Below are 57,671 nucleotides of genomic sequence, written 5' to 3'. Positions count from 1 at the left end.
ACCGCTGTGGTCGAGGAGGCGGAGCCGGTCGCGCCCGTCCTGTCGGGCGCGGTGCCGATCGCGGCAGCGGTGCGCTCGGAGCCGTTCGGCGTGCGGCTGGAGGTGCAGGTGCGCTTCGGCGAGGACCGGGTCGTCACCGGCGCCCGGCTGCACTGGGCCGGCGGCTCCGCCGACGTCGTACGACGTGTGCCGGGGCCCGACGCCGAGCCGGCCGACGGCGACCTCGACCTGCAGGCGGGCACCCCGATGCTGCTGGCCGGCACCGTGCTCGCGCCGTGCCCGGACCTGCCGACCCCGGTGGTGTTCGAGGTGGACTCCACGGAGGGCGGGACGCGCCGCACCGACCGGTTCGTCGCCGAGGAGACGGAGGCGCTCACGAGCGCGTTCGAGCGGTGGTGCCGGCAGCCGGCGAGCGTGCGGTTCGCCCGGTCGGAGGTGACCCGCGACGGCGACTACACGGTCGTCCTGGACGTGGTGAACCCCGGCCCGGTGGCGGCGATCGTCACCTTCGCCGGCACCAGCATCGCCGACACGACGTGGGAGCCGGCGTTCCTGGTGGTGGAGGCGGGCACCCGTCGGGTGCTGCGGCTGCGCGGCCACGGACCGCCCGGGTGCCTGGCGGTGCCGCCCGCGGGCGGCGGACGCCTGCGGATCGACGACCGGACGGTCCAGCTCCCCGACTGGTGCTGAGCCCGGGAGCGCTCCCTCGGGGCCGTCGTACGCTCGAAGAGTGAGCACCACACCCACCACCTCCCTCACTACCCTGCAGGCCCGTTTCGCCACCGAGCTGCCCGAGCTGGCGCGCGTCTGGCAGGCCGACGAGGCGCCCGCGCCGCGGCTGCTGGTGCTCAACGAGCCGCTGGCCGCGGAGCTCGGCCTGGACGCCGAGGAGCTGCGCGGGGCCGAAGGGCTGGGGCTGCTGACCGGCACCCTGCCACCCAAGGGCGCCCACCCGGTGGCGCAGGCCTACGCCGGCCACCAGTTCGGCGGGTTCGCTCGCCTCGGCGACGGCCGGGCGCTGCTGCTGGGCGAGTTGACCGACACCGCCGGGCGCCTGCGCGACCTGCACCTGAAGGGCTCGGGACGCACGCCGTACGCCCGGGGCGGGGACGGGCTGGCCGCGGTCGGCCCGATGCTGCGGGAGTTCATCGTCAGCGAGGCGATGCACGCCCTCGGCATCCCGACCACCCGGTCGCTGGCGGTGGTGGCGACGGGGCGCGACGTGTACCGGGAGAGCGTGCTGCCGGGCGCGGTGCTGGCGCGGGTGGCGAGCAGCCACCTGCGGGTGGGCACCTTCCAGCTGGTCGCGGCGCTCGGCGACGACGCGCTGCTGCGGCGGCTGGCCGACCACGCGATCGCCCGGCACCACCCGGCGGCCGCCAAGGACCCGCAGCCCTACCTGGCGCTCTACCGCGCGGTGATCGCGGCGCAGGCGGAGCTGATCGCGCAGTGGATGCTGGTCGGTTTCGTGCACGGGGTGATGAACACCGACAACATGACGATCTCCGGGGAGACCATCGACTACGGCCCGTGCGCCTTCCTGGAGGCGTTCGACCCCGGCACCGTGTTCAGCTCGATCGACACCGGCGGGCGCTACGCCTACGCCAACCAGCCGCCGATCGGCGCCTGGAACCTGGCCCGCTTCGGCGAGACCCTGCTGCCGCTGCTCGCAGACTCCCCCGACGAGGCAGTGGAGCTGGCCACCGCGGCGCTGGACGGGTTCGGCGAGGCCTACAACGCGGCGTGGTCCGCGGGGATCCGCGCGAAGCTCGGCCTCGGCACCGTCGGGGACGCCGCGGACGGACCGTCGGTCGAGGCCGTGGACGAGCTCGCCGGCGAGCTGCTGGGCCTGCTGCGCGCCAGCCACGTCGAGCACACCTCGTTCTGGCGGGAGCTGGCCACCGCGGCCCGCGGTGACGCCGAGCCGGTGCGCGGCCGGTTCCTCGACCTGCCGGCGATCGACGCCTGGCTGGAGCGGTGGCGGGCGCTGGGCCCGGACCCGGACGCGATGGACGCGGTCAACCCGCTCTACATCCCGCGCAACCACCTCGTCGAGGAGGCGCTGGACGCCGCCACCGGCGGGGACCTGGTGCCGCTGCTTGGCCTGCTGGACGCGGTCCGGTCGCCCTACGTCGAGCGGCCCGGGCTGGAGCGCTACGCCGAGCCGGCACCCGAGGACTTCGGGAAGTACATGACCTTCTGCGGCACCTGAGCCGCTGGCCCGCACGCCTTTCAAGATGGCTGTGGGACGGCTGCGCGAGCGGTGAGCGGGTACCGCACCGGGTATGAAGATCCTCCGCACCGCCGCCAGCATCGGCATCGCCAAGAAGCTCTACGACGAGGCCCGCAAGCCGCAGAACCAGGCCCGGATCAAGGCCGGGGTGGGCAAGCTGCGCAACCGCGGCGGCGGGCAGCGGGCCAAGCGCTGAGCCACCCGCCGCGTTGCCTGCCGCTGCGGGTGGCCGGGGTCAGCGGAGCTCGAGGCGCTGGTCGCGGTTGCTGTCCTCGACCAGCATGAGGATGCCGGCGATGAGGTTGCAGAACACCAGCGTGCACACGCCGAGGGCGGTGTGCTTGCGCCGGTCGCGGGCCGCCTTGTGGATGCAGATGGTCATCGGGACGTACCAGGCCGCCGCGATGATCCCGAAGCCGCACGTGGCGGCGGTCAGCGACGCGAGGGTGATCCAGTTGAGGATCGCGGCGGCGACGTAGAGGCCGCTGGACGGCGGCGGCTGCTGGCGTGACCAGGGCTGCTGTGCCGGCCAGGGCTGCTGCCCCGGCGGCGAGTAGCGGGCGTAGACGGCCGGCATGTACACCGGCTCGTCGGGCCGCGGCCCGGGTCCACCGTGGTCGTAGCCGTTCTTGCGCTGTCCTGCGTCCTCGGGCCGTTGCCACGGCGGCTCCGGTTGCTGGCTCACCCTTACGACGCTAGCCACCGTCGGGCCTCCGGTCACCGGCGTGCGCCCGAATACCGTAAATCTGCTGACGCCCTGAGACGGCGGGCTCAGCGGCGGAAGCTGCTCCAGGGGTCCGTGCCCACCTCGTCCAGCAGCCGGTGCTGCAGCCGCTCGGCCTCGGCGTCAACCGTCCGGGTCGTCGCCATGATGACCCGCACCGCCGCCACCCAGATCCCGACGCCGACGAGTGCGATGAGGACCGCGATAACCGCACCTCCGCCCTCGGCCGCCACGAGCCCCGCCACCCCGGTGAGCAGGGCAGCAACGACGACGTACAGCGCGTTGAAGACGTTGATCCAGCCGAAGTGCACGTGCCCCTCGACGAGGGTGCCGCCGTCGGCAGGGGTCAGCGTCGCCTTCAGCACCGGTGTGGGCGTCCGCGTCGCCGGCACCTCCAGGCGGATCCGCTCCCCGCTCACCCGCAGCCGCGCGCTCCCCGGCCCGCGGCGACGGTCCCGCGCCGATCGTTCGATCTCCGCAGGCGTCACCTCCGGTACGACGAACCGGACCGCCCTCTTCCCCACCATGTGCAGATCCTGTCGTCGGGGAGGGGACGGGACAAAGCGCTGGGGGTCAGGGCCCGCTCGTCGGCGTACGCACCGCAGCGAGGAACCCGAAGACCGCTCCCGCTGCCGCGCCGATCCCGAGCCCGTAGGCGAGCGACGTCGCCACGTCGTCGGTCATGAACCCGAACACCAGGCCTCCGACGACACCGACCATCGTGCACAGCCCGATGGCGCGAAGAGCGTTGACGAGGATGCGGGTCAGGTCGTTCATGTCCCGCGAGTACCCGAGCTCCGTTCCTCGGATACCGGCATCGAGTCCCGCATGAATCAGACAAGCTCGGTCGGGATGCCTTACATTCGGCGACACCAGATTAGCCACGCTGAGGTCGGCCGCAGCCTAGAGTCCCAAGTGTGACTGGCTCCCCCGCCCCGAATTTCCTCGGCCTTCTCTTGCTGCCCGTTCTCGCGCTTACGGCGTGCAGCGGTTCAGACGAGGCCGCCAGCCCCGACGGGGACGGGGCGCAGTCGCAGTCTTCGCCAAATCCCTCTGAAACGTCTGATCCCACGGCGCCCGCATCGCCTTCGCCCGCCGACATTGCGCTTGCCGAAGCGGCGCTGTTAACGCTGAGCGACTTCCCGGCGGGCTGGGAATCTGTCCCTCAGCCAGAAGAGGATGGGGACGACACGAAGGAAAGGGAGAAGATCGCGAACTGCGTCGGAGTCAGTTACGACACCCTCTACTCCGATGCCAACGCCGAAGCCGAGTCACCAGACTTCACCAACGAGGACGACGAGACGGTTTCCGTCCGCGTTGTCGTCGACACCGACGAGAGTACGACGATCGAGAACTTCGGGATTGTCGCCAGCCCCAAGTATCGCGAATGCGTGAGCAAGTACATGGGCGAAGCAGTGGAGGAATCCATGAAGGACCAGAAGGACGGGAAGGTCGGCAACCTCTCACTGAACGAAGTCTCTTTGGGAAACCACGGCGACCAGACAGTTGCATTCCGCGTCACCATCCCGATTGAGGTTCAGGGGTTCAACCTCGAAGCAACCGGAGATTTCGCGCTCGTTCGAGTCGGCCGCGCGCTGACGAACGTCAGCGGCATGCGGTTCGATGTCGGCTCAATGACGACAGACGACTTCGTGAAGTTCGTAGAGACTGCGACCAAGCGACTGCAAGCTGCGCTGACCGCCAACCCCTAAAGGGGATCGGCGTCAACGAGCAAGCCGGTGTTCACACAGGGGTGGGGATGGTCCGCAGTCGGTTCCGTGGCGAGATCGTCGGCGTCGGCGGCGACAGCGGCGTTCGGATCGTCGTCGGTCGCTGGCCGTCGTCACCGCTGGGGAGCTTCGCGGACGTCATGGTGGAGTCGGCCGACGGACACCGCGTGCTGCTGGCGCCGAGCGCCGAGGTCGCGGAGTTCGTGGCGGCGACGTACTCCTTCGACAGCGTGCGTCTGGAGGACGTGCGAGTCGACGTCACGCCCGGACACTGGTCAGTGCGGTCGCCGTCCCTGCAGCTCGATGTCGCGTTCGGGAGCCGGACGCTCCTGGGCCGGCTGCTGCGACTGGTGCCCGCCCGGATCGCGGAGAGCCCGGCGTGGTGCACGCTGACCGACCCGGTGGCGCGCGTCGTGCTGCGCGGCGTGCGCACCCGCGGCAGCGCGCGCGGGGGTCGCCGCGAGTGGTACGGCGCCACCGACCACCGCGCCGTCACCGGCCTGTCCGGGTCCTTCGATGCCACCGACCTCGGCGGGCTGGAGCCCGTGCTGCCGTCGCCGCGCTTCGGCTTCTCCTCCACCCCCGCCAGGCCCTCTCTCACCCAGGTGGTCACCACCGTCGAGTGGTGAGCGCGGCCACCGGCGGGACCAGACGACGGACCCCCGCCACCAGCCGGTGACGGGGGTCCGCTGCTCAGGAAGGCTGCAGGCGGCGCTCAGCGCTTGACCCGCACGACCTTCACCTTGGACGAGGCGACGTACCGCTGGGTGTCCTTGGGCGTGAGCCGGACCGTGACGACCGCCAACCCGTTGGCCCGCCGCGGCAGCTTGCCGAGCCGGACGGTGGCCTTGCGGCCCTGGCGCACCGTGACCGTGCGGGTGAGGGTCTTGCCGGCGACGCGCACGCTCACCCGCACCTTCCCGCTCACGCTGGGCCGTACGACGACCGCGGCGCGCCGGTTCGCCCGGGCGACCGTCTTGCCCACGCTCACCTTGGACGCGACCTTGCGATCGGGAGCAGCAGGCAGCCCGGTCACCCGCACCGAGATGGGCGCGGAGTGCACCGTGCGGGTGCCGGCGGTGACGGCGACGCGGTAGGCGAAGCGGGCGGTGCCGGCCCGCAGGTCCTCGAGCACCAGCGTGGACTTGTCCTGGTTGACGATGTCGGTCCAGGCGTCCTTGCCGACCGGGGTGCGCTGCCACTGGTAGGACAGCGGACCCTCACCGCGAGCGGTCACGGACAGGGTCAGGGTGTCGCCCGCGCGGCCCTCGATCGAGGTCGGGGACTGCTCGACGATCTCCGGCGCCGGGGTGAGGTCCTCGAACTCGGGGATGGGGGCGCCGGCCTCGGTGACGACCTTGCGGCCGTCGTCGTGCTTGGTGACCACGAACTCGTCCCACACCCCACCGACAGGGACGTCGGTGGTGGCCGAGGCGGTGCGCTCGGCGATGTAGGAGGTGTAGTGCAGCTGGTCGTCGGTGACCTTCACGACGGCGAAGCTGGAGAAGTCCTCGCCCTTGCGGACCTGGGTGGCGCCGTTGTTGGTCCACACGTTCTTGGCGTCGGTCTCCAGGTTGTAGTGCTTGGCACCGGAGTTCTGCACGATGTAGACGGGGCCGTCGGTCACGCCGTCGACGCCGGTCCGGTCGTCGTTGTTGTAGCCGCGGGCGTAGACGTGGTCGTGGCCCATCTGCACCAGGTCGATGTTGTGCTTCTGGAAGACCGGCACCCAGGCGTTGCGCAGGTGGGGCTCGTTGCGGCCGGCGGAGGCGGAGTAGACCGGCTGGTGGAAGGTGACCACGTTCCACTTCGACGGGGAGTCGCTGAGGATGTGGTCGAGCCAGGCGGCCTGGTACTCCACCCACAGCGCCGCGACGCCTGCCGAGGGGCAGTCGGCGCCGCTGCACGCGGGCAGGTTGTCGGGCTTGAGGAAGGTGGAGTCGGTGGTGGCGTTGATGGTGATGAACCGGACGCCCTGGTAGTCGCTGTAGTAGACGGTCTCGTGGGCGAAGTTCGACCAGTGGTCGAAGTACGCCTGGTACTGCCGCGCGACGTCGGTGTCGCCGACCGCACGCTGGGCGAGGTCGCCGATGGTGGCGGTGTTCGGCTGGTTGTCGGGGTACTCGAAGTGCGCCTTCCACGACTGCAGCAGCCGGTCGCCGGAGTACTCGTGGTTGCCGGGCGCGGCGAAGATGTTGGTCGTCGCGGCGGACTCCTCCATGCCCTTGAACCAGTTGGACCACTGGGTGTCGTTGCTGGAGGTGTCGATCAGGTCGCCGGCGTGCACGGAGCCGATGGAGTCGGGTGCCTTCTCCTGGGCGAGCTCCACGACCGAGGGCCAGGTGGAGTCGAGCCCGATCTGCGCGTCGCCGTAGTAGACGTACTCGAACTCGTCGACGTCCGGGTCGGCGGTGGTGAAGCTCTTCCACTCGCTCCATGCGTCGGCGTTGCCGACGCGGTAGGTGTATTCGGTGCCGGGCTTCAGGCCGCGGACGGTGGCGGAGAAGTGCGGGTTGGCCTGGTTGACCGCGGTGCCCTGGCTGGCCGCGTTGACCGTGCGGACCGCGCCGTCGCCGACACGCAGCTGCACCTTGCCGGTGCTGACGTCGGGGGCGCCCGCGAGCCAGGTGAAGCTCTGCGAGGTCTCGGGCGCATCGGTGGGGGTGAGGATGACGCGGCTGGGCGCACCGACCTCCGGGCCCGCGGGCGGCGGGGGCAGCTCGCCGCCGAGGTGGTCGAGGGAGAACCAGATGTCGGAGCTGCTCGCCCGGTCCTGGTGCAGCCGTACGGCGATCGTGTTGGCACCGGCGCGGAACCGCTCGGCGGGGATCGTGAAGGCGAGCTCTGCCCCGAACCCGGTCTGGTAGGCGACGTTCGGCGTGCCCGCCTCGACGTTGTGGCGCTGGACCTCGACGCCGTTGACGAAGATGACCGCGCCGTCGTCGACGTAGCCGTCGAAGCGGATGTCCTCGCCGGTCGCGAGGTGCTCGGGGGTGACCTGGACGTCTGCGCGGAAGAAGTACGTCGGGATGTTGTCGCCGCCGCCGGGCCGCATCGGTAGCACCGTCCGGGCGACCATCCCGCTGTCGAAGTTGGGCGTCTCGACGTCGGCCCACTTCGCACCGAAGCCGCCCTTGCCGCTCGGCCAGGCGGAGTCGTCGTACCCGGGCTGCGCCCAGGCGTTGGGGTCGCCGGTCGGGGACGGGTCGACGCCGGTGGCGAGGTAGCGCCACGTGGTCTCGGAGTCGGCGAGCGGAGCGAAGTACGTCGGCTCGGCGGCCGCCGCCTGCTCAGCGGCGGGCGTGCTGGCGGGCGCGGCGTTCGCGACGCTGCCAGCGGTGATCGGGTTGAGGCAGCCGACGGCCGCCACGGCGACAGCCATCGACGCCAGGGAGATGCGCCGAGGACCCATCCGGCCCAGGGTGTTCTTCATCTGGATTCCTCTCGATTCATGCACACGGCGTGCACGGCGAGACCAGTCAGTCGGAGCCGGGTGAACGGGGCGCTGTCGAGGGGGCACGGGACGTCGGCGGTGAGGTGACGTCTGGGCGAACACTCGTCGGTCCCCTCGGGCGGAGGGTGTGGTGACCAGCCGGTGACCAGGGGGCTATCCCGCCGCAATGAACGGGCCCGAGGATGACGGCCATGGCATCCACTCTCGGGACCCTCGATCCTGCCCACCCACGACGCCGGCAGCTCGGCTCGCCGTACGCCGCGACCTCGGTCGCCGTCGTCGCCGTCGTCGTCAGCCTGCTCGCCGCGCTGGTGGTGCTGCGGCCCGCCCCGGCCGACGCGGCCTCGCCGATCACCGTCGCCAGCGCGATCTCCAGCAACTCCGGCACCCAGACCGTGCGCGGGTACGTCGTCGGGCAGCCGACGGCGACCAACACCGTGGTCACCAGCAACTACCCCAACGACTACGCACTCGCGATCGCCGACTCGGCGACGGAGACCAGCACCTCGCGGATGCTCTACATCCAGATCCCCTCGGCGCACCGGTCCGCCTGGGGGCTGCGCAGCAACCCGGACCTGAAGGGCGTGCGGATCGACGTCACCGGCAGCCTGGGCGCCTACTTCTCCCACGCCGGGATGACCGGCACCACGGCGTTCGCACTCGCCTCCGGTTCGACGCCCGCCCCGACCCCGACCGCCACGCCGACCAGCCCGACGCCGACGGCCGACCCCGGCAGCTACTACGCCCCGGTTGCCGGCAAGACCGGCGCCGCCCTGCATGACGCGCTCCACGACCTGATCGACGAGCAGACCAAGATCTCCTACTCCACCGTCTGGGACGCGCTGAAGGTCACCGACGCCGACCCGGCCAACTCCGCGAACGTGCTCACCTTCTACTCCGGCGTCTCGATGCCGAAGTCGGCCAACGGCGGCAACACCGGGAACTGGAACCGTGAGCACGTCTGGCCCCAGAGCCACGGCGACTTCGGCACCTCGATCGGCCCGGGCACCGACCTGCACCACCTGCGCCCCGAGGTCGTCTCGGTGAACAGCACCCGCAGCAACAAGGACTTCGACAACGGCGGCTCCGCGGTCTCCGGCTGCCCCGACTGCTGGACCGACTCCGACTCCTTCGAGCCCCGCGACGCCGTCAAGGGCGACGTCGCGCGGATGGTCTTCTACATGGCGGTCCGCTACGAGGGCGACGACGGCTTCGCCGACCTCGAGGTCAACGACACCGTCAACGGCACCACGCGCTACCTCGGTCGGCTCTCGGTGCTGAAAGCCTGGCACCAGTCCGACCCGCCGGACGCGCGCGAGCGGCAGCGCAACGAGGTCATCTACACGACCTACCAGCGCAACCGGAACCCGTTCATCGACCACCCGGAGTGGGTCGCCTCGATCTGGGGGTCCTGACTGAGGGTGTCCTGTTCGTTCAGGTGCTCTCGGCGGTTCGCCGGGCTGGCATGGCCTGAGCTGTTCCAGCGGCCTGACCGATGAGCAGTCGGCCCTGTTCGAACCCCGGCTCCTACGCCCTCGTGGTGGCGCCCGCGCGGCACCGGTCGGCTGGGGATGGTCAAGGCGAGCTCGGCGCCGAAGCCGGTCTGATCTCAAGTGGCGGTTCGCAATAGGTAAGTGCGGGCGTCGCCATACACCCACGCGACGGATTCGTTCGCCCGACCTGATCATTTGAACTCGGCTTGCTTCAGTCTGGCGGCGATCCCGGCTCTATCGCGGCGAAGTGACGCTGATGCCTGGCCGCGCGAACTGCTGCTCTCTGTCGGCTCTGGCGGCTACGGTCGAAGCATGCGAGCGCGACGGTCCGACCCACCCCGCCCTCCGTGGCGGGGGTTGGTCACGGATTGGAGCCACGATGGCTCACTCACCTCATCGGCAGCACAAGGGTTGTCCGCTCTGTAAGCCTCACAAGAACCGGCGCGCTGGCCGCGCTGTTCGTGAGCCCTGGGCCGTTCTTCGGAAGGTCGGCAAGCGTCGGCGCGTCAGTCGGGGCGACCTCGGCGACAGTGATGACAGGTAGCGCAGTATCTGACGCGGCCGCGTGGCGCTTGAGTCTCGAAACGACCGTTCGCAGTGCTCGGCCTTGTAAGACAGGTCCGACGGCCTTTCGACCGGGGTTAGCGAACCAACCGACGGAACATCGTCCACCAATGGAGTTTGTCCGCGAACGGCATCGTCGCATGCGCCCCGCTGCTGTTCGGGACGACGAACACTCGACTGGGACCGATCGCCCACGGCTGCTCGCCGAGACCGACCTCCTTTGGGCGTCCAAGGCCAAGCTGGCGTGAGGCAGCCCGCCCGGCGGTCAATCCGTTGAACGCGACCCACTGCGGTGCAGCCGCGATGATGTGGCCGGCCACCGTCGGCGCTCCACCGAAGTCAAGGCCGCGGTCGTGACTCTGGGCGACGGTCTTGACGAGGTCGGTAATGCCGACGCCAAAGGAGGGGAGTGAGGCGTCGTCCTCGGGGGTGAGGCGGAAGGGAGTGAAGCCGGACTCGTGGAGGAGCTGCCAGAACTTGTTGCCTCTACCCGAGTAGTAGTGACCGCGCTCCGCGGAAGCCGTAGCAACCGCTGTCCCGCAGAACACGACGCTTAGCCCAGGGCGAAGGAGATCAGGTAGCACCCAGCCCATTGTTGCCGAGGACCGGTGCTCACGCGGCGGATAGACGCACTCACCGCGGCATGAGCGGGCGGGCCCGCAGGGTGGCATGGGCATCACTCCGTTGGCGAAGTAGCACTTCGCGGCGACGTTCGTCCGGTTTCAAACTGCCCGCGCGGCGACGGCGGCGTACTTCCGACCCGGGCGCTTTGCGAACTCCCGTTGTAGGCGCTCCACCTCGGCGAATCCAGCCTCGGTAACGCGTCGCACCATCAGGTCACACGGCCAGCGGTACGCGGTGTGGACAGCGTGGTCGAACGAGGCGACCTCGTCGTCACTGTCAAAGAACCCGAGGACCAGCGTGCCGGACGGGGCAAGGAGGCGGCGGAACTCGGCGAGCACGCCGTCCAGGTCTGCCGGGGGAACGTGGATCGTTGAGTACCAACTGAGGATGCCTGCTATGGAGTTGGCCGCTAGGTTCAGGTCGGTCATTGAGTCCAGTCGGAATTCCGGGCCGGGATGGTTGGCGCGAGCATGGCTGATGAACTCCGGCACCACGTCAATGCCGGTGACTTGGACGCCGCGCTGGTGCAGATCGGCAGTCCAGTGCCCGGGTCCGCAGCCGAGGTCGAGCACGGGGCCTTCGCTACCGGCGAGGTGCCGCCGGATGAACGTCGCGTCGGCCTTGTCCGCGTCCCAGTCCCCGTCGAACAGGTCGACGTACTGCTGCGATTTCGACGAGTAGGCGTCGCGCACCGAGCGGAGATCCACGACGGCAGGCTAACGGCCCGCCACCGAAAAGTTCCTCATGCCGTTACCCGACTCTCGGCATGAGAGTGCGCTTCCAGCACACGCTGATAGGCGGCGAAAAGACGCACCTCGTCTCGAAGTGGCGCGGCAGAAGCCATTAGATTCGGGCGCTTGCGACTTACGACCGTGGCGTAATCGGGTACGCCTCATCGAAAGGGCGAGCACGTCCAGCCCGATGGGCCTGAGGGCACGAGTACCCGATCAACTCGCCAGTGACGCCGCAAGGCGGACGTAGGGCTCAGGCATCGATTCGTGTTTGGAGCGGACAACGGGCCGGGCGTGGTAGTTGTACTCGTGCCACTCGGCCTCCCAGTTGGTGGGCTCTTGGGGTTCGTCACATGTGCTCCGATGGAGGTGGGATGAGGATTCCGGCTGCTGTTCTGGCCGAGGTGGACTACCGCGCGGCGGTGATCGACGAGCTGACCGCACGTAACCGCTACCTACCCCCACCGCTGGCAGACCGCGCGCTCCTCGGCCACCTCGAGGACCTGGTCGGTCGGCTCCAGGCCCGCATGCGTCGTGACTTTCACCCGGCACCGCAGGACAGCGTGCTGGCGCGCAAGGCTGCGAGGGGATCACGTCCGCTGCCGTACGTCGCGCTCGAGGATCGGTTCATCTATCGGGCATTGGTGAACGTGGTCGTAGGCCGACTGCCCGTGATTCCTGACCGCGGTGACTACGACGAGTTCGCTCACAGCCCACTGGAAGTCGAGGGCTGCAACTACGTTCTCAAGGCCGACGTTGCCGCCTACTACCAGTACATCGACCACGAGAGACTGATAGATGAGGTTGTCGCCCAGACCGGTGACGACCTGGCCATCACCGCGGTGGTGGAGTTGCTACAGGGTGGTACTGGTCGCCAGTTTGGGCTGCCTCAGATGAACGACCGCTCCGACGTGCTTGGTGACTTGTACGTCGACCCGATCCGTCGCAGTCTCGTGCGTCGCGGCTACGCGGCCGCCCGCTACGCCGACGACTTCCGTGTCGCCTGCGCCGACTACAACGAGGCGCTGGAGGCTCTTGAACACATCGAGCGGTCAGCGTTCGAGCTCGGGCTTGTCCTAAACGAGGCGAAGACCGGCACGCCGGGTAGGGAAACCTACGAGGATTCCCGGACCGAGGTTAGGCGCGCCGAGCAGCGTCTCTTCGACGAGCAAGCCATACAAGGCATCACTATCGAGGAGTTCTTCGCATCGGTCGCTGGGGTCTATTCCGACGACGACGACGAGGACCTCGTCGACGTTGTCATAGACGACGTCACCGAGGAGTCACGCAGGCTGCCCGGCATCGAACATGACGAGAGCGACTCGACGGAGGAGTCTGCGGCCAGGCTCGAGCCGACCAGCGACCAGCTCGACGTCGCGGCGCGGGTAGTCAGCATCTGGCGCGATGAGGAGGCCAGGGACGACTATGGGTGGGGGTCGCACATCTGGTCGACCCTGTTGCGTAAGTCCCTGGCCACGTTGGAGACAGGTCGAGATAACCGCGCGGTCAACGCCGCCATTGCACTCCTGGTCCACGAACCACACCTCACCCCGCAGGTATGCAACTACTTGATCGCAGTCGGCAGGGACGATGCGGCGCTGGTTCACGGTGTCCTTAACGAGTTGTGTGGACGCGACCGCAACATCGTCAGCATCTGGCAGTCGCTGTGGGTTGCCTACCTCGCGGGGTCGGTGTCCGACGGGACGCGTCGACGCCAGCGCCACATTGCGTGGTTGAAGGACCAGGTCGACGGAGCCCACGACGCGGTTTCAGCGCAGGCTGCTCTCGCCCTTGCTCGTAGGCGCCAGCTAACCGTCGACCTCGGCGCACGCGCATATGACCGCGCTCCGGAGTCGCACAGGCTGACCGCCGCCTTAGCCCTGGCAGCGGCCCGGGAAGCGAACGGGGTCGAGGAGGTCGCCGCCGACCAGGTCGAACGTTGGCTGGCGGAATGGGCGCGGAAGCAGACATGGGGGACTCGGCGCCGTGTCGTCCGAAGAACCCGGCTGGTTGCTGACGGACCGTCATGACCACGTCGTCAAAGCCGGGCGCACCCACGGCGAGCCTCGCCGGCTTGTCCGTGGTCTCCGTGGCGTGCGAGCACTCTCGGCGCCAGCTCATGGTCGCTTTGGCTCAGCATCGTCGCGCCGAGGCGGCACTGGAGTCCCACGTGTTCATCGGTGGGAGACTCAAGGTCCTGCCTCCTGGGTCCATGCAGGCCCAACACCGTCGAGAGGGTGTCCTCGTGCGGTGCGTGACAATCGTCGAGTCCTTTGTCGCTGGCCAGCTCGTCGTGCGGCTGGCGCCTCAGGCACCGTCCCCTCGTGCCGCGTTGGTCGAGAAGCTCTACGCCGAGTTCGAAGACAAGGGCACAGGGTCATGGCTCGCGATGGACGAGTACTTCACGAAGTATGTAAAGAAGGACATCAAGATCAGGAACGGTGCCTCGCCGTTCGCCCAGGTTGGCCCCATCATCGAAGCCCGGAACGCGCTCGTTCACGGGTTGGGACGCTTCACAGCGCGTCAAGTGCGGGGCAAGGGTCTGCAACAGACCAAGCAGCGCCTCAAGGTGCTGAAGTTCGGCTTTACGCCGGACGAGCTTGGTGTTCTCGTCACTCCTGCCGCTATCGAGGAGTCTGTGACCGCGCTACGCGCCTACCTTGAGTGGGTCGACGGCGAACTGAGCGATCACGCCCCGCTCTGAGGTGCGGCACCAGCCTGGATGGACTCGGATCGATTGGCGACAGCGCCGCGGAACGAACCTGTGACTCGTGCTTGCTCGTGGTTGTCGGCGTGGCGACGAAGGTCGTCGAGTTGGCGGTGACGCACCAATCCTGAACACCGGGGCCGGTACGGCGGCACCGGCGCAATCATGCGACTACCGCGTGATGACCTCCTCCAACCTAAGGGGATTGGCTCGATCCCGGTGAAACGCCAAAAGACGTGCCGCGCATGGTGTGAGATGTGTTCGCCAAGAATGGCTGAGACGGGGGCGAAGGTGAGTGTTGAGGACGGCGGCCGGCGTAGCCGGCGGGGATTCGCGTATCAGGACGCGGTCACGCTCATGGAGTGCCTGAACCTCGGAACCCTCTACACCTCGGTCGGTTTCGAAGCCGAAGACGACATCATCTGCACGCTAGACGACCGCATCATCTATCGCCAAGTGAAGACGCGCGAGAACGCCGAAGCACACAGTGCCGCACGGGTGTGCCGACCCGAAGTCAAGGGCAAGGTCGAGACCAGCATTCTGGGACGACTATTTAGCGGTAAGGACGAGCCGGTAGGCGAGGTCACCTTCTGCGTCGTGCTGAACGAACCGCCCGCGCAAACCCTCTGGGGGTTCAAACACGAGGGACCGTGCGGAACGACACTAGCCGATCAGAAGTCTCGCCAAGACGTAGCAAACAAGCTCACCGCCCTGCCCTTGCCCGACTGGGCACCAGACATCGACTTCCTTGTCGAACGCCTCGAAGTGCAGGTCCTTCCGCGTACTGCGGATGACCTCGAGAAGGACATCATCGGCCTGCTGGAGGACCCTGTCACCAAACAGATAGGCCAGAAGCCGCTCCTCGATGAGCTTGCCAAGATCGCCGAGTTGCTCCTGAGCAAGGTCGCGCGTGAAGCGCGCCGACGCGTTGCTCGTTCCTGGACGGCAGGCGAGTTCTGGAAGATGTTCGCGGACGTTGTAACGCAGGCGACCGGGGAGTCGGCCAACGGCACCCTGCCTCTCGTCCCACTCGCTGAAAAACTGGATGCGGCTGGTCTTGATGATGAGGAGATACAACGTTCGTTCCAGGAACTGGAGTCACTCAGGCGAAAGATCCGATCGGCGATCGGGGCAGAGAAGGTCCGATACAAGGAACTGAACCGCGAGGTATTCGCGATCTGCCAGCGCGTCGCAGCCCATCGTCGCGCCGGAAAGGTCCAGCCAGGGCCAGCAGCGTTCAGCGCCGTAGTCGATGCCCTCGACACTGATATTGATGGCACGCTAGGGACAAGCGCCGACAGAATGGCAACGCTCTCTGACGTGACCTACCGCTGTCAGAACCGGTACGTGTGATGTCAGCGGGCATCGGCCCCGATGTCGTACCGCCGCTTCACGAACCGTGGGATCCGGACGACAGCATTGACTTCCACGCGGCGCGGCTCCTAGTGCTGCTGCGCCGGTGCGGAACGGGGACAAAGCCCGGCATAGACGGGCGAACGAAGCTAGCCAAACTCGACTTCCTACTACGCTATCCAGCATTCCTCGAGCGGGCCCTCGACCACCTGCGTGACATCGGTGCCAGTACTACGGAGTGGACGGCAACCGGCGCGGAGATTGAAGCGCCGATGATTCGGTACCGCTACGGACCTTGGGACCCCAGGTACCGACAGTTTCTCGCATTCCTGCTCTCGAGGAAGCTGATCACCATCACCACCGCGAAGCCGGAAAGGGTCCAGTTGACGGCCGCGGGTCGTCGCGCAGCTGACGACCTCAGCGGCCGGGCGTCCTTCCAGCCGCTGCTGAATCGCTGTGCGGCCATGACCCCCGACCTGAGCACGATGACAGGCACTGAACTGAAGGACCTCGTCTACGACCTTTTCCCGAACGAGGTCGGCGACCTGCCCTACTGGACGGAGATCCGACCATGACCGAGCCCCAACGGCCGGCTGTTCTGGCCCCACTGCGCCTTGAGCGCGGACTGCGCATCCTCGAAGTCGAACTCATCGAAAACACCGGGGTCGTTGAGTCCTACGACTTCTCAAAGACACCTATGACGGTGATTACCGGTGAACCGAACAGCTCGAAGACCACGACCCTAAAAATCATCGACTACTGCCTCGGGAAGGAAAAGAGCCCAGCAGCCGCTATGGGGTCAGCCATCGAAGAGAAGTATTCGGCGGTCGCGATCACCATCGCCATCAACGGCGATAAGCACCGTCTTGCTCGTGACTTCGCGCAGGGTCTCAAGTCGAAGGTGACTATTGACGACAACCTTCCCATCGACGCGAGCGACCTTAGTCCTTGGCTGATGGGCAAACTCGGGTGGCCGCTTCTAGAGGTCCCGCTCGGGAGGAACCCTCTGACGGCAACCCAAAAGGTACCCCTGACCTTTCGCTCGCCGTTACGTCATATGTACCGGCGTGAAGACTCGTGGACGGAGTTCGCGACGAAGGAGCGGCAGTTCCTTCGGAGCGCGGTCATCAGCTTGTTTCTGGGCTTTGCGCCGAACCGATACGAGACTGCCGAGTTCGAGCTCGGTGAGGCACAACGTGCACTCGCGGCAGCCCAGGCGGTCCATCGGGACGTGGCGGAGTCCGCGCACACTGTGGTGGGTGACCTCAGCAAGCAGCTCGGGCTGCCGCCGATTCTGAATGCGGCATCCATCGATCGCGTACGCGATCAACTCGCTGCGACCCTCAGGCAGACGGAGGGTCAGCGCGACGGCATCAGTGAGCTCGCCCGACAAGCCGTGCATGGCGACGGTGCGCCGGGGCTCGATCGCGAACTTCCGACACGCCTCGCCGCTGCTTCACAGCAGGTCGATCGGACGACCTCCCGAGCATCCCAGCTCGCCGTAATCCTCGAGGAATTTGGATTCTCTCGCCGGACCGCTCGGGGCGAAATTGAGCGTCTGCAGCGGCTCTCGGACTCGGTCGATGTATTCGGCGACCTACCCGTGCGGTTGTGCCCCGCCTGCGAACAGAAGATCGACCCGCGGCACCAGCACGCTACTGACGACTGCTATCTATGCCGCCAGCCAGTGACCGATGATCGTCGTCAACGCCGCGCCGACCGTGAGATCCGCGCCCTGGAGACGGAGATCGAGGACCTCAATCACGCAATCGAGCGTACCGCGGTCGATCTGGAGCGGGCCCGCGCGGCCGAGCGAGACGCCAAAGCGCTGCGGGAAGACCTTGCGGCCGAGCTGCACGACGAGCGGTTTGCGCTTCTCGCCCCGTTCGTGGGCCCACTGGAAGACACGTCGCGCCAGATCGGACGCCTTCAGCAGCAGCTCGCCGCGCTACCAGCCCTTGAGTCGATCCTCCTGCGTGAGGAGAACGCATCGAATGCTGTGGACGACGCGCTCGCCGAGGTGACTCGGCTCGAGGCGCTGGCAACACAGGAAGCGGCGGCACGGTCAGATGCCCAGCGAAACTGCAGCGCACTTGCGGATCGAATGAATGAATTTCTCGTTGCGTTTAATGGGCGCGGGTGGATCGGGCAACAAGTGACGATCACCGCAGACGATCTCACTTTCTATGTCGGCACCAGGCCTTGGGATGAGAGTTTGGGAGCTGAGGCCAAGGTGCTCTTCTTCCTCGCGTACACCTACGGCCTCGTGAGATTGAGCGGGGCCAACGATTCGTCATTCTGCGTGCCAGGCGTGGTGATCCTCGACAACCCCTATCAGCACGGACTGAGTCCCGCAATCGTCGCCGAAGCCATCAGTCGCATCGGTAACGAGGCGGTTAGGCTTGGCGCCCAGGTAATCGTCACGCAAGTCGGCCCCAGTGAATCGATCACGGCGCCGCACAGCGTGGTGCGCATGCCGCATATCTACGCGGCTGATCCCTCGCCGCGCGGTTAGGGGTCTCAAGCTGCTCAAGGGGTATGGGAAGACGGGCGCCGACCAAGAAGCGCGCCGAAGTGCTGGCGCTGCCACCTCGTCAATCTCCGCCGCTTCACAGTCCTTTAGCGCGTCATTGTCGGCGGAATGACATCACGAAGCCCTAGAAGTGCGTCGTACGAGGAGGCCGACGGCGAGGGGGTGCGGGCCAATGACGTCGGCGACGACATCGGCCCCGAACTCCTTCGCCTCAGCGACGAGCTTGCGGTGGAAGAACCCTGTCGCCAACAGGTACGACGACACCGCATCCCCCGGCTGCACGACCTCCGCGGGTCGCGGTCCCAACCCACCGAGCGTCGCGAACCGCACCGGCGAGCCCCACGCCTCCGCCAACAAAGAAGCCGCAACCCCAAGGTCATCCAACGCGGCAGGATCGGACGAGCCGGCAGCCACCATCGTCACCGGCTGACCAACCTCAGCCCCTGCTTCCAGCAGCCGCGCCACCTGCGCCTGAGCCAACAACGGATCCGGCCCGAACGGCCGGGCCAGCCGCACCCGCGCAGGATCTGCCGCCCCCGCCACAGCCTCCGGCAGGTCCACCCGCACGTGATAGCCCGTCGAGAGCAACAACGGCACAGCCACGCTCTCCCCGTCATAGGGCTCGCGAAGCACGTCGGCGAAGAGCGGCTCGGAGAGCTCGACGTACGAGGCGATCGCTTCAATCCCCAGACGCTCGCCAGCCAGAGCGGTGAGCTCGCGCGCGACCACGTTCCCAACGGCCGTGCGGGTGCCGTGGGCGACGGTGACGAGGCGAGGCACCGCTACACCCGGACGGCCAGGCGGTAGCCGCGCTTCACGACGGTCTCCACGCAGCGTGTCCCCAGCGCAGCCCGCAGCCGCGCCACGGCCATCTCCACCGCGTGCTCCGAGCCCGCGGTGCGCGAGGGCAGGGCAGCGAGCAGGTCGCGGCGGGAGACCACGGTGCCGGGGTTGACCAGCAGCGCCTGCAGGACCGCATAGGGAGCGGGCGACAGCTTCACCTCGACGCCGTCGAGCAGCACGTCGCCGCCATGCAGCAGCAGGGTGTGGCCGGCGACCTCCAGCGACGTACCGCTCGCCCGCGACGGCAGCTCGGCCTCCAGCTGCTTGACCATCGCCGCCAGCCGGGAGCGGTCGGGGTAGATCGAGGGCACGCCCCACATCTCGAACGCGGCCGCGGTCACCGGGCCCACACACGAGGCGATCACGTCGGCCTGGAAGGCGGTGACCACCTCGTCGCGGTGCCCGGTCGAGGCGGCGGCCTGCATCATCGCCGCGATCGCGGGAGCGGCGGTGAACGTCACCGCGTGCACCTCGCGCGCCGCGATCTGCTCGATCAGGCCGAACATGGGCTCGGGGTCGGTCGCGCTCTCCACCCGGTACACCGCCACCGTGGTGACCTCCGCACCCAGCCGGCGCAGCGCGTGCGCGGCCATCGACAGCGACTGGCCGTGCTCCTGCACCACGATCCGGCGCCCGGCCAGGTCCCGGCCACGCAGGTGGCGCAGCACGTCGTCGAACTCCTCCGACTCCGGCGACCACAGCTCGCGCAGCCCCAGCCGGCGCAGCGCGCCCACGCTCTTCGGCCCGCGCGCCAGGATCTCCGCGCCGCCCAGGTGCGCGGCCAGGTCCCCGGCCAGGCCCCACCGCTCCGCTGCGGCGAACCACGACCTCACCCCGATCCCCGTCGTCGCCACGAAGATGTCGACCGGCTGCGCCAGCACGTCCTTCGTCGCCGCCAGCAGCGCCGTCTCGTCGATCCGGTTCGGGTCCACCGACAGCACCGGTGCGTGCAACACCTCCGCGCCGCGACGCTCCAGCAGCGCGACCTGCTCCTCGGCACGCCGGGCTGCGGTGACGCCGATCCGGAAGCCGGCGAGGGGGAGTTCGCTCACGTGCCGATTCTCTCCCGCCGTGCCGCGACCACCACGACGCCGCCGGCCAGACGCACGTCGTACGTCGCGACCATCACGTTCGGGGAGCCCAGACACGCCCCACCATCCGCGGGTCACGACAACCGGCAGGTCTCGGCTCGATCACCAGCAGGTCTCGGCTCGGCCACCGACCGGGCGAGCGTGCTGGGTCACGTTACGCGTCCGTAATATGGGGCCGGAGATCTTCCTGCTAGGAAGGGATGAGACGGTGGAGGGCGTGTCCTTGAACGAGCCCCTCCAGCCCATCTTCGACGAGGTCCTGGCGCGCAACCCCGGTGAGACGGAGTTCCACCAGGCGACCCGCGAGCTGCTGGAGAGCCTCGACCCCGTCGTACGGCACCACCCGGAGTACGCCGACGCCGCGATCATCCGCCGCGTCTGCGAGCCGGAGCGGCAGATCATCTTCCGGGTGCCGTGGGTCGACGACGAGGGTCGGGTGCAGCTCAACCGCGGCTTCCGGGTGGAGTTCAACTCCGCGCTCGGCCCCTACAAGGGCGGCCTGCGGTTCCACCCCACGGTCTACCTGGGGATCATCAAGTTCCTCGGCTTCGAGCAGATCTTCAAGAACGCGCTGACCGGCATGCCGATCGGCGGCGGCAAGGGTGGCTCGGACTTCGACCCCAAGGGCCGCAGCGACGCCGAGGTGATGCGCTTCTGCCAGTCGTTCATGACCGAGCTCTACCGCCACATCGGTGAGCACACCGACGTCCCCGCCGGTGACATCGGCGTCGGCGGCCGCGAGATCGGCTACATGTTCGGCCAGTACAAGCGGATCACCAACCGCTACGAGTCCGGTGTGCTCACCGGCAAGGGGATCAGCTGGGGCGGCTCGCTGGTGCGCACCGAGGCGACCGGCTACGGCACCGTCTTCTTCGCCAACGAGGTCCTCAAGTCCCGCGGCAGCTCCTTCGACGGCCGCACCGTGGTGGTCTCCGGCTCGGGCAACGTCGCCATCTACGCCGCCGAGAAGGCCACCCAGCTCGGCGCGAAGGTGGTCGCCTGCTCCGACTCCTCCGGGTACGTCGTCGACGAGGCCGGCCTCGACCTCGCCCTGCTCAAGGACGTCAAGGAGAACCGCCGCGAGCGCGTGTCGACGTACGCCGAGGAGCGGGGCGGCTCCGCCCGCTTCGTCGCCGTCGACTCAGGCAGCTCCGTGTGGGACGTGCCGTGCGACATCGCACTGCCCTGCGCCACCCAGAACGAGCTGGACGGCAAGCACGCCCTGACGCTGGCGAGGAACGGCTGCGCCGTGGTCGCCGAGGGCGCCAACATGCCCTGCACTCCCGACGCCGTGCAGGTCTTCACCGGCGCCGGCATCGCGTTCGCGCCCGGCAAGGCCGCGAACGCCGGTGGTGTGGCGACCAGCGCGCTGGAGATGCAGCAGAACGCCTCCCGCAACTCGTGGTCCTTCGACCACACCGAGGACCGGCTGCACGACATCATGACCGGCATCCACGCCCGCTGCCTGGAGACCGCGGACGCCTACGGCACCCCCGGCAACTACGTCGCCGGCGCCAACATCGCGGGCTTCATCAAGGTCGCCGACGCGATGCTGGCGCTCGGGGTCATCTGAGCCGGGCTCACGAACGCGCTCCTGATCGCCGCCGGGCGCCCTCGGGTCGCCCTCTCCTCAGCTCCGCCTCCCCGCGTCACGGGGTGAGGACCAGCTCCTCCACCCGTGACCGCGAGAGGAAGAGGAACTGCGCCGGCTTCTCGCTGATGCTGGTGCGCAGCTGCACCCGCGGACCGCGCTCGGCGCCGAGGCGCTCCAGCAGGGCGATCGAGGCGTCGTTGCGGGCGTCCGGCTCGGTGACGAGCCGGGCGAACCCCGGCTGCGTGAGCAGCCACGCGAACACCGCGCGCACCACCTCGCCCGTGTGTCCGCGGCGCCGTGGGTCGTCGGCCAACAGCAGGTGGACGCCCAGGTCGCCGGGCCGGCGCTCGTAGAACTCCCCGATCTCGTCGACGAACGGGTCGTAGGTCTGCAGCAGCCCGACGGGGTGGCCGTCGACCTCGAGCAGGTACACCGCCAGGTGCTCCTGCGCGACGATCCAGCCGTAGATCTCGGCGACCTCGTCCCGGGTGCGCTCGGTCATCCCCCAGAACGCCGCCCGCGGCTGCGTCACCCAGGAGTGCAGCAGGTCGGCGTCGCCGTCGGGGTCGACCGGGCGCATCGTGGCCCCGGTCGGCCTGACGACCGGCAGCGTGCCGCCCGCCGCCCACACCGCCTGCTGGTCGTGGTGGTGCGGCGAGGCCGGGTCGCCGGAGGCACCCAGCGGCACCACCCAGCGGCTCGCGCCGGCCAGGTCCCAGACCCAGCGGGCGACCGGGCCGTGCACGCAGGCCCCCCGGCCGCCCAGCGCCCGGGCGGCGAGCACGCAGTCGGTGTCCCCGGCCACCGGCAGCAGCGGCGGCACCTCGGCCCGCGGCGGCTGGAGGCCGAGCTGCTGGTGCGGTGTCAGCGGTACGGCGACGTGCGCCGCGCCCCACGTCTCGGTGCCCGGCTCCGGCTCCGGCTCGTGCGCCACCGACTCCACCGCGTCCCGGACCGCCGTCGCCAGGTCCACGCCGAACGGCCGATCCGCGGCGAGCAGCGCCGGCAGCGCGGTCTGCACGCGGGCGCCGAGGTCGAACCAGGGCGCGAACAGCTCGCCGTACGGCGAGGTGTCCAGGCCGCGCAGCCCCGGGCCGTCGACGACGGCGCGGACCACGTGGGCGCGGACGCGGGCGAAGAGCGGCGCCTCGATGCTGTCCGGGGCCATCCGGCGGCCCCAGGCCAACAGCCGCTCGCGCAGCGTCGCGGCGGGTGCGGACAGGTCCGCGAGGTCGGCGATCGCGTCCAGCAGCGCGCCCCCCGCGGTCTGCTTGTCGTCGGCGAGCACCTCGGCCAGACCGGCCGGGGTGATCGGGCCACGGGCGGCGAGGTCGGTGACCAGCTCGGTGATCCGCGCGGCGCGGAACGGTGGCGCGAACTCGTCGCCGATCCGGGCGAAGTCGGCGGCGGCCCGGTCGTTGGCGCTGACCAGCACCTCGCCGGTACGGCGCGGCAGGTCGGTGACCCACCCGGTCCAGCCGGTGCCGGCGCGGGCGTCGCCGGGCAGCCGGTGCAGCGCGGCGGCACGGTCCGCCTCGCGCTGCGGCACCCGGCCCACGACCCGGTGCTCGGGCTGGCCGGGCTGGCCGGGCTGGCCAGGCTGGCCGGCCCCGTCGGCGACGAGGAGGTTGTTCACAGGGCTGACCCAGTGGTCCTCGAAGGCGTCGATCACGTCGGCGGCCGTGCGGGCGCGCAGCAGCGGCAGCAGCGCGTCGCCGCCGAGGTCACCGAGCACGTCGGCGGGCGTGCGCAGGCTGAACGCGACCTCGTCCGGGCCGCCGAGGACCACGGGTCCGCGGCCGGTGCGCAGCACCTCGAGCCGCTCGGTGCACAGGCCGCCGTCGGCGCCCCGGACGCGGATCTCCTCCACACGGCGCTGCACCGGCTCGGTGCCGGCGGGTCCCTGGGCGACGACGGCCTCGCCGTCGCGGGTCAGGTGCTCGACGTACAGGTCCTCGGCGTCGGCGACGGCGTTGGTGATGCCCCACGCCACCCCTCCTCCGGCATGGGCGGCGTGGCCGAAGTGCTGCACGCCGGGGACACCGACGAAGGTCAGCCCGGTGACGTCGAAGGCGTCCTCGGGGTCGGTGCACACCAGCCGGACCTGGGCGTAGACGCCGGGCGCCTCGATCACCCGGTGCGGGTCGCCGGCGAGGATCGGCAGCCCGCTGGCGGTCAGCGAGCCGGCGACGGCCACCGCGTTGCTGCCGCCGGGCAGGCCCTCCCCGCGCAGCAGCTCCAGGTGGTCGCGGAGCTCGGGCGCCAGCCCACCGGCGAGGTGGTGGCGCCAGAGCTTGCTGGGGAACGTGGAGAACAGCAGGTGCTGCACCGCGAGCACGCCCAGCGGCGTCCACGGCTGCCACGCCTCGTCCCCCGTCCCACCGGTGCTCCCGGCACTCCCGGCACTCGCGAGCACGTCGTTGACGCCGGCGACGTAGGCGTCGACGAACGCGCGGCTCTCGTCGCTCATGGCGGCGTACGCGCGCTGTGCCAGGCCGGGCAGGTCGGCTCGGCGGGCGAGCCGGTCCCACTCCAGCGCGGCCTCGCCGAAGAGCTCGGCGCAGGTGCCCTCGGCCCGGCGGCGCTCCACCTGCAGCTGCCAGGCGCGGTCGGTGGCGGTGGCGCGGCCCTGCTCGCGGGCCACCTCCACGACGCTGGCGCCGAGGACGTGCGGGATGCCGAACCCATCGCGTGCCACGGCCATCAGGCGCTTCCTCCTGCACGGTCGACGGCGACGGGGTTGGCCAGGGTACCGGCGAAGATCAGCGACTCCGCCTGGTCGCTGAGGTCCACCATCTGCAGGGTGTTGCGCAGCTGCAGCCGGTTCAGGCAGCTGTGCTTGAACCGGGGCCGGAGCAGGTCGTAGCGGGCGACGGCGTCGGCCAGCTCCGGGTGGTCGGCGGCGTGGGCGACGATCGTCTCCCGGGCGATCGCCCAGAACTCCTCGACCGGCAGCAGGCCGTCGGCGTCGAGGATCGCCGCGACGTGGCGCAGCACGCCGTCGAACACGTCGGTGTGCACGGCCAGCGCCTTCACGTCATCGGGGAAGTCACCCCGGACCCGCTCCACCTCGGCGGGCAACGGCAGGTCACCCATCACCGCGATCTCCTCGCCGATGTCCTTCATGAACGCCCCCGTCGGCACGTGGTCGCGCAGCCGCAGCAGCAGGTTCTCCCCGTGCGGCATGAACGCCAGGTCGTAGGCGGCCAGGCAGTGCACCAGCGGACGCAGGTAGCAGCGCAGCCAGGCCCGCACCCAGTCCGCGGCGTCCACCGGTGAGGCCTTGATCCATGCCGTCACCAGCGCATCGCCGGCGGCGTCGCGGTGCAGCAGCGCCGCCATCGTGGTCAGCTGCTCGCCCTCGGCCAGTCGCGGCACCGGGCTCTCGCGCCACAGCGCCGCGATCATCTTGCGGTACGGCGACGTGCCGGCCAGCCGGTGGAAGGCATCGCCGGTGTAGCCGATCGCGGCCACCTCGCGCAGCACCTCGAAGCCACAGTCGCGCAGCTCGGGGTCGGCGTGCACCACCTCTGCCACCCAGTCGTTGATCGCCGGGGTGGCGGCCATGTACGCCGGCGAGAGCCCGCGCACGAACCCCATGTTCTGGATCGCCAGCGCGGTCTTCACGTAGTGCCGCCGCGGGCGGCTGCGGTTGAAGAACGTGCGGATCGACTGCTGCGGCTGGTGCTCGTCGAGGCCGGGGCCCAGGTGCACCAGGTCGCGGCGCGCCACGTCGGGGGCGAACGTGATCGCCAGCTTGTGCTGCCACTGCCACGGGTGCACCGGCAGGAACAGGTAGTCGGCCGGGTCCAGGCCCAGCCCGGTGAGCTGTGCGGTGAACCGGTCGCGGACGCCGGGGGGCAGCTCGGCGTCGTACAACCTCTGCTCGGTCTCGCCCTCGCCCAGCGAGAGCCGGGTGAGGTCGCGTCGGGCGGCGACCCAGTGCAGCCGCAGCGTCGCGCCGGTCTCGGGGGCGTAGGCCCGGTAGTCGTCCAGGGAGAACCCGATCCGGCCGTTGTTGGCGATGAAGCCGGGGTGGCCCTCGGTCATCGCGGCCTCGATCTCCTGGAAGTCTGCATCGATCAGGTCGGCGACCGGTACGTCGCGGTGCCGCAGCTTCCACGCGCCCGCCGCCAGCGTCGCGGCGATCTCCTCCAGGTAGACCGGCAGCAGCGCGTCCGGCACCTCGAGCACCGGTGCCAGCTCGGCGATCAGCTCCTGGGCGTCCAGCGGCACCTCGCGGCCCGCGACGGTGCGCCGGATCGACGCCTCGTCGATCGCCCAGTGCTCGAGTGGCAGCACCCGCGCCGTGAAGACGTACGACGCCCCCGGCTCGCCCGGCTCCCCGCCGGTGTCGAGCCGCCAGGTGCCCGTCCTCTCGTCCTCGACGACCGGCGCGATCAGCCGCTCGTGGGACAGCTCGGCGATCGCCTTGGCCACCAGGTGCCGCTGGGCGCGCTCCATCAGCTCCGGCGTCAGGTGGTCCGCGGACGGTAGTCCCTGACCAAAAGCACCCCCTTCCGGCGCGTCACGGTGCTTTTCGTCAGGGACTACCGCGACGGGACGGGGGTCGGGGTGGACCCGGTCCTCGCGCGGCAGGACGGAGAGCATGGCGGTCTTTCCGGGCAGCGGGACCTCGCGCAGCTCGGTGAACCCGGCGGCGACGTTCTTGGCGCGGATCTTGGCATTGCGCACGTCCGGCTCCACCACGACGCGGCGCACGGACGGGTCGGCGAAGCAGTGGTCGAGCACGGCGTGGAACACCGCGGTGGTCAGGCCCGGCTCGGGCTCGTCCGCGGGCGGTGCCACCAGCACGTGCATGCCGAGGTCGCCCGGCGCCAGCTCGGGCAGCTCGGCGAGCTGCTCGTCGTGGGCGGGGTCGTAGGTCTCCAGCAGGAACGTCGGCCGGCCGTCGACGCGGCCCAGGAAGGCGTCGTGGTGCGGGTCGGCGGCGATGGCGGCGTAGGCGCGCTGCACGTCGTCGAGGGAGGCGTCCTGCATCATCCAGAACACCGAGCGGGGGTGGGTCACCCACGCGTGCAGCAGCGGAAGGTCGCGGTCCAGGTCGACCGGCTCGATGGTGATGGCGCGGGTGCTCATCGGGCCACCTCCGTGCGCAGGTGGTCCGGCACCCCGAAGTCCTGCACCGCGATCCGCTTCTCCAGCGGGTACACCTCGCGGCCCAGCACCGCGGCCAGGATCACCGAGCTGCGGTAGGGGCCCATGCCCAGGTCGGGGGCGAGCAGGGAATGGGTGTGCTCCTCGGCGTTCTGCACGAAGATCTCACCGCCGGCCACGTCGACGGAGTAGTCCGCGGCGACGTCGTAGCGGCCGCGCTCGTCGCGCCGGATCCGGTCGGCGACACCGTCGAGGAACGACGGCGTGGTGGGGGCGTAGCCCGTGGCCAGGACCAGGCCGCCGGTGTTCAGCCCGAACCGCTCGCCGGTCTCGACGTGGTGCAGGTCCAGCTCGAGACCCGCCGCACCCGTGCGCGAGCCGGTGACCTCGGTGTTGGTGAGCAGCGTGGTCCGCGGCCCGTCGCCGCACACCCGCTGGGCGTAGTGCAGGTCGAAGATCGCGTCCACCAGCTCGGCGCTGATCCCCTTGAACAGGTGCCGCTGGTCGCGGGCCAGCCGGTCGCGGGTCTCCGCGGGCAGCCGGCGGTGGTACTCGCCGTACTCCGGGGAGGTCATCTCCAGGGTGAGCTTGGTGTACTCCATCGGGAAGAACCGGGGGCTGCGGGTCAGCCACACCAGCTCGTAGCCGTGGGCGGGGGCCTCGGTGAGCAGGTCGTGGTAGATCTCCGCGGCGCTCTGCCCGCTGCCCACGATCGTGATCCGGTCCTGGGCCTGCAGCGCCGCCTTGTGCGCCAGGTAGTCCGCGGAGTGGGTGGCGGCGGGGCTGTCCGCCACCGGCGCCAGCGCGTCCGGCACCCGTGGGGCGGTGCCGATGCCGAGCACCAGCCGCTTGCTGCGGAAGCGGCGGCCGCTGCCGGAGTGCACCAGGTAGGCCTCACCGTCGTGCTCGACGGCCTCGACGTGCTCACCGAACCGCACGGAGTCGAGCCGCTCGGCGGCCCAGCGGCAGTAGTCGTCGTACTCGCGGCGCAGCGGGTAGAAGCTCTCCCGGATGTAGAAGGGGTAGAGGTGCCCGGACTGCTTGAGGTAGTTCAGGAACGACCAGCGCGAGGTCGGGTCGGCCATGGTGACCAGGTCCGCCAGGAACGGCACCTGCAAGGTGGCGTCGTCGAGCAGCATCCCGGGGTGCCAGGCGAAGGCGTCGCGGGCCTCGAGGAAGACCGCGTCCAGGCCGTCGCTGGCGCGCAGCGGGTCGGCCAGGCAGGCCAGGCCGAGGTTGAACGGGCCGAGCCCGATGCCGAGGAGGTCGTGGGTCCGCATCACGCCACGCTCCCGGTGAGGTCGGCGTTGCGGTGCGTCGGTACGGCGTGCGGGCTGCGCCTCACCAGCGCCTCACCGGTCTCGCGGACCAGGTCGAGCACACCGACGATGTCGCCGAGCGTCGCCATCGGGTTGAGCAAGGTGAGCTTGAGGTGCGCGACGCCGTCGACCGTGGTGGCGGCGACCATCGCCTTGCCGGACTCGTAGAGCGCGGTGCGGATCGCGGTGTTCAGCGCGGCGAGCGCAGGCTCGTCCAGCTCCACGCCGCAGGGCACGTAGCGGAACACCAGCGTGGAGAGCTCGGGTGCGGCCGCGAACTGCAGGTCACAGGTGTCGTGCGCGGCGGCGTAGGTCTCGGCGGCGAGGTCGATCACCGCGTCGACGTACTCACCGAGCAGCTCGGGGCCCATCGTGCGCAGCGTCAGCCACAGCTTGAGCGCGTCGAAGCGGCGGGTGGTCTGCAGGCTCTTGTCCACCTGGTTCGGCATCGCGGTGCCGCGCGGGTTGAGGTAGTCGGCGTGCCAGGTCGCCGGCGCCAGCGTCGCCGCGTCGCGCACGATGATCGCGCTGGAGGAGACCGGCTGGAAGAAGGTCTTGTGGAAGTCGACGGTCACCGAGTCGGCCCGGTCGATGCCGGCCAGCAGGTGGCGCCGGGTCGGAGAGACGAGCAGGCCGCCGCCGTACGCGGCGTCCACGTGCAACCAGGCGTCGTAGACCCGGGCGAGGTCGGCGATCGCGGGCAGCGGGTCGATCGCGCCGAAGTCGGTGGTGCCGGCGGTGGCCACGATCGCCATCGGTCGCAACCCCACCGCGGCGCACGCGGCCAGCGAGGCCTCGAGCGCGGCCGGGTCCATCCGGTGCCGGGCATCGGTCGGCACGCTGATCACCGACTCCTCCCCCAGGCCGAGCAGCCGCGCGGACTTCTGCACCGAGAAGTGGCTCTCGGCGGAGGCGAGGATCCGCAGCCGCTCCGCCGGCACCTGCGCGTTCCGGTCGCGGGCCAGCAGCAGGCCCTGCAGGTTGGACTGGCTGCCGCCTGAGGTGAAGACGCCGTCGGCGCCCTCGCCGAAGCCGATGCGCTGCGCGGTCCACTCCACCAGCCGGCGCTCGATGAAGGTGCCGCCGACGCTCTGGTCGAAGGTGTCCAGCGAGCTGTTCACCGACGCCACGAAGAGCTCGGCGAGCAGGGCCGGCACCACGACGGGGCAGTTGAGGTGCGCGGCGTACGACGGCTCGTGGAACCACACCGCGTCGTCGAGCCACAGCTGCGACATCTCCGCCAGCACCGCGTCGGTGCCGGCCAGCGGCTGCTCGAGGTCGACCGCCGCGACCCGCGCCGCGGCGTCGGCGGGGCTGGCGCCGGTGGCCGGGCCGCGCACGCCGGCCAGATGGGTGAGCAGGTGCTCCATCCCCTGGCCGAGCACAGAGGCGTAGTGCGCGGCGTGGTCGGGGTGGAAGAGGTGGTGCAACGGTGGCTTGGGCACGCAAGTTCTCCTGAGTCCGAGACGGCCCACCCAGTACTCAGGTGAGCCTTACCTAACTGCTTTACCCAAGCAGATCGGCCGGGGTCTTGACCAGCCCCCCGTGCGCCAGGTCACCCCCGGACGAGTCAGGCCGGATCACGCCGGGAGTGCCCGCGCGCTCGACCGTTCGTCGCGCGCAGCCGACCGCTCGCCGACGAGCCCGTGCCGTTCACCGAGCGGTCCGCGACGACCTCTCGCCCGCGACCGCGTCGGCTCCTAGCGTCGCAGCCACGTGACTCCCGTCACATCGAGGTTCGCCGGCGCCGCCGGCCCGCACCAGGAGGTCCCCGTGTCAGCCGACGTCCCGAGCACACCGCCCGCCGAGGACCGCGTCCCCGGCGAGGTCCCCGACGAGGGCCACGCCCCCACCGTGGCCGCACGCCACGACCCCGTCTACGACGAGCTGCACGCCTCCCCGGAGTTCGCCGAGCTCCGCCGGCGCCAGCGCACCTTCATCATCCCCGCCACCGTCGCGTTCCTCGTCTGGTACCTGCTCTACGTCGTCATGTCGAACTGGGCCGGCGACTTCATGGGCACCAAGGTCGTCGGCAACCTCAACGTCGCGCTGATCTTCGGCCTGCTGCAGTTCGTGACCACGTTCGCCCTGGCCTGGGTCTACAGCCGCTACTCGACCAGCCGGCTCGACCCGCTCGCCCGCCAGCTCGACGAGCGCTTCATCGCGCTCGCCGGCAAGTCGTCCACCGGACGGAAGGACCACTGATGAACGACCAGGTGCTCACCGCCGCCCTCTTCCTCGCCGTCGTCGCGCTGACGCTGTTCGTCACCATCCGCGCCAGCCGCAACACGAGCGGGACCAACGACTTCTACGCCGGCGGCCGCTCGTTCTCCGGCTTCCAGAACGGCCTGGCCATCGGCGGCGACTACATGTCGGCCGCCTCGTTCCTCGGCATCTCCGGGGCCATCGCGCTGTCCGGGTACGACGGCTTCCTGTACTCGATCGGCTTCCTGGTCGCCTGGCTGGTCGCGCTGCTCCTCGTCGCCGAGATGCTGCGCAACTCCGGTCGGTTCACCATGGCCGACCAGCTCGCCTACCGGATGCGGCAGCGCGAGGTGCGCACCGCCGCGGCCACCTCGACCGTGGTCGTCTCGATCTTCTACCTGCTGGCGCAGATGGTCGGCGCGGGCAGCCTGGTGGCCCTGCTGCTGGACGTCGACAAGGAGAACACCCTGGCGATCTCGGCGGTCATCGCCGCCGTCGGTGCGCTGATGATCCTCTACGTCACCGTCGGTGGCATGAAGGGCACCACCTGGGTGCAGATCGTCAAGGCCGTGCTGCTCATGCTCGGCTCCGCGCTCATCGTGGTGCTGGTGCTGGCGAAGTTCGACTTCAACCTCTCCGAGCTGCTCGGTGCCGCGGCGTCCACCTCGGGCAAGGAGGGCTTCTTGGAGCCCGGCCTGAAGTACGGCATCGACGCCACCAGCAAGATCGACTTCCTCAGCCTCGGCATCGCGCTGGTGCTGGGCACCGCCGGCCTGCCGCACATCCTGGTCCGCTTCTACACGGTGCCCACCTCGCGTGATGCCCGGAAGTCGGTGCTGTGGGCGATCGGCCTGATCGGCGTCTTCTACCTGTTCACCCTGGTCCTCGGCTTCGGTGCCGCGGCGCTGCTGAACACCGGCCCGGACAGCGAGGTCGCCGCCAGCGGCGGCAACCTGGCCTCGCCGCTGCTGGCCGAGGCGGTCGGCGGTGGTGCCGGCTCCACCGGCGGCGCGATCCTGCTGGCGCTGATCTCGGCGGTCGCGTTCGCGACCATCCTCGCCGTGGTCGCCGGGCTGACGCTGACGTCCTCGACGTCGGTGGCGCACGACATCTACAACTCGGTGATCCGCAAGGGCAAGGCCACCGAGGCCGAGGAGATCCGGGTGACCCGCTACGCCGCGGCCGGCCTGGGCATCATCGCGATCCTGCTGGCCATCCCGGCCCGCAACCTCAACATCGCGTTCCTGGTCGCCCTGGCCTTCGCGGTCGCGGCGTCCGCCAACCTGCCGGCGATCGTCTACAACATGTTCTGGCGCCGGTTCAACACCCGCGGTGCGACGTGGAGCATCTACGGCGGCCTGATCTCCTGCATCGGCCTGGTGATCTTCTCCCCCGTCGTCTCCGGCAAGGGCGTCGACGACAACGGCAAGAGCCTTTCGCTGCTGCCGGCCGACATCGACTTCTCCTGGTTCCCGCTGGAGAACCCCGGTCTCATCTCGATCCCGCTGGGCTTCTTCTTCGGCTGGCTCGGGACCGTGACGTCGAAGGAGCCGGAGGCAGAGGAGAGGTTCACCGAGCTGGAGGTCCGGGCCCTCACGGGTGCCGGAGCCGAGCAGGCCGTCCAGCACTAATGTGACCCGAAGCACCCCGAGCGCACCCCGAGTCGATCAGGAGACAACGAGCGTGAGCGACACCGAACAGACCCTGGCCAACCTGCTCAAGGAGGACCGGCGCTTCGAGCCGCCCGCCGAGCTCGCAGCGAACGCCAACGTCACCGCCGAGGCGTACGACGCCGCGGCTGCGGACCCGGAGGCGTTCTGGGCCGCCCAGGCCGAGCGCCTGAGCTGGTCCCAGCCGTGGGAGCAGGTGCTGGACTGGTCGGAGCCGCCGTTCGCGAAGTGGTTCGTGGGCGGGAAGCTCAACGCCGCCTACAACTGCGTGGACCGGCACGTCGAGGCCGGTCGCGGCGACAAGGTGGCCCTGCACTGGGTCGGCGAGCCCGAGGGCGACGCCCGCGACCTGACCTACGCCGAGCTGCAGGCGGAGGTCGCGAAGGCCGCGAACGCACTGATCGACCTCGGGGTGCGCACCGGGGACCGGGTGGCGATCTACATGCCGATGATCCCGGAGGCCATCGTCGCGATGCTGGCCTGCGCCCGGCTCGGGGCGCCGCACACGGTGGTGTTCGGCGGGTTCTCCGCCGACGCCCTGGCCTCGCGCATCGTCGACTGCGGCGCGAAGGTCGTCATCACCGCCGACGGCGGCTACCGGCGCGGGGCGGCCTCGGCGCTCAAGCCGGCCGTCGACGACGCCCGCGGCAAGGCCGCCGAGCATGGCCACACCGTGGACAAGGTGCTGGTCGTTCGTCGTACCGGCCAGGAGGTGGCCTTCGACGAGGGCACCGACGTGTGGTGGCACGACGTGGTCGACGGCGCCTCGAGCGAGCACACGCCCGAGGCGTTCGACGCCGAGCACCCGCTCTACGTCATGTACACCTCCGGCACCACCGGCAAGCCGAAGGGCATCCTGCACACCACCGGCGGCTACCTGACCGGCGCCGCCTACACCCACCACGCGGTCTTCGACCTGAAGCCGGAGACCGACGTGTACTGGTGCACCGCCGACATCGGCTGGGTCACCGGGCACTCCTACATCGTCTACGGCCCGCTGGCCAACGGCGTCACGCAGGTGCTCTACGAGGGCACGCCCGACCACCCGGAGCCCGGTCGGTGGTGGAAGATCATCTCCGACTACAAGGTCTCGCTCTTCTACACCGCGCCGACCGCGATCCGCTCCTTCATGAAGCAGGGCCGCGAGGTCCCCGACCGCCACGACCTGTCCTCGCTGCGGATCCTCGGCTCGGTCGGCGAGCCGATCAACCCCGAGGCCTACGTCTGGTACCGCCACGTCATCGGCGGCGACCGCACCCCGGTCGTCGACACCTGGTGGCAGACCGAGACCGGCGCGATGATGATCTCGCCGCTGCCCGGCGTCACCGCCGGCAAGCCGGGCTCCGCGATGACCCCGCTTCCCGGGATCACCGCCGAGGTCGTCGACGAGGACGGCAACCCGGTGCCCAACGGCTCGGGCGGCTACCTGGTCGTCACCGAGCCGTGGCCCTCGATGCTGCGCACCATCTACGGCGACGACAAGCGCTTCGTGGACACCTACTGGTCCCGGTTCCGCAAGCAGGGCTACTACTTCGCCGGCGACGGCGCGAAGAAGGACGACGAGGGCCACATCTGGGTGCTGGGCCGGGTCGACGACGTGATGAACGTGTCCGGTCACCGGCTCTCCACCACCGAGATCGAGTCCGCGCTGATCTCCCACCCCAAGGTGGCCGAGTCCGCCGTGGTCGGCGCCACCGACCCCGACACCGGACAGGCCGTGGTGGCCTACGTGATCCTGCGCGACGAGGCCGGCGACGGCGGTCCCGACATCATCAAGGAGCTCAGCGACCACGTGCGCACCCAGATCGGCCCGATCGCCAAGCCGCGCCAGATCATGATCGTGCCCGAGCTGCCGAAGACCCGTTCGGGCAAGATCATGCGTCGCCTGCTGCGCGACGTCGCCGAGGGCCGCGACGTGGGCGACACCCAGACCCTGGCGGATGCCTCCATCATGGAGCTGATCTCGGCCAGCAAGGCCACCACGACGGAGGAGTGAGGTGCCTTCCTGGCACTCCGCCGACCTCACCACCCTGCCGGACGCCCTCGCCGCGATGTGGGCCGAGTACCACCTGTGCGTCCTCAGCACCCTCGACCGGGACGGCGCCCCGCACGCCGTCCCGGTGGGGGTGTCGCTGGACCCCGAGCAGGGGTGCGCGTGGATCATCACCCGCGGCGGGTCGCAGAAGGTCGCCAACCTGCGCCGCGACCCGCGGCTCGCGGTCACCCAGGTCGACGGCGGCCGCTGGTCGACCCTGACCGGCACCGGCGAGGTGCGCACCGACGAGGCGTCGATCGCGCGGGCCTGCGAGCGCTACGCCGCCCGCTACCGCCCACCCGGCCCCAGCGAGGCCCGGGTGGCGGTGCGGATCAGTGTCGAGAAGGTGCTGGCGTCGGCTCAGCTGCTGGGCTGACCCGATCCCGACCTGCCACCAGCAGCAGCACCACGCCGACGACCGCGGCCACCATCGAGGCGAGCAGGATGCCGACCTTGGCGTTGGCCGTCAGCGTCTCGTCGCCCGGGAAGGACAGCCCGGCGATGAACAGCGACACCGTGAACCCGACGCCGGCGATCGCACCGACGCCCACCACCTGCGCCCAGCTGGTGTGCTCGGGCAGCCGGGCCAGGCCGAAGCGGACGGCGAGGAAGCAGGCCAGAACGATGCCCAGCGGCTTGCCGACGACCAGGCCCAGCCCGATGCCCAGCGCCACCGACGAGGTCACCGCGTCGCCCAGCACGCCGCCGGTGAGCACCACGCCGGCATTGGCCAGCGCGAAGATCGGCAGCACGACGTACGCCGACACCGGGTGCAGCATCGACTGCAGCCGCTCCGCGACCGGCACGGACTCGGTGACCAGGAACCGCAGCCGGCTCAGCTCCTCGGCGTCCAGCTCCTTGTCCTGCAGCGCCTCCGCGGCGAAGGCGGTGGCCACCGGCGCCTTGAGCAGCGCCGTGGCGGGGGTGAGCAGGCCGACCGCGACACCGGCCAGCGTCGCGTGCACCCCGGAGGAGAGCAGCGCGAACCAGAGCACCACACCGAGCACCACGTAGATCTGCACCGACCACACCCGCAGCGCCTTGAGCAGCGCCATCACCGCGAGCAGGCCGAGCGCCAGCGCCAGCCAGCCCAGCGAGAGATCGGCGGTGTAGAAGACCGCGATCACCACGATCGCACCGATGTCGTCGACGATCGCCAGGGTCAGCAGGAACAGCCGTGCCGCGGACGGCACCCGCCGCCCGAGCACGCCGAGCACCCCCACCGCGAACGCGATGTCGGTGGCCATCGGGATGCCCCAGCCCTGCCCGGTCTCCGGGCCGCCGGCGATCGTCACGTAGAGCAGCGCCGGCACCACCATGCCGCCGAACGCGGCCACGATGGGCAGCGCGGCGGTGCGCGGGTCGCGCAGGTCGCCGTGCACCAGCTCGTACTTGATCTCCAGACCGACGACGAAGAAGAAGAGCGTCATCAGGCCGTCGTTGACCCAGTGCTGCAGGGTTTCCTCGATCCGCCAGCCGCCGACGTCCAGCCCGATCGGGGTGTGCCAGAAGGCGTCGTACGCCTCGGCCCAGCCGCCGAACGGAAGGTTCACCCAGGCCAGGGCGGCCAGGGTGGCGAACAGCAGCAGCACCGAGCCGGCGGACTCCACGTGCAGGAACTCGCGCAGCGGGCGGGCCACGTAGCGGGCCACCGGGCTGCCGCCCTGGGTCCACACGGGGCCTCGGCTCCACAGCTCGTCGACGGACGGCTCGGTCGTCGGCTGGGCTTGCGGCTCGGTGGGCTGGTCGGGCACACGGGCTCCTCGGGGCAGGCGGGGCGAAGGGGTCGGTTCATCGATCGCCGACCAGACTTCCCGGCTCACCTGCCCTCCACCTTAGCGGTGTCGGTAGGGTCAGGGTCATGGCGATCGACAAGCCCCGCGACGAGCCCACCATCGGGCAGCTGATCAAGGACGCGCAGGCCGACTTCTCGACGGTGATGCGCAAGGAGATCCAGCTGGCGAAGTCGGAGCTGAAGGTCAGCGTGACCGCCGGCGGGATCGGCACGGTCTTCATCGCCGCGGCCGTGTTCCTGCTGCTGCTGGCGGTGATCATGTTCTCCATCGCAGCGGCCTACCTGATCCACTGGAACGGCGACGGCCTCGCCCTGCACTGGGCGTTCCTCATCGTCACCGGCTTCTACGTGCTGCTCGCCGTGCTGCTGGTGCTGCTCGGCATCCGCCGGTTCAAGAAGGTCAAGGCCCCCGAACGCGCCATCGAGCAGGGTCGCGAGATCCCGCGGGCGCTGCGCGGCAAGGCCTGAGCCACCACGACAGGAGCGCGATGGCCCGGCAGTCCGTCGTCGCCAGCCGAGCCGAACAGCTGCTCGGCACCACCGTCGTGGCCACCTCACCGGTGGCCGGCGGTGACATCGCCACCGCCGTCAAGCTGCGGCTGTCGTCGGGCCGGTCCGCGCTGCTCAAGACGCTGAGCAACGCACCGCCGGCCTTCTTCGCCACCGAGGCCGCCGGCCTGCGCCGGCTCGCGGCGACCACTCCCGCGGGCGGCCTGGCCACCCCCGAGGTGCTCGCGGTCGCCGACGACTGCCTCATCCTGGACTGGGTCGAGACCGGACGCCCCAGCGCGGAGGCGGCCGCCTCCTTCGGTCGGGCACTGGCCCGCACCCACCAGTCCGGTGTCGAGCAGCTCGGTGGCGCGCAGTTCGGGGCCGAGCAGGACGGCTACATCGGGCGCCTGCCGATGCTCAACCGGCCGCTGCCGACCTGGCCGGAGTTCTACGCCGAGCGCCGCATCGCCCCCTACCTCAAGGTGCTGCGGGACAAGGCGATCATGACGCCCGCCCAGGTCGCCGCGGTCGAGACCGCCGCCGCCCGTGGTGCCCAGGTCGTCCCCGCCGAGCCGCCCGCGCTGCTGCACGGCGACCTGTGGAACGGCAACGTGCTGTGGACCCGCGAGGACGGCGTGGTGGTGATCGACCCGGCGTCGTACGGCGGGCACCGCGAGGTCGACCTCGCGATGCTGGCCCTCTTCGGGCTGCCCCAGCTCACCCAGGTGATGGCCGCCTACACCGAGGTCGCCCCGCTCGTCCCCGGCTGGGAGGACCGGCTCGGCTTCCACCAGCTCTTCCCGCTGCTGGTGCACGCCTGCCTGTTCGGCGGCCAGTACGGCGCCCGCGCCGCCCAGGTCGCCCAGCGCTACCTCTGAGCGCTCCGCCCGATCCTGACCGGACCCGGACCGGTTTGCGCACCTCTCAGCGCGCGCTCAGGGCCATCGGCCATCATGGACCGGTGACGTCCCGGCCCACGCCTGCTCCCCGCGTGCTCGTCGTCGACGACGACCGGGCCGTGCGGGAGTCGCTGCGCCGGTCGCTGGAGTTCAACGGCTACGACGTCCTCCTCGCCGGCGACGGCGCCGAGGCGCTCACCAGCATCGCCGCGCTCGCCCCGGACGTCGTGGTGATGGACGTGATGATGCCCAAGCTCGACGGGCTGGAGGCGACCCGCGCACTGCGGGCGGCGGGCAACGACGTACCCGTCATCGTGCTGACCGCCCGCGACGCCGTGGGCGACCGGGTCGAGGGCCTCGACGCCGGTGCCGACGACTACCTGACCAAGCCGTTCGCCCTGGAGGAGCTGCTGGCGCGGCTGCGCGCGCTGCTGCGCCGGGCCACCCCGCAGGACGACTCGGAGGAGGAGGAGGTCCTCTCCTTCGCCGACCTCACGATGAACGTCACCACCCGCGAGGTGTGGCGCGGCGAGCGGCACATCGAGCTGACCCGCACCGAGTTCACCCTGCTGGAGATGTTCCTGCGCCGTCCGCGCCGCGTGCTGGACCGCACCTTCATCCTCGAGGAGGTGTGGGGCTACGACTTCCCCACCACCGCGAACTCGCTCGAGGTCTACGTCGGCTACCTGCGGCGCAAGACCGAGGCCGACGGCGAGCCACGGCTGATCCACACGGTGCGCGGGATCGGCTACGTGCTGCGCGCAACCGAGACGTGAGCACCCACCCCACCGGTCCCGTCGCGCCCGGAGCGGGTGCCGGCGCGGGTGCCGGTGCGGACAGCGCCGGGCCGGACAGCCGCTGGCACTACCGCCGTTCGCTGGCGAGCCGGGTGATCTGGTTGACCACGATGGCCGTCGGCATGTCCGTGGCACTGGTCGCCGTCGGCGCCTACCTGACCGCCCGGGTGCAGATGCAGGACGCCCTCGACGCCGAGCTGTTGGACCGCGCACACAAGGCGGCCGCCTCCGACAGCCTGCTGCGTGCCGACCTCAACAACATCCCCTCGTGGGCGCTCGGCGCGGGCGACGTCCGGATCCTCTTCCTCAGCTACAAGGGCGACCAGCGGCCCCTGGACGGTGGGCCCACCCTGGAGATCGGCGAGCCCGAGCGCGAGGTCGCCGAGGGCGAGCGCGACCAGAGCGTGCGCACCATCACCAGTGCCGGCGACCGCTACCGGGTCGTGGCGGTGCCCACCCGGTGGGCCGACCTGTCGCTGGTGATCGGCCAGCCGCTGGAGTCCCAGGACCGCACCCTGGCCCGGCTCGGCTGGGTGACGGTGGCGTTCGGCTTCTTCGGCGTGCTCGCCGCCGGGCTGGGCGGGTGGACCGTGGCCAGCAACGGGCTGCGGCCGGTGCGCCGGCTGACCGCCTCGGTCGAGGACATCGCCCGCACCGAGGACCTCACGCCGCTGCCCGTGGAGGGCGACGACGAGGTGGCGCGACTGGCGACCGCCTTCAACCACATGCTGCTCGCCCTCGACGCCAGCCGCATCCGGCAACGCCAGCTCGTCGCCGACGCCAGCCACGAGCTGCGCACCCCGCTGACCGCGCTGCGCACCAACCTCGACCTGCTGACCATGACCGCGCGCAGCGGCGACGGGCTCGGCGGGCTGCCGCCCCGCGCCCGCGACGAGCTGCTCGACGACGTGCAGGCGCAGATCGAGGAGCTCACCACGCTCATCGGCGACCTCACCGCGCTCGCCCGCGACGAGCCGATGCCGGTGCAGGTGGAGCCCGTCGACCTCGTCGAGGTGATCGACCACGCCACACAGCGGGTCCGCCGCCGCGCGCCGGGCCTCACGTTCGAGGTCTTCACCCGCCCCTGGTGGGTCGTCGGCGAGGCCGCCGAGCTCGAGCGCGCCGTGACCAACCTGCTGGACAACGCAGCCAAGTGGAGCCCCGAAGGAGGCCAGGTGACCGTACGACTCAGCGACGGTGTGCTCACCGTCGACGACCAGGGACCGGGGATCGCGGAGGCCTATCGGGCCAACATCTTCGACCGGTTCTGGCGCACCCCCGACGCCCGCACCATGCCCGGCTCCGGGCTGGGGCTGGCGATCGTGCGTCAGGTCGCCGAACGGCACTCCGGCTCGGTCGAGGCGACCGAGAACGCCAGCGGCGGCGCCCGGCTGGTGCTGCGGCTCCCCGGACGGGCGCGGCGCGATGGCTGAGCGGACCCGGGGACGTCGTACCGCGCTGGCGGGGATGGCCGCCCTCGCCCTGCTCGCCGCCGGCTGCGGCGACGGGGAGGAGGTCGGCGCCAAGCCCGACCTGCCCACCGAGCCGCCCGCGCTGTGGAACCCCTGCGACGCGCTCGACACCGACTTCGTGGCCAAGCAGTTCGGCTCCACCACGACCAAGCAGGCCGGCACGCCCACCTCGCCGGAGTGCCGGTTCGTGCCCGAGGCCGACTCCGGTGAGGCCGTGCTCACCGCGAACTACGTCCTCTTCCCCGGCACCCTGGAGGCCGCCTGGGACAAGATGGGCCAGCCCGACGACGCCGACGTGCGCACGCCGAAGATCGCCCGCGCCGACGACGCCCGCCTCGTGGTCGACCAGACCAAGGAGCAGCTCTACGTCACCGGGTTCGTGCAGAACGGCGACCTGATCCAGCAGGTCGACGTCGCCGACCCCGCGCCGTACGACGCCAAGCGGATCGTGCGCGCCGTGGAGGCCACGCTCACCGTGCTGTCCGCGCACGCGGCCGACAACGACGCCACCCAGCCCAGCGAGTCGCCCAGCAAGTCACCCAGCCCCTCCTCTCAGGGCTGATCGGCTACGGCGTCAGCGCCGCCAGCAGCCGCTCGACCTTCCAGCGGGTCTCGGCGTGCTCGGCGGCGACGTCGCTGGCCACGGTGATCCCGCCGCCGGTGCCGAGGACGTACTCGGTGCCCCCGTCGCTCTCGAGGTCCAGGGCAGCGGCGGGGCCGGCGGTGGCCAGGCTGCGGATGACCACGCCGAGGTCTGCGCGGCCGTCGGCGGCGATCCAGCCGAACGCGCCGCTGTAGACCCCGCGCGGGGTGTCCTCGACGGCGCCGATGACCTGCATCGTGCGCAGCTTGGGCGCCCCGGTCATCGACCCGGCCGGGAACAGCGCCCGCAACGCCGCCACGGTGTCCACCTCGGGCCGCAGCCGGCCGCGCACGGTGGAGACCAGCTGGTGCACCGACGGGTAGGACTCCACCGCCATCAGCTCGGGCACCTGCACGGAGCCGACCTCGCACACCGCGGAGAGGTCGTTGCGCAGCAGGTCGACGATCATCAGGTTCTCGGCGCGGTACTTGGCGTCGTAGGCCAGGTGCTCGCGCGCGGCGGCGTCGGCGGCCGGGGTGGCGCCGCGGGCGGTGGTGCCCTTGATCGGCCGCGCCTGCAGCACCCGGTCGGCGTCGACGGCGGCGTACTGCTCGGGTGAGGAGCTGAGCAGCCACGCCCGCGCCCCGGGCACGTCGTGCTGCAGGAAGCCGCCGTACGGCGCCGGGTTCAGCTCGCGCAGCCGCAGGTAGGCCGCCGCCGGTGCCAGCGGGCTGCGCACCCGCTCCCGGTAGGTCAGGTTGACCTCGTAGGAGTTGCCCGCGTGCAGCTGCTCCTGCACCGCCGCGAACGCCTCCCGATACCGCGAGTTGGGAGTTTCCGTCCCCCGAGTCGTGAGTTTCCGTCCCCCGAGATCACCGGAAGTGCCGACTCGGGGGACGGAAACTCCCAAGTCGGCGAATCGGCTGGGGCGCATCCAGACCGCGTCGGGCAGGTCCGGGTCGGTTGCGGCGGGCAGGTCGGCGCGGGCGGCGTAGCCGAGGTAGCCGAACCAGCGGTCCTCGCGGTGCCCCGCCGCCAGCTCGGAGGCCAGTACGGCGAAGGGGTCGTCACCCACCACCACCGCGGTGCCGCCGGCGTGCCGGGTGACCTCCCGGGAGGTGGCGTCGTAGGTCAGCGAGACGTCGTCGGGCTCGCACCAGGCGAGCGTGCCGGTCCCGGCGCCGGGACCGCCGGGGTCGAGCCACACGCAGCGGGCGTGCTCCGCCTGCACCCGCCGGAACACCTCGACCGCCTCGCCGTCCACGTCGGTGCCCCCGCTCACGAGTGCCCCGCCAGGAAGTTCGCAACCAGCCGGGCACCGTGCTCGCTCAGCACCGACTCGGGGTGGAACTGCACGCCCACGACGGGCAGCGAGGTGTGCGCGACCGCCATCACCAGCCCGGTCGCGGCGTCGGTCGCGGTCACCCGCAGCACCTCAGGCACCTCCAGCGCGGCGAGCGAGTGGTAGCGCACCGCGGTGAAGTCGTCCGGCACACCGGCGAACAGCCCGGTGCCGTCGTGGCGCACGGTGGCGGTGACGCCGTGCCCGGGATCGACCCGCCCCACCCGCCCGCCGTACGACGTCACGATGCCCTGCATGCCCAGGCAGACCCCGAGCACGGGGCGGGTGCCGGCGAGCACGACCTCCCGGCCGACGGCGAAGTCCGCCGGTTCGTGCGGGCTGCCCGGCCCTGGGGACAGCACGACGTGCTCGTGCGCGAGCACGTCGGCGGCCTCGACCTCGTCGTGCTGCACCACGGTGGGCAGCACGCCGGTCACCGACGCCACCAGGTGCACCAGGTTCTGCGTGTAGGAGTCGTGGTGGTCGACGACCACGACGTCCGGGGCGCTCATGGCCGGCTCAGAGCAGGACGGCGGACACCAGGTCGTGCACGATGTCGAAGCCCCGCTCGGTGAGGATCGACTCGGCGTGGAACTGCACGCCCCGGTAGTGCGGGCCGGTGACGGCGTTGACGTCGCCGCTCACCGGGTCGGTGTCGAGGGTGACGCCGGTGGGCAGCACGGTGTCGGCGTCGGGGCGGGCGACGAAGGTGTTGTAGAAGCCGACCTTGGCGGGGCGGCCGTCGAGGAGCACCGTGGCCTGGGTGCCCTGGAAGACGATGTCCTTGTAGACCAGCGGCAGCCCGAGCCGGTGGCACAGCGCCTGGTGGCCCAGGCAGACCGCCAGGAACGGCCGCTCGTTCGCGAGCAGCCAGTCCACGGCCGTGCGGAGCCGGGCGATCTTGGGGTCGGCGTCGTCGCGCGGGTCGCCGGGGCCGGGGCCGACAATGACCAGGTCGGCGTCGAGCAGGGTGGCCAGGTCGCCGCCGTCGACCTGCTCGTGGCGCACCACCCGGCTGCTGATCCCCATCCGGGTCAGCATGTGGCGCAGCATGTTCACGAAGTCGTCCTCGTTGTCGAGGATGACCGCGGTCCGCCCGATCAGCCGCGGGTCGACCGGGTTGCCGGCCTGGTTGGCCAGCCAGAAACCGGAGAGCCGGTTGTTGCGGCCCGCCAGCGCGATCAGGGTCTCCTCGTCGGCGACCAGCTCGGCGACCTCCTCGGGACTCACGGTCGGCGCGGCGGCCGGGGCCTGCGAGCGCAGCCCGAAGGCGGTGAGGATGCCGCCGGCCTTGGCGTGGGTCTCGGCGACCTCGTAGGCCGGCTCGGAGTCGCGGACCAGGGTGGCGCCGGCGGTCACCTTGAGGTTGCCGGCCAGGTCGACGTCGGCGGTGCGGATGACGATCGGGCTGTCCACCACCGGCTCGCCGTCGCCGTCGCGGCCGAACAGCGCCAGCGCGGCGCCGTAGTAGCCGCGGCCCTCCGGCTCGTAGGTCTTGATCAGCTTGCACGCGTTCTCCACCGGCGAGCCGGTGACCGTGGCGGCGTACATGGTGTCGCGCAGCACCTCGCGCACGTCGCGGCTGGTGCGCCCGGCGAGCAGGTACTCGGTGTGGATCAGGTGCGTCATCGGCTTGAGGAACGGGCCGAGCACCTGGCCGCCCTCGGTGCAGATGTCGCACATCATCTTCAGCTCCTCGTCGACGACCATGAAGAGCTCGTAGATCTCCTTCTCGTCGGCGAGGAAGTCGCGCAGCCGGGCCGCGGCGGGGCGGGTCTCCCCGGCCGGCGGACGCAGGTGGAAGGTGCCGGAGATCGGGTTCATCCGCACGTCGCCGCCGTGCACGGAGACGTGGCGCTCGGGGCTGGCACCGATCAGGTAGCGGTCGCCGGTGAAGAACAGGAAGGTCCAGTAGGCGCCGCGCTCGCGCTCGAGCAGCCGGCGGTAGACGGTGAGCGCCACCTCGGCGCTGAAGTCGGCGACCACCGCGCGGTAGGTCCGCCCGATGACCAGGTTGGCGCCCTCGCCCTGCCCGATCTCCTCGTCGATGATCGCGGCGACGATCTTGGCGTACTCGTCGTCGTCGCTGTCGAAGCCACCGGCGTCGGTGAAGGTCACCGGCACCTCGGTGATCGCCTCGACGACCTCCGCCACGGAGAACTCGTGCTCGGCGTCGACGTCGACGACCACCAGCGGGGTGCCGTCGTCGTGCGCCTCGAAGCCACGCTCGGCGACCTGCCGGAACGGTACGGCGACCAGCCGGTCGCAGGTGCGGCCCGGCTCGGGCACCCCGGTCTCCAGCGGGATGTCCATGATCGAGGAGACGACGCTGCGGCTGCCGCCGAGCACGCCGACGGTGTCGCGGTCCCCGGCCCGGGTCGAGCGCCGGATGATCGCCCACGCCTCGTGCTCCCGGACGGCCGCGATGGCCTCGGCGGCGGAGTGCGTGGGACCGGACTGCTCAGACATGGGGCGAAGCCTATGCGGGCCCGCCGGCACGGGCGGCCGTGGTCCGCGCCTCGCCCACGGTGCCCCAGAACGCCCCGGCGCCCGTACGCTCTGCGCCGTGAGCACACCCACCCGGATCCGCCTGGCCACACCTGCCGACACCCCCGGCATCGAGGCCGTGCTGAGCGCCGCCTTCGACGCCGACATCCCGGGCGTCGTGGCGTTCTGGCGCGAGGTCGTCGGCCGTGGCCTGGTGCGTGCCGAGCTGGTCGCCGAGCACGACGGCCGGGTCGTCGGTCACCTCGGCCTGAGCCACGCCTGGCTGGACGCCGAGCCCCGGCTCGTGGACGTCCTGGTGGTGGGCCCGCTCAGCATCGACCCCGAGCACCAGGACCAGGGCATCGGCTCGGCACTCCTCGACGCGGCGCGCACCGAGGGCGCCCGGCAGCTGGCGCCGTACCTGGTGCTGGAGGGCGAGGGTGCCTACTACTGCCGCAAGGGCTTCGTCCCGGCACACACCTACGGTTTGCTGCCGCCCTCGGACCGGGTGGCGGGCGACGACTTCCTGGCCTCGGCGCTGGAGACCCGGGAGCCGTGGATGCACGGGCGGGTCGTCTACCACGACCTGTGGTGGGAGAGCGACGCGATCGGGCTGTTCCAGCCCGCCTGAACCGCGCTCGGTCGCCCCGGCCCGGGAACGCCTCAGATCAGGCGCCTCAGATCAGGCCGGGGACGAGCTCCCCGACCACCGGCAGCACCGGGACGCAGGTCAGCTTCCGAGCGTTCTTCGGGTCCAGGGTGTTGAGCACGATCCGGGCCACGTTGCGGCTGGAGACGATCTGCAGGTGGTCCGAGAGGTCCTGGGGGCACACGTCCTGCAGGACGTAGTTGCGCGCCCCGGGCAGGATCCCGTTGGTGTAAGGGATCACCAGCTCGTCGATCCGGGTGACGATGCTGGTGTAGCTCACGCCCTTCTGCATGAGGCCGCCCTCGTGCAGCTGGCGGACGAACTGCGACTTCGGCGAGAACTGCAGGCACGCCTGGCAGACGGGCACCTGCTCCGGCGCCAAGATCCCGTTGAGCAGCCGCTCGAACAGCACCGGCAGGTTGGTGCCGCCGAACGCGGAGCCGAGCCCGATGAAGTGGTGCACCTTCTTCGCCCCGCCGAGGTACTTCAGGTACCAGTTCGGCATCAGGCTGCCCTCGGAGTGCCCGACCAGGTCGACCTTGCCGGCCCCCGTCGCCTTGAGCACCTTGTCGACGAACACCTTCAGCTCGCCGGCGCTGGCGCGCATGTCGCCGACACCGCCGAGCAGGTTCACCGGCACGACGTCGGCGGCGACGCCGTACGTGAGCGCGAAGACGCAGTAGCCCTCGTTCTTGAGCAGCGGCCCGAACGTCGGCCAGTTGGTGGCGCGGTTGCCGGCGAAGCCGTGCACCAGCACCACCGGACGGGGGTGCGCCTTCGACGGCTTGCAGCTCCAGTCGTTGGTGCCCGCCGCGTTGGCACCGGGCAGCCCGTTGAGCAGCGCGCCCGGCACGAACCCGTAGGGCACCGGCAGCGGCTCGGGCGCCGCGGAGGCGCGTGGGGCGGCCAGGGTGAGCGTGGCCAGCAGCGCCACGGCGGTGACGAGCACGCCTGCCAGCAGGCCGGCAGGACGGGCGGCAGGACGGGCGGCAGGACGGGTGGCGGTACGTCGGCTCAGGCGCTCCATGCAGGACCAACGAGGCCCCTGGGACGAGGTGACGAGACTGCTTCCGCGATCGGGTCCCATTCGGCCGCAGACCGACTTATGGTGGATGTCCGGCGCCTCGCGCCGGACCGTCGAGCGGCCCTTCGTCCCGGGGAGGCCGGCGGGTGGGAGGGAGCGTGCCGCCTCGGCGGCGGGGCGTCTGGAAGGAACATCGTGCGGCGCGATCTCGGGCGTCCGGCCGTCGGCCGGACCATGTTGGGCACCCTGGTGGCCCGGACCGTCCTCGGCGCGAGTCTCGCGACGTTGCTCGGTGTCGGCGCCGCCTCCTCCTCCGGCTCCGACGCGAGCCTGGCCGTCCCGCCGCCGCACAGCCGCGACGCGGAGACCCCGGACACCTCCGCCGCCCGGGAGCCGGACGCCTCCACGCTCAGCGACGTCTCGTCGCTGACACCGGTCGCCTTCCGTGTCGCCAGCTCTCCCCCGGCGTTGGGCGACCTGCCCGTGGCCACGCTGGGCGCCTACCAGCGCGCGGAGGCGATCATGAGCCAGGCCGACCCCGGCTGCCACCTGGACTGGATGCACCTGGCCGCGGTCGCCGCGGTCGCCACCGACCACGGTCGCAGCGGCGGCGGCAGCTTCGACGCCCAGGGGCGGGTCAGCCCTGCCCTCTACGGGCCCGTGCTGCGTCACGCCGGCGGCGCCGAGGACGGCAAGGCGGTGCCCGACAGCGACCAGGGCCGGATCGACGCCGACCCGCGCCATGACCGCGGCGCCGGACCTTTCCTGCTGCCCCCGGCCCTGTGGACCGTCGTCGGGGTGGACGCCGACGACGACGGCACCCGCGACCCCCAGGACCTCGACGACGCCGCGCTGGCCGCGGGCGTGGTCCTGTGCAGCGCCGGCGGCGACCTCTCCGCGCCGGCGGAGGTGTCCTCTGCACTGGGTCGCCTGAACGCCTCCCCCCGCTTCCCCGCCATGGTCCGCGGCGCCCGCACCACCCTCGAGGAGCAGCTGACCCTGCCGCCGATCGCCGCCGCCGGCCCGCTGGCCGACGCGTGGCCGATGCCCACGGTGATCGTGTCGGCACGACGCCTCCCAGGGCTGGGCCCGGACGCCGTGCAGAAGGGCTGGGCGAGGGACCCGAGCCTCCGCTCGTTCGTCCCCGCGACCCCGCCGGCCACCCCGCCTGCCACCGGCTCGGCCACGCCGACCGCACCCGTCACCCCCACGCCCACGGTCACCCCCACGGCCACGCCCACCGGCACCCCCACGCCCGTGGTGCCGACCGAGCAGCCCACGGCGGAGCCGACCGGGGAGCCTTCTGATCAGCCCACTGACCAGCCCACTGATGAGCCCGCCGACCAACCGTCGGACCAGCCGTCGGATGAGCCCTCCGAGAAGACCTCGGAGCAGCCGTCCCAGAAGCCGAGCGGGAAGCCGAGCGGGAAGCCGAGCGGGAAGCCGGCGGGCGACCCGAAGCCGAACCGGAAGCCTCGCGACGAGTGCGTCAGCGACGCCCCGAGCACCTCGGCGAGCCCGAGCACGACCACGCCTGCCCCGAGCACCACCGCGGCGGCGGAGAGCCCCACCGCGGATCCCGACGAGGACGACAAGTCCGACAAGGATGTCCAGACGGACGAGGAGGACCCCTGCGGTCCCGCCGGCAAGGCCGACGAGGACGAGCAGGACGGCCCTGAGGCGCCCTGAGCGGCCCCTGAGGGCGCCCGCAGGCGTCCTCAGCTGATGGTGGTCAGCAGCTGCGTCGCGCGGGTCAGGACGACGTACAGCGTGGCCCGCCCGGTCGCGGACTCGTCCTCGATCTCCTGGGGACGGACGACGACGATGCCGTCGAACTCCAGCCCCTTGGTGTCGAGCCCGGTCAGCACCACGACCCGGTCCTCGCCCGAGGGCGTGGTCGCGGAGTCGACGGCCGCGGCGCGGGCGCCGGGCGCGTCCTGGGCGAGCTCGGGCCAGGACGCGAGCCAGGCGTTGACCTCGCTGCGCCGCGCGACCGGGACCACGATGCCGACGGTGCCGCTGACGGCGCCGGCCAGCTCGAGCACGGCCTCCCGGGTGGCGGCCTCCAGCTGGGCGGAGCCGGCCCCCGGGCCGAGGACGACGTCCTTGGGCTCCGCCCCGGTGCGTCGTACGGCGTCGGGCAGGTCCGCGTCGAGGCCGACCCGCTGGGCGTAGGCGGCGGCGTGGGCGTAGATCTCGGCGGAGTTGCGGTAGTTGGTCGACAGGTGGAACTCGTGGACCTGCTTGCGGTCGAGGGCCTCGGCGCGGGCGGCGGCGGCCTCGGCGGGCTCGGGCCACGACGACTGCGCGGGGTCGCCGACGATGGTCCACGACGCGGTGCGGCCGCGGCGCCCGACCATGCGCCACTGCATCGGGGTGAGGTCCTGGGCCTCGTCGATGAGCACGTGGGCGTAGCCGTCGTCCTCGATGCTGTTGGTCGGCGGGCGCCACCCGCGCCCGGAGGAGAACTCGCGGTCGGCGGCGGTCATCAGCTCGTTGATGTCGACGGCGCCCTCGATGAGCGCCATCGGGTCGTCGCGCTCGTCCTCGGTGCGGGCGGGCACGTCGCCGAGCGCGTAGCGCAGCTCGTCGAGCAGCGGCACGTCCTCGATGGAGATCTGCGGGGAGATCGGGCGGTTCGGGTCCAGGGTGCTCCACGACTTGGCGAGGAGTCGCTGCTCCTCGCCGCTGAGCAGGCCGTCGGCGATCCGGGCGAGCAGCTCGCCCTCGCGCAGCCAGCACAGCACGGCCGGGGCGTCCAGCGGCGGCCACCAGGCGGCGGCGAACTCCAGGAAGTCCGGGCGCGAGAGCATGTCGTCGTTGAACCGCTCGCGGCCCTGCTCGCGCCCGCGCTCGCCGCGGACCTGACGCCACAGGGCGTCCAGCAGCGCCTGCGCGACCCGGGGCACCTGCTTGTTGCGCATGCCCTGCGACATCAGCTGGCGGCGGATCTGGCCCAGCTTGCCGCGGTCCAGCACGAGCCGGTCGTCACGCCAGAACACCCGGAACTCGGTCGGGCTGCCCGGGGCCTGCTGGCGGGCCAGGCGGCGCATCAGCTCCGCCATCCGGGCGCTGCCCTTGACGTCGGCCACCGCGGGCTCGTCGTGGCGGGTGGCGCGGACCTCGTTGACCACCTCGCCGAGGCTGCGCAGCGCGACCGCGGTCTCGCCGAGGGAGGGCAGCACCCGCTCGATGTAGCGCATGAAGACCCCCGAGGGGCCGACGACGAGCACGCCTCCGCGCTCGTAGCGCTGCCGGTCGCTGTAGAGCAGGTAGGCCGCGCGGTGCAGCGCGACCACGGTCTTGCCGGTGCCGGGGCCGCCGGAGATGGAGACCACGCCGCGCGAGGGCGCCCGGATCGCCTTGTCCTGCTCGGCCTGGATGGTGGCCACGATCGAGTGCATGGAGCGGTCCCGGGCCCGGGAGAGCTGCGCCATCAGCGCGCCCTCGCCGATGATCGGCAGCTCGCGGCCCTGCTCCTCCGCGGCGGCGAGGCCCTCTGCGTCGAGCAGCTCGTCCTCGACGCCCACGACGCTGCGCCCGGCGCTGCGCAGCACCCGGCGGCGCAGCACCTGCTGGGGGTCGGCCGCCGTGGCCTGGTAGAAGACCGCGGCCGCCGGGGCGCGCCAGTCGATCAGCAGCGAGTTGCGGTCCCCGTCGCGCAGGCCGATCCGGCCCACGTAGCGCGGCGCGGGGTCCAGCGCGGCGTCCATGTCGAGGCGGCCGAAGACCAGGCCCTCGTGGGCGGCGTCGAGCTGGGCGATCCGCTTGGCCGCCTGGAAGACCATCGCGTCGCGCTCCACCAGGCCGCCCTCGTGGCCCAGCCGACCCCGGGAGTGCCCTTCGCGGGCCAGCTCCGCCGCCGCACTGGCAGCGTGCTCCATCTGGGCGTAGACCCGGTCGACGAAGGCCTGTTCCGCCGCGACCTCGCGCTCCACCAGTTCGTCTGTCACCGACGTGACCCCTCGCCCGTCCACCGTCCGCTCGAGGCAGTGCCTCGAGACGCTGCCGCGCGCTGCGGCAAGCACTCAACTCTACTAGGGGCGTCGGGTGTATGAATGGAAGTGGCTTCGCAAACCCGAGGGGGGTCCGAATGAGCGAACCGCCGACACACGCAACCCGCAAGCCCAACCGCCGCGGGGTGGCAGCCCGAGAGAAGCTTCTCGCCACCGCTATGACGATGGCCTCCACCGGCCGTCCCGAGACCGTCTCCATCAACCTGGTCGCGAAAGAGGCCGGGCTGTCCTGGGGCTCGGTGCAGAACCTGTTCGGGGACTCCGACGGGTTCTGGGCCGCGGTGGTCGAGAGGATCCTGCGCGACGCCCCGGGATGGTGGGCCGAACCCGTGGCCGAGACCGTCGCCGGACGGGTCGCGGAGGTCGTCGACTTCTACAACGAGACGCTGGGCTCGCCGTACACGGTGGCGTTCGAGACCATCCGCGACGGCCTGCCCCGACCACGCAGCGCCCTGGAGGTCTCCCACCCGCGCACCGCGGCGGCGCTCTCGGAGCTGGAGGTGGCCTGGACCAAGGGGTTCCTCACCTACTTCGCGGGCCTCGACGTGGACCAGGAGCAGGCGCTCGACGTGGCCACGCTGCTGATCATCGCCGTCCGCGGGCTGCGCGACGAGGAGACCTACGGGCACCACGCCGACCTGGACCGGCTCCGGTCGACCCTGATCACGGCGATGTCGTCGCACCTGGGGTCGCCGCCCGGCTCGCCACCCGGGCTGCCGCCCGCGATCGGCCCGCTCTGAGCCACCCTCAGGCGAGCAGCTCCCGCACCGGGCCGAGGACGTCGTCGCCGAACCGGGCGACGCCCTCGAGCTTCGCCTCCAGCGGTGCGTCCTGGCGCTCGTAGTACATCCAGGGCACCGTCATCGTCATCGTCACCCCGCCGCGGCGGGCGCGCACGAAGTCCTCGGGCCGCATGCCGTCGAGGAGCGCGGAGACGACCTCGAACGGCTGCTCGGGGTCGTCGGGATCCCGGCCGGCCTCGACACGCAGGGCGCGCAGCCGCTGCGCGACCTCGATCGCGTCGTCGATCTTCGCCATGTCGCCCACCCAGCCGTCGTGCCGGGCGGCGCGGCGCATCGCCACCTCGCTGAGCCCGCCCACCCACACCGGCACCCGGCGCGGCGGGGTGGGGTTCATGGTGAGCCGCTCGCAGCGGTAGAACTCGCCGGCGAACTCCGTCCAGCCCGGCTCCCACAGCGCGCGCATCAGCGCCAGCGCCTCGTCGGTACGACGCCCGCGGGTGGCGAAGTCCTGCTCGAGCAGCTCGAACTCCTCGCGGCACCAGCCCACCCCGACGCCGAGCGCCACCCGGCCGCCGGACAGCGCGGACGCCGTACCGACGGCCTTGGCGACGGTGAACGGGTTGCGCATCGCGGCGACGTAGATGGAGGTGAAGAACTGCAGCCGGGTGGTCGCCTGGGACAGCGCGCCGATGGTGACCCACGGGTCCGGCCAGTCGGCGTCGGTGCTCCAGCGACGCTCGCCGGAGGAGGTGTAGGGGTATGGCGTCGCGACCGTCTCCAGGTCGACCACGTGGTCGGCGAGGCACAGCGCCCGGAAGCCCGCCTCCTCGGCGGCGCGGGCGAGCGGGACGAGCTGCTCGAGCGGCTGGTAGGCGACCACCATCGCGAAGTCCACGCGACCACCCTAGGCGAGAAGGTAGAACAGGTTCTATGTTCTCCTGTCTCCTCGCTCCCGGGTCCATCGGCACGATGCGGCTGCGGAACCGGCTCGTGATGTCGCCGATGGAGACGATGTACGGCACCCCTGCCGGCCACCCGTCGGAGCGCACGGTGGCGCACTTCGCCACCCGCGCCGCCGGCGGGGTCGGCCTGGTCACCGTCGGCGCGACCGGGATCGACCCGCAGCACCCCGAGACGCCCGGTGGCCTGCAGATCGGTGAGGACGCCGCCGTGCCCGCGCACCGGCGGCTCGTGGAGGCGGTGCACGACCTCGGCGCGAAGATCCAGCCGCAGATCGTGCACGCCGGCCCGGACGGGCTGGGCCCGGAGATGTACGGCGTGACCTCGCTCGGCCCGTCGGTGATCGGCTCCTACCTGACCGGGCGGCCCTCGACCGAGGCGAGCAAGGAGCAGATCGCGGCGATCCTGGACCAGTTCCGAGCCGCCGTCCTCCGCGTGCGCGAGGCCGGGTACGACGGCATCGAGCTGCACGCCGCGCACGGCTACATGTTCCTCGGCTCCTTCCTGGCCCCGCAGCGCAACCGGCGCACCGACCGCTACCGGGGCTCTTCGGTGGAGGGCCGGATCCGGGTGGTGCTGGAGGCGTTGACCGCCATCCGCGCCGAGGTGGGCGCCGACTTCCCGATCACGCTGCGGATCTCCGGCTACGAGCGGGTCGCCGGCGGCCGGCCGATCCACGACACCGCCACCATCGCCCCGCTGCTCGTCGAGGCCGGCGTCGACGCCTTCCACGTCTCCGGTGGCGTGATCGACCGGCTGGTCACCGGCATGGTGAACGGAGCCGACGACGGCGACGGGCTCAACGTGGGCGCCGCCGCCGCGGTCCGCGAGGCCGTGGACGTGCCCGTGATCGCGGTCGGCCGGCTGCACGACCCGGCGCTGGCCGAGCAGGTGCTGGCCGAGGGTCGCGCCGACTTCGTCGCCCTGGGCCGCCCGCTGCTCGCCGACCCCGACCTGCCCCGCAAGCTCGCCGGCTGGGGCGGTGGGCCGGCGCGGGTGCGGCGCTGCATCTCGTGCGAGAACTGCATCGACACCCTGGAGGAGAAGCTCGCCGCCGAGTGCGCGGTGAACCCGTTCACCGGGCACGAGCGGGAGCTGGCCGCCCTGGCGCCCGGGAGCGGGGGTGTCGGCGTCGTGGGCGGCGCCGGCTCGGCGGGGCGGCGTCGGGTGGTGGTGCTCGGTGGCGGACCGGCCGGGATGGAGACGGCCCGGCTGGCGGCCGGCGCCGGCCACGAGGTGACCCTGCTGGAGCAGGGCCGGTGCCTCGGCGGCGCCCTGGTCGCGGCCTGCGCGGTGCACCCGGAGAACCGGCCTTACCTGGACTGGCTGCTCGCCGAGGTCGACCACGCCGGCGTGGACGTGCGGCTCGGGGTGGATGCGGACGCCGCGACCGTCGCCGCGACCGTCGCCGCACTCGCGCCCGACGTGGTCGTCGCGGCGACCGGGGGCCGGGTCGTGCTGCCGCAGCTACCCGGCGCCGACCTGCCGCACGTGCACCGCGGGCTGGATGGCCTGGCCGGGGGCGGGCTGGATGGCCTGGCCGGGGGCGGGCTGGGCCCCGACGCGCTGCCGGTGGGCCGGCGGGTGGTCGTGCTCGGCGGCCGGTTGGCGGCGGTGGAGCTCGCCGAGACGCTGGCCCGCGCGGGTCGGCTGGTCGCGCTGCTGCACACCGGCGACGAGGTCGCGACCGAGGTCGGTGCGAAGCGGCGCACCGAGCACATGGACCGCCTCGACGCGCTCGGCGTCACCGTGCACGTGGGCTGTGTGGTCGAGGCGATCACCCCGGACGGCGTGCGGTACGTGCCGGCACACGGCCGGCCCCGCGACCTGCCGGCCGACGCCGTGGTGCTCGCCGGGGACGTCGTACCGGACGAGGGGGTGGGCGAGGCTCTGCGGACAGGGCTGGCGCAGGCGGGCCTGGACGTCGCGGTGCACACGGTGGGCGACGCGGCGCTCGGGCTGGGCCTCATCCGGGGGGCCACAGCGGGTGCGGCCCGCCTCGTCGCCGCGCTCTAGCCTGGTCCCCATGAGCGAGCTGCGCCGTGTCGCCGTCTTCTGCGGGTCCGCGCCGGGCCACGACGCCTCGCTGGTCGAGGCGGCGTACGACGTGGGCCGCGGGCTGGCCCAGCGCGGGCTGGGCCTGGTGTACGGCGCCGGCGGGCACGGCCTGATGGGCGCGGTCTCCCAGGGCGCCCTGGACGCCGGGGGCGAGGTGATCGGGGTGATCCCGCGGTCGATGGTGGAGCGGGAGTGGGGCCGGAGCGACCTCACCGAGCTGCACGTGGTCGAGACGATGCACGAGCGCAAGGCGCTGATGGCCGAGCTGGCCGACGGCTTCCTGTGCCTGCCCGGCGGCCTCGGCACGCTGGAGGAGATCGTCGAGGTGTGGAGCTGGCGCCAGATCGGCTTCAACGACGACCCGGTCTGCTTCTACGACACCAAGGGCTTCTGGCAGCCGCTGCTCGGCGCCCTGCAGGGCCTCGTGGACGCCGGCTTCGTGCGCCAGGACGTGCTCGACGACGTGGTCGTCGCCGACGACCTCGACACCGCGCTGGCGGGCCTCGCCGAGCGCGCCGGCGCCACCTTCGTCGACAAGCTCCGCGGCACCTGACGCCGAATCCCCCTCTGGGGCCCGCCGAATCCCCCGTGGTGGTCCGCCGAATCCCCCGTGGTGGCTCGCCGAATCTCCCCTTGTGGTCCGCCGAATCTCCCCTTGTGGTCCGCCGAATCACCCCTGGTGGCTCGCCGAATCACCCGTGGTGGCCGCCCGAGCCTGCCGTCACTTCTTGCGTGACAAGAACGCCTTCATCGCCTCACGGGCCTCGGCGGAGCCGAACAGCCGGGCGCTGAGCTCGATCATCTCCTCGGCGCCGGCGTCGATCCGGGCCAGCAGGTCCGCGGACAGCAGCCGCTTGGTCTCCCGCAGGCCCTGGGGTGCACCGGTGGCCAGCTGGCCGACGACCTCGTCGACCTTCGCGGCCAGCTCGTCCGCGGGTACGGCGAGCGTGACCAGGCCGTACTCGGCCGCCTGCGCGCCGGTGAACACCTCGCCGCCGAGCGCGGTCAGCGCCAGGCCGCGCGGGGTGAGCCGCGGGAAGACGGTCAGCGAGATGACCGCGGGCGTCAGACCAAGCTTCACCTCGGTCAGCGCGAACGTGGCGTCCTCGGCGACGATCGCGACGTCGGCGGCGGCGACGATCCCGATCCCGCCGGCGCGAGCCGCACCCTCGACCACGACGACGACCGGCTTGCCGGCGGCCACGATCGCCCGCTGCACGCCGACGATCGCCCGCGCACCCTCGTGCATCGGCACCGTCGAGGCCTCCGACAGGTCCGCCCCGGAGCAGAACACCCGGCCCGAGGAGACGAGCGTGATCACCCGTACGGCGTCGTCCGCGTCGGCCGTCGCCAGCCGGTCGGCCAGCTCGGTGACCAGCTGCTTCGACAGCGCGTTGCGGTTGTGCGGGGAGTCCAGCGTGATCGTCGCGACGCCGTCGGCGACGTCGAGGTGGACCAGCTCGGCAGGGGCGTCGGTCATGCGGTCATCCTGCCGTGTGGGCGTCTCCTACCGCGTCCCGCTCCGCCGAGGACGTCGTACGACGCGGTGACCACAACGGGCGACTCGACCAACCACAACGGGTGATTCGGCGAACCACCGGGTGATTCGGCGAGCCACAAGGGGAGATTCGGCGGGGAGGGGGTGGGCTCAGTCGCCGTGGATCGGCTGCTTGGGCAGCCGCTTCACCCGCGCCCGCCGGCTGCGGCGGGCGGGGATCATGGAGCGCATCTCCTCCAGCTTGCCGAAGCACAGCAGCCGGTCCTCGGCCTCCAGCACGTGGTGCGGGAAGGGGTTGGGGACCACCGTGGTGCCGCGGTGCAGGGTGAGCACGGAGATGTCGCGCTCGCGCAGGCCGGAGTCGCCGATGCTCTTGCCGACCAGGTCGGCGTCGCCGTGCACGACGATCTCCGCGACGCCGTACCCGGTGGAGACGCTGAGCCGCTCGCGGACGTCGATCTGCGGGAAGGCGACCTGGTTGTCGATGTAGTCGATGATCGCGCCGGCCACGTCGAGCTTGGTGGCGGTCTCGATGCCCTCCAGGCCGGGCGAGGAGTTCACCTCCATCACCAGCGGTCCGTCGTCGCCCTCGAGCATGTCGACGCCGGCGACCTTGAGCCCCATGATCTGCGCGGCGCGGACGGCGACGCGCTCGTACTCGGGGTCCAGCTCGACCTTCTCCACCGATCCGCCGCGGTGCACGTTGGAGCGGAACTCATCGCCCTGCGCGACGCGCCGCATCGCGGCGACCACCCGGTCGCCGACGACCAGCGCCCGGATGTCGCGGCCCTTGCTCTCGACGACGAAGCGCTGGATGAGCACGTTCTGCTTGGTGGACTGCAGCGTCTCGATGATCGCCTCGGCGACCTTGATGTCGGGCGCCAGGATCACCCCGATGCCCTGGGTGCCCTCGAGCAGCTTGATCACCACCGGCGCACCCCCGACCCGCTCGATCGCCGGGATCACGTCGGCGCGGTCGCGCACGAACGTGGTGGGCGGCATCCCGATGTTGTGCCGGGACAGGATCTGCGAGGCCCGCAGCTTGTCGCGGGAGTTGGCGATGCCGTTGGCGGTGTTCGGCGTGTAGACGTCCATCTGCTCGAACTGGCGCACCACGGCGGTGCCGAAGTACGTGATCGAGTTGCCGATCCGGGGCAGCACGGCGTCGTAGTCGCTCAGCTGCTTGCCCCGGAACTGCAGGTCGGGCTCGTCGCCGGACAGGTCGATCGCGAACCGCAGCGTGTTGAGGACCTTGACCTGGTGCCCCCGGTCGAGGGCGGCGGTGCGCAGGCGCTGGGTGCTGTAGGACCGCGGGGCGCGGGAGAGGATTCCGAGCTTCATTCCTGACCTGTGACTGGGTGGGTCGGCTGGGTCTGCCGGTTGGGGGGCGGCGGCTGGGCGGGGCGGCTGGATCGGCCGGGCGGGCGGGGTCGGCCGACGAGGATTGCGGTGCCTGCTTGGATGTCAGTCGTGCCCAGCCCTCATTCAAGCAGGCAGCCCGATGCCCCGGTCGTGGCCGGCTGGCGTGAGTGGGTGAGCTTGCCGGGATGGGGTGTCGGGCACGTCAAGGCCAAGCTCGACACCGGTGCCCGTTCCTCTGCCCTTCATGCCTTCGACCTCGTCGAGACCGAGCGCGACGGTGTCGACTGGGTGCGGTTCTCGGTGCACCCGTGGCAGCGCTCGGACGCCGACGCGGTGCAGGTCGAGTGCCCCGTGCACGACCGCCGCGTCGTGAAGTCCTCCACCGGCCACGCCCAGGAGCGGGTGGTCGTCCTCGTCGACGTCGAGCTCCTCGGCCGCCAGGTCGCCACGGAGATGACGTTGACCCGCCGCGACGAGATGGGATTCCGGATGCTGATCGGCCGCGAGGCGCTGCGCCAGGGGTTCCTGGTCGACGCCGGCCGGTCCTACCTGGGCGGTCGCCCGCCCCGGCGGGTACGACGCCGCAACCGAGGCCGGGAGGCATGAGCACCCCGCGCCGCGGCCGGCCCCGCGAGTCGTTCGCGATCGGCAACGTCCGGGTCCGTGCCGGCTCGACCAAGGAGGTCGAGCTGCCGATCACCCGCCTGGTCACCGGCGGCGACGTCAGCCTGCCGGTGCGGGTGATCCACGGCCGCGAGCCCGGCCCGACCGTGTGGGTCAACGCCGCGGTGCACGGCGACGAGGTGCTCGGCGTGGAGGTGATCCGGCGGGCCGTGGCCACGCTCTCGGCCAAGGAGCTGCGCGGCACCCTGGTCGCCGTACCGGTGGTGAACGTGCTGGGGTTCATGACCGGCGACCGGTACCTGCCGGACCGCCGCGACCTGAACCGCTCCTTCCCCGGCTCCGCGCGCGGGTCGCTGGCCAGCCGGATCGCGCACCTGTTCATGACGGAGGTGGTCCGCAAGTGCGAGGTCGGCATCGACCTGCACACCGCCTCGGACCGGCGCGCCAACCTGCCGCAGATCCGCGCCGACCTGGACGACCCCCGCACCCGCGAGCTGGCCGAGGCGTTCGGCGCGCCGCTGATGCTGCACGCCAAGCTGCGCGACGGCTCGCTGCGCCAGGCCGGTCGGGAGGCGGGCGCGACCGTGCTGCTCTACGAGGCCGGGGAGGCGCTGCGCTTCGACGAACACCCGATCACCGTCGGCGTCGAGGGCGTACGACGGGTGCTGGCCGCGCTGGGGATGATCGACCCCCTGCCGCCGGGGCCCGCGCCGGAGCGGGCACCCGTCGCAGCGCGCAGCAGCGGCTGGGTGCGCGCCCGCGGCACCGGGATCCTGCACCTGGAGGTCGGCCTCGGCGAGCAGGTCGAGGCCGGTCAGCGCCTCGGCGGCCTGTCGGACACCTTCGGTC

General features: G+C 71.3%; 49 protein-coding genes (2 of these 49 running past the window's edge). 28 read left to right on the top strand and 21 right to left on the bottom strand.

Features of this window, described 5'->3' with window-relative positions; all coding sequences use genetic code 11:
- The 3 genes from KG111_RS00755 to KG111_RS00745 form a co-directional block, all read left to right on the top strand.
- Window positions 1–690 carry the 3' portion of a hypothetical protein gene (locus tag KG111_RS00755; protein WP_205293087.1) on the top strand. Its footprint begins 78 nt before the window's first position, so the window shows 690 of its 768 coding nt (coding positions 79–768); its start codon lies off the left edge, out of view; its stop codon occupies window positions 688–690.
- A 40-nt stretch (window positions 691–730) separates the two neighbouring features.
- Window positions 731–2,212: a protein adenylyltransferase SelO gene (locus KG111_RS00750; protein ID WP_205293086.1), complete on the top strand. Its 1,482-nt coding sequence runs from the start codon at window positions 731–733 to the stop codon at window positions 2,210–2,212.
- Between the two features lie 73 nt (window positions 2,213–2,285).
- Complete coding sequence (locus tag KG111_RS00745) at window positions 2,286–2,429, top strand: hypothetical protein (RefSeq protein ID WP_205293085.1); 144 nt, start codon at window positions 2,286–2,288, stop codon at window positions 2,427–2,429.
- Window positions 2,430–2,468: 39 nt separating this feature from the next.
- On the opposite strand, the gene KG111_RS00740 is transcribed toward KG111_RS00745, so the two are convergent.
- From KG111_RS00740 to KG111_RS00730, 3 genes are all read right to left on the bottom strand, one after another.
- Complete coding sequence (locus tag KG111_RS00740) at window positions 2,469–2,918, bottom strand: hypothetical protein (protein WP_205293084.1); 450 nt, start codon at window positions 2,916–2,918, stop codon at window positions 2,469–2,471.
- A gap of 86 nt (window positions 2,919–3,004) precedes the next feature.
- Window positions 3,005–3,484: a hypothetical protein gene (locus KG111_RS00735; protein WP_205293083.1), complete on the bottom strand. Its 480-nt coding sequence runs from the start codon at window positions 3,482–3,484 to the stop codon at window positions 3,005–3,007.
- Between the two features lie 46 nt (window positions 3,485–3,530).
- The gene (locus tag KG111_RS00730) at window positions 3,531–3,734 is read right to left on the bottom strand and encodes a hypothetical protein (RefSeq protein ID WP_205293082.1); all 204 of its coding nucleotides are present in this window, start codon (window positions 3,732–3,734) and stop codon (window positions 3,531–3,533) included.
- 140 nt (window positions 3,735–3,874) lie between these two features.
- Between KG111_RS00730 and KG111_RS00725 the strand changes: the two genes are divergently transcribed.
- Window positions 3,875–4,669 (top strand): hypothetical protein, encoded by a 795-nt coding sequence (locus KG111_RS00725; RefSeq protein ID WP_205293081.1) that lies wholly within the window; start codon window positions 3,875–3,877, stop codon window positions 4,667–4,669.
- A 47-nt stretch (window positions 4,670–4,716) separates the two neighbouring features.
- The gene (locus KG111_RS00720) at window positions 4,717–5,316 is read left to right on the top strand and encodes a hypothetical protein (RefSeq protein ID WP_205293080.1); all 600 of its coding nucleotides are present in this window, start codon (window positions 4,717–4,719) and stop codon (window positions 5,314–5,316) included.
- Window positions 5,317–5,402: 86 nt separating this feature from the next.
- On the opposite strand, the gene KG111_RS00715 is transcribed toward KG111_RS00720, so the two are convergent.
- Entirely contained in the window at window positions 5,403–8,120 is a 2,718-nt protein-coding gene (locus tag KG111_RS00715) for a purple acid phosphatase family protein (protein ID WP_205293079.1), read from the bottom strand.
- Between the two features lie 212 nt (window positions 8,121–8,332).
- On the opposite strand from KG111_RS00715, the gene KG111_RS00710 reads away from it, so the two are divergent.
- Window positions 8,333–9,556 (top strand): endonuclease, encoded by a 1,224-nt coding sequence (locus tag KG111_RS00710; protein WP_205293078.1) that lies wholly within the window; start codon window positions 8,333–8,335, stop codon window positions 9,554–9,556.
- 719 nt (window positions 9,557–10,275) lie between these two features.
- Here the strand turns inward: KG111_RS00710 and KG111_RS00705 are convergent.
- Together KG111_RS00705 and KG111_RS00700 are read right to left on the bottom strand one after the other, a co-directional pair.
- Entirely contained in the window at window positions 10,276–10,782 is a 507-nt protein-coding gene (locus KG111_RS00705) for a mismatch-specific DNA-glycosylase (RefSeq protein WP_205293077.1), read from the bottom strand.
- A gap of 138 nt (window positions 10,783–10,920) precedes the next feature.
- Complete coding sequence (locus tag KG111_RS00700; protein ID WP_213450017.1) at window positions 10,921–11,529, bottom strand: class I SAM-dependent methyltransferase; 609 nt, start codon at window positions 11,527–11,529, stop codon at window positions 10,921–10,923.
- Window positions 11,530–11,927: 398 nt separating this feature from the next.
- Here KG111_RS00700 and KG111_RS00695 point away from each other — a divergent pair, with 398 nt between their 5' ends.
- The 5 genes from KG111_RS00695 to KG111_RS00675 all read left to right on the top strand — a co-directional run bounded on the left by KG111_RS00695 (window position 11,928) and on the right by KG111_RS00675 (window position 18,128).
- Window positions 11,928–13,583, top strand: coding sequence for an RNA-directed DNA polymerase (locus KG111_RS00695; RefSeq protein WP_205291124.1), 1,656 nt, complete (start codon window positions 11,928–11,930; stop codon window positions 13,581–13,583).
- 224 nt (window positions 13,584–13,807) lie between these two features.
- Window positions 13,808–14,257 (top strand): hypothetical protein, encoded by a 450-nt coding sequence (locus KG111_RS00690; protein ID WP_205291125.1) that lies wholly within the window; start codon window positions 13,808–13,810, stop codon window positions 14,255–14,257.
- Between the two features lie 294 nt (window positions 14,258–14,551).
- Complete coding sequence (locus KG111_RS00685) at window positions 14,552–15,613, top strand: dsDNA nuclease domain-containing protein (protein ID WP_205291126.1); 1,062 nt, start codon at window positions 14,552–14,554, stop codon at window positions 15,611–15,613.
- The gene (locus tag KG111_RS00680) at window positions 15,613–16,188 is read left to right on the top strand and encodes a hypothetical protein (protein ID WP_205291127.1); all 576 of its coding nucleotides are present in this window, start codon (window positions 15,613–15,615) and stop codon (window positions 16,186–16,188) included. Before KG111_RS00685 ends, KG111_RS00680 begins: the two co-directional genes overlap by 1 nt.
- Complete coding sequence (locus KG111_RS00675; RefSeq protein WP_205291128.1) at window positions 16,185–18,128, top strand: hypothetical protein; 1,944 nt, start codon at window positions 16,185–16,187, stop codon at window positions 18,126–18,128. Before KG111_RS00680 ends, KG111_RS00675 begins: the two co-directional genes overlap by 4 nt.
- Before the next feature lie 132 nt (window positions 18,129–18,260).
- Here KG111_RS00675 and KG111_RS18400 read toward each other — a convergent pair whose 3' ends face one another.
- Complete coding sequence (locus tag KG111_RS18400) at window positions 18,261–18,926, bottom strand: sirohydrochlorin chelatase (protein WP_205291129.1); 666 nt, start codon at window positions 18,924–18,926, stop codon at window positions 18,261–18,263.
- Between the two features lie 2 nt (window positions 18,927–18,928).
- Complete coding sequence (locus KG111_RS00665; RefSeq protein ID WP_205291130.1) at window positions 18,929–20,041, bottom strand: uroporphyrinogen-III synthase; 1,113 nt, start codon at window positions 20,039–20,041, stop codon at window positions 18,929–18,931.
- A gap of 262 nt (window positions 20,042–20,303) precedes the next feature.
- On the opposite strand from KG111_RS00665, the gene gdhA reads away from it, so the two are divergent.
- On the top strand, window positions 20,304–21,653 hold the full coding sequence (gene gdhA / locus KG111_RS00660) for an NADP-specific glutamate dehydrogenase (protein WP_205291131.1): 1,350 nt from the start codon (window positions 20,304–20,306) through the stop codon (window positions 21,651–21,653).
- A gap of 76 nt (window positions 21,654–21,729) precedes the next feature.
- Here gdhA and KG111_RS00655 read toward each other — a convergent pair whose 3' ends face one another.
- From KG111_RS00655 to KG111_RS00640, 4 genes are read right to left on the bottom strand one after another with little or no spacing between them, the layout of a single operon-like run.
- Window positions 21,730–24,378, bottom strand: coding sequence for a GNAT family N-acetyltransferase (locus KG111_RS00655; RefSeq protein ID WP_205291132.1), 2,649 nt, complete (start codon window positions 24,376–24,378; stop codon window positions 21,730–21,732).
- Entirely contained in the window at window positions 24,378–26,774 is a 2,397-nt protein-coding gene (locus KG111_RS00650) for a GNAT family N-acetyltransferase (protein WP_205291133.1), read from the bottom strand. The genes KG111_RS00655 and KG111_RS00650 overlap by 1 nt, the downstream gene beginning before the upstream one ends.
- Window positions 26,771–28,072 (bottom strand): lysine N(6)-hydroxylase/L-ornithine N(5)-oxygenase family protein, encoded by a 1,302-nt coding sequence (locus KG111_RS00645; protein WP_205291134.1) that lies wholly within the window; start codon window positions 28,070–28,072, stop codon window positions 26,771–26,773. Before KG111_RS00645 ends, KG111_RS00650 begins: the two co-directional genes overlap by 4 nt.
- Window positions 28,072–29,556 carry a pyridoxal phosphate-dependent decarboxylase family protein gene (locus tag KG111_RS00640; protein ID WP_249666237.1) on the bottom strand — a complete coding sequence of 495 codons (1,485 nt, stop codon included), beginning with the start codon at window positions 29,554–29,556 and terminating at the stop codon, window positions 28,072–28,074. Before KG111_RS00640 ends, KG111_RS00645 begins: the two co-directional genes overlap by 1 nt.
- Window positions 29,557–29,884: 328 nt before the next feature.
- Here KG111_RS00640 and KG111_RS00635 point away from each other — a divergent pair, with 328 nt between their 5' ends.
- From KG111_RS00635 to KG111_RS00620, 4 genes are read left to right on the top strand one after another with little or no spacing between them, the layout of a single operon-like run.
- Window positions 29,885–30,316 carry a DUF485 domain-containing protein gene (locus KG111_RS00635; protein ID WP_249666236.1) on the top strand — a complete coding sequence of 144 codons (432 nt, stop codon included), beginning with the start codon at window positions 29,885–29,887 and terminating at the stop codon, window positions 30,314–30,316.
- Window positions 30,316–31,947 (top strand): solute symporter family protein, encoded by a 1,632-nt coding sequence (locus KG111_RS00630; RefSeq protein ID WP_205291135.1) that lies wholly within the window; start codon window positions 30,316–30,318, stop codon window positions 31,945–31,947. The genes KG111_RS00635 and KG111_RS00630 overlap by 1 nt, the downstream gene beginning before the upstream one ends.
- Before the next feature lie 52 nt (window positions 31,948–31,999).
- On the top strand, window positions 32,000–33,982 hold the full coding sequence (gene acs, locus KG111_RS00625) for an acetate--CoA ligase (protein ID WP_205291136.1): 1,983 nt from the start codon (window positions 32,000–32,002) through the stop codon (window positions 33,980–33,982).
- A 1-nt stretch (window position 33,983) separates the two neighbouring features.
- Window positions 33,984–34,397, top strand: a complete 414-nt coding sequence (locus tag KG111_RS00620; RefSeq protein WP_249666235.1) for a pyridoxamine 5'-phosphate oxidase family protein — start codon at window positions 33,984–33,986, stop codon at window positions 34,395–34,397.
- Here the strand turns inward: KG111_RS00620 and nhaA are convergent.
- Complete coding sequence (gene nhaA, locus KG111_RS00615) at window positions 34,354–35,775, bottom strand: Na+/H+ antiporter NhaA (RefSeq protein WP_205291137.1); 1,422 nt, start codon at window positions 35,773–35,775, stop codon at window positions 34,354–34,356. The genes KG111_RS00620 and nhaA overlap by 44 nt on opposite strands.
- Window positions 35,776–35,882: 107 nt before the next feature.
- On the opposite strand from nhaA, the gene KG111_RS00610 reads away from it, so the two are divergent.
- The 5 genes from KG111_RS00610 (at window position 35,883) to KG111_RS00590 (ending at window position 40,038) form a co-directional block, all read left to right on the top strand.
- Complete coding sequence (locus KG111_RS00610; protein ID WP_205291138.1) at window positions 35,883–36,284, top strand: phage holin family protein; 402 nt, start codon at window positions 35,883–35,885, stop codon at window positions 36,282–36,284.
- 20 nt (window positions 36,285–36,304) lie between these two features.
- A complete protein-coding gene (locus tag KG111_RS00605) occupies window positions 36,305–37,186 on the top strand; it encodes a fructosamine kinase family protein (RefSeq protein WP_205291139.1) in 882 nt (293 codons plus the stop codon).
- 83 nt (window positions 37,187–37,269) lie between these two features.
- Window positions 37,270–37,983 (top strand): response regulator transcription factor, encoded by a 714-nt coding sequence (locus tag KG111_RS00600; RefSeq protein WP_205291140.1) that lies wholly within the window; start codon window positions 37,270–37,272, stop codon window positions 37,981–37,983.
- On the top strand, window positions 37,980–39,437 hold the full coding sequence (locus tag KG111_RS00595; RefSeq protein ID WP_249666234.1) for a sensor histidine kinase: 1,458 nt from the start codon (window positions 37,980–37,982) through the stop codon (window positions 39,435–39,437). Before KG111_RS00600 ends, KG111_RS00595 begins: the two co-directional genes overlap by 4 nt.
- Window positions 39,430–40,038, top strand: a complete 609-nt coding sequence (locus tag KG111_RS00590; RefSeq protein ID WP_205291141.1) for a hypothetical protein — start codon at window positions 39,430–39,432, stop codon at window positions 40,036–40,038. Before KG111_RS00595 ends, KG111_RS00590 begins: the two co-directional genes overlap by 8 nt.
- Before the next feature lie 4 nt (window positions 40,039–40,042).
- On the opposite strand, the gene KG111_RS00585 is transcribed toward KG111_RS00590, so the two are convergent.
- Genes KG111_RS00585 through KG111_RS00575 form a run of 3 tightly spaced genes read right to left on the bottom strand, consistent with a single transcriptional unit; the run spans window position 40,043 to window position 43,870 of the window.
- The gene (locus KG111_RS00585; protein ID WP_249666233.1) at window positions 40,043–41,341 is read right to left on the bottom strand and encodes an anthranilate synthase component I family protein; all 1,299 of its coding nucleotides are present in this window, start codon (window positions 41,339–41,341) and stop codon (window positions 40,043–40,045) included.
- On the bottom strand, window positions 41,338–41,913 hold the full coding sequence (locus KG111_RS00580) for an anthranilate synthase component II (RefSeq protein ID WP_205291142.1): 576 nt from the start codon (window positions 41,911–41,913) through the stop codon (window positions 41,338–41,340). Before KG111_RS00580 ends, KG111_RS00585 begins: the two co-directional genes overlap by 4 nt.
- A 7-nt stretch (window positions 41,914–41,920) precedes the next feature.
- A complete protein-coding gene (locus KG111_RS00575; protein WP_205291143.1) occupies window positions 41,921–43,870 on the bottom strand; it encodes an anthranilate synthase family protein in 1,950 nt (649 codons plus the stop codon).
- A 97-nt stretch (window positions 43,871–43,967) separates the two neighbouring features.
- On the opposite strand from KG111_RS00575, the gene KG111_RS00570 reads away from it, so the two are divergent.
- Window positions 43,968–44,519 (top strand): GNAT family N-acetyltransferase, encoded by a 552-nt coding sequence (locus KG111_RS00570; RefSeq protein ID WP_205291144.1) that lies wholly within the window; start codon window positions 43,968–43,970, stop codon window positions 44,517–44,519.
- 46 nt (window positions 44,520–44,565) lie between these two features.
- Here KG111_RS00570 and KG111_RS00565 read toward each other — a convergent pair whose 3' ends face one another.
- Window positions 44,566–45,564 (bottom strand): esterase/lipase family protein, encoded by a 999-nt coding sequence (locus KG111_RS00565; RefSeq protein ID WP_205291145.1) that lies wholly within the window; start codon window positions 45,562–45,564, stop codon window positions 44,566–44,568.
- A 192-nt stretch (window positions 45,565–45,756) separates the two neighbouring features.
- Between KG111_RS00565 and KG111_RS00560 the strand changes: the two genes are divergently transcribed.
- A complete protein-coding gene (locus KG111_RS00560) occupies window positions 45,757–47,250 on the top strand; it encodes a hypothetical protein (RefSeq protein ID WP_205291146.1) in 1,494 nt (497 codons plus the stop codon).
- A 29-nt stretch (window positions 47,251–47,279) separates the two neighbouring features.
- Here the strand turns inward: KG111_RS00560 and KG111_RS00555 are convergent, their stop codons facing one another.
- A complete protein-coding gene (locus tag KG111_RS00555; protein ID WP_205291147.1) occupies window positions 47,280–49,514 on the bottom strand; it encodes a HelD family protein in 2,235 nt (744 codons plus the stop codon).
- Window positions 49,515–49,741: 227 nt separating this feature from the next.
- Here KG111_RS00555 and KG111_RS00550 point away from each other — a divergent pair, with 227 nt between their 5' ends.
- Window positions 49,742–50,317: a TetR/AcrR family transcriptional regulator gene (locus KG111_RS00550; protein WP_205291148.1), complete on the top strand. Its 576-nt coding sequence runs from the start codon at window positions 49,742–49,744 to the stop codon at window positions 50,315–50,317.
- 7 nt (window positions 50,318–50,324) lie between these two features.
- Here the strand turns inward: KG111_RS00550 and KG111_RS00545 are convergent, their stop codons facing one another.
- On the bottom strand, window positions 50,325–51,215 hold the full coding sequence (locus KG111_RS00545) for a TIGR03619 family F420-dependent LLM class oxidoreductase (protein ID WP_205291149.1): 891 nt from the start codon (window positions 51,213–51,215) through the stop codon (window positions 50,325–50,327).
- Between the two features lie 35 nt (window positions 51,216–51,250).
- On the opposite strand from KG111_RS00545, the gene KG111_RS00540 reads away from it, so the two are divergent.
- On the top strand, window positions 51,251–53,296 hold the full coding sequence (locus tag KG111_RS00540; protein WP_205291150.1) for an oxidoreductase: 2,046 nt from the start codon (window positions 51,251–51,253) through the stop codon (window positions 53,294–53,296).
- A gap of 10 nt (window positions 53,297–53,306) precedes the next feature.
- Complete coding sequence (locus KG111_RS00535; RefSeq protein ID WP_205291151.1) at window positions 53,307–53,891, top strand: LOG family protein; 585 nt, start codon at window positions 53,307–53,309, stop codon at window positions 53,889–53,891.
- Between the two features lie 168 nt (window positions 53,892–54,059).
- Here KG111_RS00535 and KG111_RS00530 read toward each other — a convergent pair whose 3' ends face one another.
- Complete coding sequence (locus tag KG111_RS00530; RefSeq protein ID WP_205291152.1) at window positions 54,060–54,818, bottom strand: enoyl-CoA hydratase-related protein; 759 nt, start codon at window positions 54,816–54,818, stop codon at window positions 54,060–54,062.
- Window positions 54,819–54,986: 168 nt separating this feature from the next.
- Complete coding sequence (locus KG111_RS00525) at window positions 54,987–56,177, bottom strand: RimK family alpha-L-glutamate ligase (protein WP_205291153.1); 1,191 nt, start codon at window positions 56,175–56,177, stop codon at window positions 54,987–54,989.
- A gap of 120 nt (window positions 56,178–56,297) precedes the next feature.
- On the opposite strand from KG111_RS00525, the gene KG111_RS00520 reads away from it, so the two are divergent.
- Both KG111_RS00520 and KG111_RS00515 read left to right on the top strand, forming a co-directional pair.
- Window positions 56,298–56,804: an ATP-dependent zinc protease family protein gene (locus KG111_RS00520; RefSeq protein WP_205291154.1), complete on the top strand. Its 507-nt coding sequence runs from the start codon at window positions 56,298–56,300 to the stop codon at window positions 56,802–56,804.
- Window positions 56,801–57,671 carry the 5' portion of a succinylglutamate desuccinylase/aspartoacylase family protein gene (locus tag KG111_RS00515; protein ID WP_205291155.1) on the top strand. The gene runs 110 nt beyond the window's last position, so 871 of the gene's 981 nt are visible here — the first part of the coding sequence; the start codon lies at window positions 56,801–56,803; its stop codon lies beyond the right edge, outside the window. Before KG111_RS00520 ends, KG111_RS00515 begins: the two co-directional genes overlap by 4 nt.

Source organism: Nocardioides faecalis (assembly GCF_018388425.1).
Lineage (GTDB): Bacteria > Actinomycetota > Actinomycetes > Propionibacteriales > Nocardioidaceae > Nocardioides > Nocardioides faecalis.
Note: the sequence above shows the minus strand (reverse complement) of the source record. Positions and strands in the feature narration are given on the sequence as shown.

Bases quoted from the DNA above. Each gene is read 5' to 3' on its own strand.
- KG111_RS00745 (WP_205293085.1), top strand. From the start codon at position 2,286: ATGAAGATCCTCCGCACCGCCGCCAGCATCGGCATCGCCAAGAAGCTC.
- KG111_RS00735 (WP_205293083.1), bottom strand. From the start codon at position 3,484: ATGGTGGGGAAGAGGGCGGTCCGGTTCGTCGTACCGGAGGTGACGCCT.
- KG111_RS00730 (WP_205293082.1), bottom strand. From the start codon at position 3,734: ATGAACGACCTGACCCGCATCCTCGTCAACGCTCTTCGCGCCATCGGG.
- KG111_RS00720 (WP_205293080.1), top strand. From the start codon at position 4,717: ATGGTCCGCAGTCGGTTCCGTGGCGAGATCGTCGGCGTCGGCGGCGAC.
- KG111_RS00715 (WP_205293079.1), bottom strand. From the start codon at position 8,120: ATGAAGAACACCCTGGGCCGGATGGGTCCTCGGCGCATCTCCCTGGCG.
- KG111_RS00710 (WP_205293078.1), top strand. From the start codon at position 8,333: ATGGCATCCACTCTCGGGACCCTCGATCCTGCCCACCCACGACGCCGG.
- KG111_RS00695 (WP_205291124.1), top strand. From the start codon at position 11,928: ATGAGGATTCCGGCTGCTGTTCTGGCCGAGGTGGACTACCGCGCGGCG.
- KG111_RS00680 (WP_205291127.1), top strand. From the start codon at position 15,613: ATGTCAGCGGGCATCGGCCCCGATGTCGTACCGCCGCTTCACGAACCG.
- KG111_RS00675 (WP_205291128.1), top strand. From the start codon at position 16,185: ATGACCGAGCCCCAACGGCCGGCTGTTCTGGCCCCACTGCGCCTTGAG.
- KG111_RS00655 (WP_205291132.1), bottom strand. From the start codon at position 24,378: ATGGCCGTGGCACGCGATGGGTTCGGCATCCCGCACGTCCTCGGCGCC.
- KG111_RS00650 (WP_205291133.1), bottom strand. From the start codon at position 26,774: ATGAGCACCCGCGCCATCACCATCGAGCCGGTCGACCTGGACCGCGAC.
- KG111_RS00645 (WP_205291134.1), bottom strand. From the start codon at position 28,072: ATGCGGACCCACGACCTCCTCGGCATCGGGCTCGGCCCGTTCAACCTC.
- KG111_RS00630 (WP_205291135.1), top strand. From the start codon at position 30,316: ATGAACGACCAGGTGCTCACCGCCGCCCTCTTCCTCGCCGTCGTCGCG.
- KG111_RS00610 (WP_205291138.1), top strand. From the start codon at position 35,883: ATGGCGATCGACAAGCCCCGCGACGAGCCCACCATCGGGCAGCTGATC.
- KG111_RS00605 (WP_205291139.1), top strand. From the start codon at position 36,305: ATGGCCCGGCAGTCCGTCGTCGCCAGCCGAGCCGAACAGCTGCTCGGC.
- KG111_RS00590 (WP_205291141.1), top strand. From the start codon at position 39,430: ATGGCTGAGCGGACCCGGGGACGTCGTACCGCGCTGGCGGGGATGGCC.
- KG111_RS00580 (WP_205291142.1), bottom strand. From the start codon at position 41,913: ATGAGCGCCCCGGACGTCGTGGTCGTCGACCACCACGACTCCTACACG.
- KG111_RS00575 (WP_205291143.1), bottom strand. From the start codon at position 43,870: ATGTCTGAGCAGTCCGGTCCCACGCACTCCGCCGCCGAGGCCATCGCG.
- KG111_RS00565 (WP_205291145.1), bottom strand. From the start codon at position 45,564: ATGGAGCGCCTGAGCCGACGTACCGCCACCCGTCCTGCCGCCCGTCCT.
- KG111_RS00550 (WP_205291148.1), top strand. From the start codon at position 49,742: ATGGCCTCCACCGGCCGTCCCGAGACCGTCTCCATCAACCTGGTCGCG.
- KG111_RS00540 (WP_205291150.1), top strand. From the start codon at position 51,251: ATGTTCTCCTGTCTCCTCGCTCCCGGGTCCATCGGCACGATGCGGCTG.
- KG111_RS00535 (WP_205291151.1), top strand. From the start codon at position 53,307: ATGAGCGAGCTGCGCCGTGTCGCCGTCTTCTGCGGGTCCGCGCCGGGC.
- KG111_RS00530 (WP_205291152.1), bottom strand. From the start codon at position 54,818: ATGACCGACGCCCCTGCCGAGCTGGTCCACCTCGACGTCGCCGACGGC.
- KG111_RS00525 (WP_205291153.1), bottom strand. From the start codon at position 56,177: ATGAAGCTCGGAATCCTCTCCCGCGCCCCGCGGTCCTACAGCACCCAG.
- KG111_RS00520 (WP_205291154.1), top strand. From the start codon at position 56,298: ATGTCAGTCGTGCCCAGCCCTCATTCAAGCAGGCAGCCCGATGCCCCG.